Annotated in this window: 51 protein-coding genes and 6 pseudogenes; 27 read left to right on the top strand and 30 right to left on the bottom strand. The window is 57.7% G+C overall.

What is annotated here, in order from left to right; translation table 11 throughout:
* The 5 genes and pseudogenes from AUL32_RS24840 to AUL32_RS24825 form a co-directional block, all read right to left on the bottom strand.
* A partial coding sequence (locus AUL32_RS24840) for a DUF1127 domain-containing protein (protein WP_082660087.1) occupies positions 1 to 124 on the bottom strand: 124 nt, incomplete at its 3' end.
* 999 nt (positions 125 to 1,123) lie between these two features.
* Positions 1,124 to 1,472: pseudogene (locus tag AUL32_RS24835) on the bottom strand (PIN domain-containing protein).
* Positions 1,469 to 1,723 carry a FitA-like ribbon-helix-helix domain-containing protein gene (locus tag AUL32_RS23555; RefSeq protein ID WP_062120816.1) on the bottom strand — a complete coding sequence of 85 codons (255 nt, stop codon included), beginning with the start codon at positions 1,721 to 1,723 and terminating at the stop codon, positions 1,469 to 1,471. The pseudogene AUL32_RS24835 and the gene AUL32_RS23555 overlap by 4 nt, the downstream one beginning before the upstream one ends.
* Before the next feature lie 399 nt (positions 1,724 to 2,122).
* The gene (locus AUL32_RS24830) at positions 2,123 to 2,926 is read right to left on the bottom strand and encodes a helix-turn-helix domain-containing protein (RefSeq protein ID WP_244498031.1); all 804 of its coding nucleotides are present in this window, start codon (positions 2,924 to 2,926) and stop codon (positions 2,123 to 2,125) included.
* Between the two features lie 182 nt (positions 2,927 to 3,108).
* Positions 3,109 to 3,282: a ribbon-helix-helix protein, CopG family gene (locus AUL32_RS24825; protein ID WP_244498033.1), complete on the bottom strand. Its 174-nt coding sequence runs from the start codon at positions 3,280 to 3,282 to the stop codon at positions 3,109 to 3,111.
* A 200-nt stretch (positions 3,283 to 3,482) separates the two neighbouring features.
* On the opposite strand from AUL32_RS24825, the gene AUL32_RS23545 reads away from it, so the two are divergent.
* Positions 3,483 to 4,112 (top strand): AAA family ATPase, encoded by a 630-nt coding sequence (locus AUL32_RS23545; RefSeq protein ID WP_082660085.1) that lies wholly within the window; start codon positions 3,483 to 3,485, stop codon positions 4,110 to 4,112.
* Complete coding sequence (locus AUL32_RS23540; RefSeq protein ID WP_156421605.1) at positions 4,109 to 4,417, top strand: ribbon-helix-helix domain-containing protein; 309 nt, start codon at positions 4,109 to 4,111, stop codon at positions 4,415 to 4,417. The genes AUL32_RS23545 and AUL32_RS23540 overlap by 4 nt, the downstream gene beginning before the upstream one ends.
* Before the next feature lie 88 nt (positions 4,418 to 4,505).
* On the opposite strand, the gene AUL32_RS26340 is transcribed toward AUL32_RS23540, so the two are convergent.
* The 10 genes from AUL32_RS26340 to AUL32_RS23480 form a co-directional block, all read right to left on the bottom strand.
* Complete coding sequence (locus AUL32_RS26340; protein ID WP_280137600.1) at positions 4,506 to 4,637, bottom strand: hypothetical protein; 132 nt, start codon at positions 4,635 to 4,637, stop codon at positions 4,506 to 4,508.
* Positions 4,638 to 5,396: 759 nt separating this feature from the next.
* A complete protein-coding gene (locus tag AUL32_RS23535; RefSeq protein WP_062120808.1) occupies positions 5,397 to 6,602 on the bottom strand; it encodes a replication initiator protein A in 1,206 nt (401 codons plus the stop codon).
* A 164-nt stretch (positions 6,603 to 6,766) separates the two neighbouring features.
* Complete coding sequence (locus tag AUL32_RS25450) at positions 6,767 to 7,792, bottom strand: hypothetical protein (protein WP_156421604.1); 1,026 nt, start codon at positions 7,790 to 7,792, stop codon at positions 6,767 to 6,769.
* Between the two features lie 11 nt (positions 7,793 to 7,803).
* Positions 7,804 to 10,881 (bottom strand): glycosyltransferase family 2 protein, encoded by a 3,078-nt coding sequence (locus AUL32_RS24820; RefSeq protein WP_082660084.1) that lies wholly within the window; start codon positions 10,879 to 10,881, stop codon positions 7,804 to 7,806.
* 479 nt (positions 10,882 to 11,360) lie between these two features.
* A complete protein-coding gene (locus AUL32_RS26335; RefSeq protein ID WP_062120779.1) occupies positions 11,361 to 13,691 on the bottom strand; it encodes a beta strand repeat-containing protein in 2,331 nt (776 codons plus the stop codon).
* Positions 13,692 to 14,040: 349 nt separating this feature from the next.
* A complete protein-coding gene (locus AUL32_RS25440) occupies positions 14,041 to 15,888 on the bottom strand; it encodes a hypothetical protein (protein WP_156421603.1) in 1,848 nt (615 codons plus the stop codon).
* Positions 15,889 to 15,951: 63 nt separating this feature from the next.
* Positions 15,952 to 16,260 (bottom strand): helix-turn-helix domain-containing protein, encoded by a 309-nt coding sequence (locus AUL32_RS23495; protein ID WP_062120768.1) that lies wholly within the window; start codon positions 16,258 to 16,260, stop codon positions 15,952 to 15,954.
* 161 nt (positions 16,261 to 16,421) lie between these two features.
* The gene (locus AUL32_RS23490) at positions 16,422 to 16,685 is read right to left on the bottom strand and encodes a hypothetical protein (RefSeq protein ID WP_062120765.1); all 264 of its coding nucleotides are present in this window, start codon (positions 16,683 to 16,685) and stop codon (positions 16,422 to 16,424) included.
* Between the two features lie 23 nt (positions 16,686 to 16,708).
* On the bottom strand, positions 16,709 to 18,118 hold the full coding sequence (locus tag AUL32_RS23485; protein WP_082660083.1) for an HlyD family type I secretion periplasmic adaptor subunit: 1,410 nt from the start codon (positions 18,116 to 18,118) through the stop codon (positions 16,709 to 16,711).
* Positions 18,119 to 18,212: 94 nt separating this feature from the next.
* On the bottom strand, positions 18,213 to 19,961 hold the full coding sequence (locus AUL32_RS23480) for a type I secretion system permease/ATPase (RefSeq protein WP_244498030.1): 1,749 nt from the start codon (positions 19,959 to 19,961) through the stop codon (positions 18,213 to 18,215).
* A 446-nt stretch (positions 19,962 to 20,407) separates the two neighbouring features.
* Here AUL32_RS23480 and AUL32_RS24810 point away from each other — a divergent pair, with 446 nt between their 5' ends.
* Positions 20,408 to 21,064 (top strand): CatB-related O-acetyltransferase, encoded by a 657-nt coding sequence (locus AUL32_RS24810; RefSeq protein ID WP_082660082.1) that lies wholly within the window; start codon positions 20,408 to 20,410, stop codon positions 21,062 to 21,064.
* 72 nt (positions 21,065 to 21,136) lie between these two features.
* Here the strand turns inward: AUL32_RS24810 and AUL32_RS23475 are convergent, their stop codons facing one another.
* On the bottom strand, positions 21,137 to 21,721 hold the full coding sequence (locus AUL32_RS23475) for a recombinase family protein (RefSeq protein WP_062120760.1): 585 nt from the start codon (positions 21,719 to 21,721) through the stop codon (positions 21,137 to 21,139).
* Between the two features lie 278 nt (positions 21,722 to 21,999).
* Between AUL32_RS23475 and AUL32_RS26160 the strand changes: the two are divergent.
* Positions 22,000 to 22,101: pseudogene (locus AUL32_RS26160) on the top strand (IS110 family transposase); the annotation flags it as partial.
* A 222-nt stretch (positions 22,102 to 22,323) separates the two neighbouring features.
* Here AUL32_RS26160 and AUL32_RS24805 read toward each other — a convergent pair.
* Positions 22,324 to 23,270, bottom strand: a protein-coding gene (locus AUL32_RS24805; RefSeq protein WP_374700978.1) for an IS630 family transposase whose coding sequence is annotated in 2 segments (ribosomal slippage) — positions 22,324 to 22,929 and positions 22,932 to 23,270 — 945 coding nt in all. Because the reading frame shifts where the segments join, the coding sequence is not laid out codon by codon here.
* Positions 23,271 to 23,474: 204 nt separating this feature from the next.
* Here AUL32_RS24805 and AUL32_RS26155 point away from each other — a divergent pair.
* The 3 genes and pseudogenes from AUL32_RS26155 to AUL32_RS23445 all read left to right on the top strand — a co-directional run.
* Positions 23,475 to 23,681: pseudogene (locus AUL32_RS26155) on the top strand (integrase core domain-containing protein); the annotation flags it as partial.
* A 250-nt stretch (positions 23,682 to 23,931) separates the two neighbouring features.
* Positions 23,932 to 25,008 (top strand): glycosyltransferase family 2 protein, encoded by a 1,077-nt coding sequence (locus tag AUL32_RS23450; RefSeq protein WP_082660080.1) that lies wholly within the window; start codon positions 23,932 to 23,934, stop codon positions 25,006 to 25,008.
* A gap of 135 nt (positions 25,009 to 25,143) precedes the next feature.
* Complete coding sequence (locus AUL32_RS23445; protein WP_061979081.1) at positions 25,144 to 25,359, top strand: CsbD family protein; 216 nt, start codon at positions 25,144 to 25,146, stop codon at positions 25,357 to 25,359.
* A 107-nt stretch (positions 25,360 to 25,466) separates the two neighbouring features.
* Here AUL32_RS23445 and AUL32_RS24795 read toward each other — a convergent pair.
* Positions 25,467 to 26,008 (bottom strand): annotated as a pseudogene (locus tag AUL32_RS24795) (IS5 family transposase); the annotation flags it as partial.
* Positions 26,009 to 26,122: 114 nt separating this feature from the next.
* Here AUL32_RS24795 and AUL32_RS25430 point away from each other — a divergent pair.
* Both AUL32_RS25430 and AUL32_RS23440 read left to right on the top strand, forming a co-directional pair.
* Positions 26,123 to 26,317 (top strand): hypothetical protein, encoded by a 195-nt coding sequence (locus AUL32_RS25430; RefSeq protein WP_156421601.1) that lies wholly within the window; start codon positions 26,123 to 26,125, stop codon positions 26,315 to 26,317.
* A gap of 42 nt (positions 26,318 to 26,359) precedes the next feature.
* A complete protein-coding gene (locus AUL32_RS23440; RefSeq protein WP_062120747.1) occupies positions 26,360 to 26,626 on the top strand; it encodes a hypothetical protein in 267 nt (88 codons plus the stop codon).
* A 412-nt stretch (positions 26,627 to 27,038) separates the two neighbouring features.
* On the opposite strand, the gene AUL32_RS23435 is transcribed toward AUL32_RS23440, so the two are convergent.
* Positions 27,039 to 27,287: a hypothetical protein gene (locus AUL32_RS23435; protein WP_156421600.1), complete on the bottom strand. Its 249-nt coding sequence runs from the start codon at positions 27,285 to 27,287 to the stop codon at positions 27,039 to 27,041.
* 297 nt (positions 27,288 to 27,584) lie between these two features.
* On the bottom strand, positions 27,585 to 28,481 hold the full coding sequence (locus AUL32_RS23430) for a thermonuclease family protein (protein ID WP_244498029.1): 897 nt from the start codon (positions 28,479 to 28,481) through the stop codon (positions 27,585 to 27,587).
* A gap of 99 nt (positions 28,482 to 28,580) precedes the next feature.
* On the opposite strand from AUL32_RS23430, the gene AUL32_RS23425 reads away from it, so the two are divergent.
* Complete coding sequence (locus tag AUL32_RS23425) at positions 28,581 to 29,237, top strand: SOS response-associated peptidase (protein WP_062120742.1); 657 nt, start codon at positions 28,581 to 28,583, stop codon at positions 29,235 to 29,237.
* Here the strand turns inward: AUL32_RS23425 and AUL32_RS23420 are convergent.
* The gene (locus AUL32_RS23420; protein ID WP_062120739.1) at positions 29,160 to 29,615 is read right to left on the bottom strand and encodes a helix-turn-helix domain-containing protein; all 456 of its coding nucleotides are present in this window, start codon (positions 29,613 to 29,615) and stop codon (positions 29,160 to 29,162) included. The genes AUL32_RS23425 and AUL32_RS23420 overlap by 78 nt on opposite strands.
* Before the next feature lie 211 nt (positions 29,616 to 29,826).
* On the opposite strand from AUL32_RS23420, the gene AUL32_RS25425 reads away from it, so the two are divergent.
* Complete coding sequence (locus tag AUL32_RS25425) at positions 29,827 to 29,997, top strand: hypothetical protein (RefSeq protein WP_156421599.1); 171 nt, start codon at positions 29,827 to 29,829, stop codon at positions 29,995 to 29,997.
* A gap of 13 nt (positions 29,998 to 30,010) precedes the next feature.
* On the opposite strand, the gene AUL32_RS23415 is transcribed toward AUL32_RS25425, so the two are convergent.
* The gene (locus tag AUL32_RS23415) at positions 30,011 to 30,313 is read right to left on the bottom strand and encodes a DUF3572 domain-containing protein (RefSeq protein ID WP_062120736.1); all 303 of its coding nucleotides are present in this window, start codon (positions 30,311 to 30,313) and stop codon (positions 30,011 to 30,013) included.
* 195 nt (positions 30,314 to 30,508) lie between these two features.
* Here AUL32_RS23415 and AUL32_RS23410 point away from each other — a divergent pair, with 195 nt between their 5' ends.
* On the top strand, positions 30,509 to 31,432 hold the full coding sequence (locus AUL32_RS23410) for a ferritin-like domain-containing protein (RefSeq protein ID WP_062120733.1): 924 nt from the start codon (positions 30,509 to 30,511) through the stop codon (positions 31,430 to 31,432).
* 798 nt (positions 31,433 to 32,230) lie between these two features.
* Here the strand turns inward: AUL32_RS23410 and gspM are convergent.
* The 3 genes from gspM to AUL32_RS23395 are packed head-to-tail and all read right to left on the bottom strand — an operon-like array spanning position 32,231 to position 35,708.
* Complete coding sequence (gene gspM, locus AUL32_RS23405) at positions 32,231 to 32,782, bottom strand: type II secretion system protein GspM (protein WP_062120730.1); 552 nt, start codon at positions 32,780 to 32,782, stop codon at positions 32,231 to 32,233.
* Positions 32,779 to 33,954 (bottom strand): PilN domain-containing protein, encoded by a 1,176-nt coding sequence (locus tag AUL32_RS23400; protein ID WP_192847515.1) that lies wholly within the window; start codon positions 33,952 to 33,954, stop codon positions 32,779 to 32,781. The genes gspM and AUL32_RS23400 overlap by 4 nt, the downstream gene beginning before the upstream one ends.
* An 8-nt stretch (positions 33,955 to 33,962) precedes the next feature.
* Positions 33,963 to 35,708 carry a GspE/PulE family protein gene (locus tag AUL32_RS23395; RefSeq protein ID WP_244498028.1) on the bottom strand — a complete coding sequence of 582 codons (1,746 nt, stop codon included), beginning with the start codon at positions 35,706 to 35,708 and terminating at the stop codon, positions 33,963 to 33,965.
* Positions 35,709 to 36,337: 629 nt separating this feature from the next.
* Here AUL32_RS23395 and gspD point away from each other — a divergent pair.
* The 9 genes from gspD (at position 36,338) to AUL32_RS24790 (ending at position 45,652) form a co-directional block, all read left to right on the top strand.
* A complete protein-coding gene (gene gspD, locus AUL32_RS23390; protein WP_062120725.1) occupies positions 36,338 to 38,281 on the top strand; it encodes a type II secretion system secretin GspD in 1,944 nt (647 codons plus the stop codon).
* Between the two features lie 44 nt (positions 38,282 to 38,325).
* Positions 38,326 to 38,856: a prepilin peptidase gene (locus tag AUL32_RS23385; protein WP_062120722.1), complete on the top strand. Its 531-nt coding sequence runs from the start codon at positions 38,326 to 38,328 to the stop codon at positions 38,854 to 38,856.
* Between the two features lie 47 nt (positions 38,857 to 38,903).
* On the top strand, positions 38,904 to 40,115 hold the full coding sequence (locus AUL32_RS23380) for a type II secretion system F family protein (RefSeq protein ID WP_062120717.1): 1,212 nt from the start codon (positions 38,904 to 38,906) through the stop codon (positions 40,113 to 40,115).
* Between the two features lie 8 nt (positions 40,116 to 40,123).
* Positions 40,124 to 40,600: a type II secretion system major pseudopilin GspG gene (gene gspG, locus AUL32_RS23375; RefSeq protein WP_062120715.1), complete on the top strand. Its 477-nt coding sequence runs from the start codon at positions 40,124 to 40,126 to the stop codon at positions 40,598 to 40,600.
* Complete coding sequence (locus AUL32_RS23370; RefSeq protein WP_062120712.1) at positions 40,578 to 41,048, top strand: pilus assembly FimT family protein; 471 nt, start codon at positions 40,578 to 40,580, stop codon at positions 41,046 to 41,048. The genes gspG and AUL32_RS23370 overlap by 23 nt, the downstream gene beginning before the upstream one ends.
* Positions 41,049 to 41,052: 4 nt before the next feature.
* A complete protein-coding gene (locus AUL32_RS23365) occupies positions 41,053 to 41,493 on the top strand; it encodes a prepilin-type N-terminal cleavage/methylation domain-containing protein (RefSeq protein WP_062120709.1) in 441 nt (146 codons plus the stop codon).
* 71 nt (positions 41,494 to 41,564) lie between these two features.
* Entirely contained in the window at positions 41,565 to 42,245 is a 681-nt protein-coding gene (locus AUL32_RS25420) for a hypothetical protein (protein ID WP_062120706.1), read from the top strand.
* Positions 42,235 to 43,137, top strand: coding sequence for a general secretion pathway protein GspK (locus tag AUL32_RS23355; RefSeq protein WP_192847513.1), 903 nt, complete (start codon positions 42,235 to 42,237; stop codon positions 43,135 to 43,137). The genes AUL32_RS25420 and AUL32_RS23355 overlap by 11 nt, the downstream gene beginning before the upstream one ends.
* A 181-nt stretch (positions 43,138 to 43,318) precedes the next feature.
* Entirely contained in the window at positions 43,319 to 45,652 is a 2,334-nt protein-coding gene (locus tag AUL32_RS24790) for a glycosyltransferase family 2 protein (protein WP_082660072.1), read from the top strand.
* 256 nt (positions 45,653 to 45,908) lie between these two features.
* Here AUL32_RS24790 and tnpB read toward each other — a convergent pair.
* The 3 genes and pseudogenes from tnpB to AUL32_RS23335 form a co-directional block, all read right to left on the bottom strand.
* A pseudogene (tnpB, locus tag AUL32_RS26150) lies at positions 45,909 to 46,223 on the bottom strand (IS66 family insertion sequence element accessory protein TnpB); the annotation flags it as partial.
* Positions 46,220 to 46,612 carry an IS66-like element accessory protein TnpA gene (gene tnpA / locus AUL32_RS23340; protein ID WP_062120697.1) on the bottom strand — a complete coding sequence of 131 codons (393 nt, stop codon included), beginning with the start codon at positions 46,610 to 46,612 and terminating at the stop codon, positions 46,220 to 46,222. The pseudogene tnpB and the gene tnpA, both read right to left, overlap by 4 nt.
* Before the next feature lie 346 nt (positions 46,613 to 46,958).
* Entirely contained in the window at positions 46,959 to 47,741 is a 783-nt protein-coding gene (locus AUL32_RS23335; protein ID WP_306302822.1) for an alpha/beta hydrolase, read from the bottom strand.
* 323 nt (positions 47,742 to 48,064) lie between these two features.
* On the opposite strand from AUL32_RS23335, the gene AUL32_RS23330 reads away from it, so the two are divergent.
* A complete protein-coding gene (locus AUL32_RS23330) occupies positions 48,065 to 50,215 on the top strand; it encodes a TonB-dependent siderophore receptor (RefSeq protein WP_082660070.1) in 2,151 nt (716 codons plus the stop codon).
* 538 nt (positions 50,216 to 50,753) lie between these two features.
* Here AUL32_RS23330 and AUL32_RS24785 read toward each other — a convergent pair.
* Entirely contained in the window at positions 50,754 to 50,897 is a 144-nt protein-coding gene (locus tag AUL32_RS24785) for a DUF1127 domain-containing protein (protein WP_082660068.1), read from the bottom strand.
* Between the two features lie 248 nt (positions 50,898 to 51,145).
* Between AUL32_RS24785 and AUL32_RS23325 the strand changes: the two genes are divergently transcribed.
* Positions 51,146 to 51,610, top strand: a complete 465-nt coding sequence (locus AUL32_RS23325; protein WP_082660066.1) for an NUDIX hydrolase — start codon at positions 51,146 to 51,148, stop codon at positions 51,608 to 51,610.
* 242 nt (positions 51,611 to 51,852) lie between these two features.
* Here the strand turns inward: AUL32_RS23325 and AUL32_RS23320 are convergent, their stop codons facing one another.
* Positions 51,853 to 52,644, bottom strand: a complete 792-nt coding sequence (locus AUL32_RS23320) for an AraC family transcriptional regulator (RefSeq protein ID WP_244498027.1) — start codon at positions 52,642 to 52,644, stop codon at positions 51,853 to 51,855.
* Positions 52,645 to 53,217: 573 nt separating this feature from the next.
* On the opposite strand from AUL32_RS23320, the pseudogene AUL32_RS24775 reads away from it, so the two are divergent.
* The 4 genes and pseudogenes from AUL32_RS24775 to AUL32_RS23300 all read left to right on the top strand — a co-directional run.
* Positions 53,218 to 53,496: pseudogene (locus tag AUL32_RS24775) on the top strand (type II toxin-antitoxin system RelE/ParE family toxin); the annotation flags it as partial.
* Positions 53,497 to 53,516: 20 nt separating this feature from the next.
* Positions 53,517 to 53,810 carry a HigA family addiction module antitoxin gene (locus AUL32_RS23310; RefSeq protein ID WP_244498026.1) on the top strand — a complete coding sequence of 98 codons (294 nt, stop codon included), beginning with the start codon at positions 53,517 to 53,519 and terminating at the stop codon, positions 53,808 to 53,810.
* A gap of 248 nt (positions 53,811 to 54,058) precedes the next feature.
* Positions 54,059 to 54,424 (top strand): hypothetical protein, encoded by a 366-nt coding sequence (locus tag AUL32_RS25725; RefSeq protein WP_210177814.1) that lies wholly within the window; start codon positions 54,059 to 54,061, stop codon positions 54,422 to 54,424.
* A complete protein-coding gene (locus AUL32_RS23300; RefSeq protein WP_192847511.1) occupies positions 54,381 to 55,145 on the top strand; it encodes a nucleotidyl transferase AbiEii/AbiGii toxin family protein in 765 nt (254 codons plus the stop codon). The genes AUL32_RS25725 and AUL32_RS23300 overlap by 44 nt, the downstream gene beginning before the upstream one ends.
* Positions 55,146 to 55,189 lie beyond the last annotated feature (44 nt).

Raw genomic sequence — 55,189 nt, 5'->3', positions numbered from 1 at the left:
CGAGAGTCGGGATCTCGGAGCGCGAGATGCCGAGATCGGAGAGTTCGCGCTGCGACAAGCGGTTCAGCTCGGTGGCCGTGTTGCGATACTGGCGCCAAGCGTTGAAGGAGCGAGCGAGGTTCATAGGAGGCTTCCTTGTCTGTCCGGCCTCTCATCGGTGGTGGCCGGCGCGTTCGTGTTCTTTCGATGCCCAGAACCTACGCCTCGCCTACGCCCGGCAGTAGCGCAAAGACCGAAGGGGAGCCCTGCGTCTCTTCGCTATCGGTGGCTTGCACGGACGATATGCAGCCTACGCATGGATCGCGCCCGGGCTCGTCTTACAAGAAGGTCCATCATGGTGTTGAACGCCATCGCCACTTTGCGCGAGGCCCAGCCTTTGCGCGTCGCCAACCGCGGCGAACGGCCGAACGAGCGATCGACTTTGCGCCTGGGAGTTTTCGATGATCGTCCCGCGCACTCGCGCGAGGGGCCGTGACATGGTCTGGATCCTGTCACGCACTTGTCGCGAAGTCCGGCTAGATCGGCGGCGCGGCGAAAGCCTTGAGGGTCGCCGGGCAAAGCGCCCGGCATCCTCCCCAATTGCCAAGCTCGAACGCAAAGGCGCATCTAGCAAAGCGAGCGCCCTGCGAGACTGGTGGCTGACGATCGAACACCTGTATGCGGCCTGTATCTTACCCTTCGATCTCGCCGCCGCACAGGCAGCAGCTCGTCTCCATGGATCGTGCCCGAGACGCTGGAAGCGATCCCGGATTTGCGGACGTCGCGATCGCTGCAACGGCCCATGCGCGAGGCCTCACTCTTCTGACCCGGAACGCGAAGGGTTTCGCTCCGATGGGCGTCGAGTTTTGCAATCCCTATGAGCGTCTTCCCCCAATCTGTGGGAAAGGATCGACCGCGATTGCAATTAGCGTTCGTGATCGTCACCCTTTATGGGCCGAGACCCTTTTAGGAGCTTGAGGAGAGCAACGACCAGAGCGCGATCCCCACCCCCTGAACCTGTCATGTCGACCAATCTCGCATTCTAGCCGGCGCCGTCTTCTCCTCGAAGCCACTGTGCCACCAGTGCGCTAGACAGCAAGCACGGCCCAGAGGTCGCCTTGCTATCTTAATCTGAAGACCCCTCTCAGCCACGGGCCTCCCACGGATCGATCATGGCAACGTCAGCAACATCGAAGGCACTTCGATCGCGGGTGGCGACGATGAAGCCGCGCGAGATTGCAACTGCGGCGATGTACCCGTCCAACACGGAAAACCTCGACCGGCGGTGCGGGCCTTGACGGCCAGATCGGCATAGTGCCGAGCTGCCTCGGTATCGAATGGCAGCACGCGGCCCTCGAAAAGCGGTAGGAGGCCGTTCAGGGCCGCAGTGAGGCGCCGCCGCCGCTGGCCGTCAAGCAAGGAGGCCACGCCGAACAAGAGTTCGCCTCCGGCCGCATCGTTTCCGAGATCACTGTCGTGTCGAGAAGGATCATCCGAGCGCAATCGGTTCGGCTGGTGCCTGTTCCTTCGCCGCATTGAGCGCGTCAATATCCGCATTGGTCAAACCGGCCTTCCGCCCAAGTTCGAACAGAGTGGTGTCAAGCCGAAGGCGGGTCTCAGGTCGCACAGCTGCCTCGAGAATGGCACGCATTTCCGCCTCGGCGCTCCGGCCGTGCTGCGCCGCGCGCGACTTTCGCGCGCGATGCGTCTCATCGGGAAGGTTGCGGATCGTGACGGCGGGAATGGTGGCGACCCCGAATTGAAGCGATGATGCTATCAATCTAAGAAGGTTGATAGCATCGCACAACGCCAAGTCTCCGAAGGTGGAAACGTCCCCTTCTGCTTATGGATTCCATCACCCCAAGGGGCTGTCCTCCTTAGTCGAGGAAGTGATCGAGCGGGATTGGCACGGACCCGATCCGAATTTCTCGGCAACGCAAACCGAAAAATTCAAACAGCTCAAATCGCGTTGAATATTCCGTTAATTATAGATTTATCACCCTTTAACCGATTCATCAATTTACCGTTTCAACATTTAACAAGTCCATCAACGCGAGGCATGTGTCGGCCCGTGCTTTCTCGATCGGAGCTTTATCCAGTACGAAAAACGCTCTGCGACTGGTGGCTCGGATTTCTCGCACGTTCAGATTGGCGCGGCGCTTGTCCCAAACCCGATCTTCAATGCTGTTCTATGGCCCGTTTTGAGGGCCTCATAAGAGGTATGATTGAGAGATTGGTTTTTGGGTGTCAGGAGTGTCACCCCTGCTTTCCCTGAAAGAACCGACCCGGAGAATGGGAGGAATGTCGCCTTCGGGGTCTCGGCCAGCCAGCGTGCCAGCCCTTTCGCTTCTTCGAAGAACGGCAGTACCTTCTCCGTGATCCGCACCGTGAGGCCGAGATGAAGCCCTCGGGCGTTCCGGCGCGTCTCCAGCTCGACATAGCCGAAGCGCACGAGGTCTACGAGGTAGCGGCGGATCGTGCGAGCCGAGCGCGCCATCACGGCGCCCATGGTGCCCTTCGTGATGGTCGTCTCCCTGCTCTTTCCGCAACGAGCGCGTAGCACCTGCAGGAAGGCCTTGGCGTTCGGTGTCAGCCGATCATCGCGAGCAGCCGTCGTTGCCATGTCGCCGGCATATTGGCGGCTCTCATTCGGAGATGGACGGGCATGGCGGGGGCGCTGACTGCGTTTCAAACGCAGCGAGGCTTCAGGCTGGGGCGACGCGACCATGGCGCCGATCGCTGCTGACCGGCGCGAAGCTTCGGCGCGTGAGATCAGGCCCGCCGCATGGTCGCGCCAAATGGCGGCCCGGGCGAGGAAGTCGGGATGCGGCTCACTGGATGATCCTCCAGCGAGCGCAAAGAGATCCGTTAGGGTGTGGCCATCATGACCATACCCAGCCGCTCGCGCTCCCTGGCGTAGGGGCGCACGGTATCGTTCTGCCGTCATCGGTTCTTCCTTGCGCGAGGCAAAGCGAGGCCGTGGCGGGAAGCCGCGATTTCATTTGACGATGAAGGCGAAGGGGCGTAATCCTGAGGACAACCACGACCTCAGATCAGGCTCCAGGCGGCTCCCGCTTCGGGGCCTTTTCTATGCCTATGGCCTCTCCTCATTGAAGGTTCGAACCAGCATCATGTCACGTGCTGCTCGAGCACGGCAGCGTCGGCCGGTGTAAAAGCTTCCAGGTCTGCCTTTGCCAGGAGAACCCGAATGACTTCAGATCGAGAGGTAACGCCTAGGCGATCCTTCAATCGATCGAGTGTCGCAATCTCATCCTCGCGCAAGACGGTTTCCGTCGAACGCATTCCTATAGCCCGACGGCGAGCGCGGGTTTGGGCAATTCTCGATGTCTTCTCAGCCATATCGAATCCCTTCCATCGGAACTAGGTTCCTTGTAAGCGAGTTTCGATGCCGATGCTATGGTATTAAACGCCTGTCTGGTCAGGCTGAGGCAAGACACTTTTGGTGAATCGGTTAAACAGTCGAGCGGTGAAACGGTGGCAGGGTGAAAACGTTAGCGATAGCGAGCCGCAAAGGCGGTTCGGGCAAGACCACCACGGTCGTTCATATAGCGGGTCTCGCTGATGCCGATGGTGGATGCGTCATCGTAGACGCCGATCCTCAGGGATCGGCTTCGGCTTGGTACGAACTGCGGGAAGCCGAGCGCCCCTATGTCGTGGCAGCCCCCCAGAACGGGATCCGTGGGGTTACCGAAACCGCTCATGCCGAAGGGTTCGCCTGGAGCATCATCGATCTACCGCCGCACAACGAGGCGTCGATCTCCGAGGCCATGCGCCTAGCCGACCTTGTGTTGGTCCCCGTTCGTCCGAGCCTTTTCGATCTGCGAGCTGCCGAAAGCACGATCAGCATGGCGCGGACGCTGAAGAGGCCAGCCATCGCAGTTATCACTGGTGCGCCTCCGGGCATGACAGGTGGCGAGGCTTCGATTGTGAAGGAGGCAAGGGGTTACCTCGCCAGTCTGCCAGTAGACGTCTGTAAGGCGACGATTGGGCAACGTGCAGCCTTCTCCCACGCCCTCCTGTCTGGATCGAGCGCCGGCGAATACGAGCCAGAGGGAAAGGCTGCGCGAGAGTGTGTGATTTTGTGGCGCGAGTTGAAGGAGCGCATGAAGTGACGAAGCGACCTAGCATTGCCAGCCTTGCCCCGAAGAAGGGTGGAGTGATTGCCTCAGTCGAAGTCGAGCAGCAGGCCTCCGAGGAGGCTCCGCGCACTGCAACTCGTGATCAGACGACGTCCTACAAAGCCGTTCTTGCGAAGGTGGACGAGGAAACGCACCGCGCTCTGAAGATCCTCTCCGCCAATGAGGGAACTCCGATCGGCGACCTTTTTGTCGAAAGCCTAAACCTCCTTTTCAGGAGCCGCAATTTGCCTGAAATTGCGATGAAGGTAACGCCTGATGAGAGAAGCAGAGCGCGATGAAACCGCGATTAGGGCCATCATTGCGCCTTTCGTTATGCCCAGTGCGCAACTCATCGAATCTTATTTTAACCGACTCACCGAAGTTAATTTAAAGCGCAGTGACGTCGGAATTGATGGCCTCGGCGCAGACCAGCGATTGGATGGCTTCATAAATTGCTAAAATCGCCTTCTCCTGCCGTTTGCATCCGGAATAGCCATTCTTCTTGCCATAGCGTTCCAAGTCGCCTCCAGGCTCATTTTTAGGAACATGGAGGTGAGATGGTTTGGGTGGTGAAGAACGAATTATTCCTTCGGCCAAGAGCCCCCTTGGGGATGCATCATGCACGAGCATTGCAACGCGTGAGCGTCATGACAAGCTGCGTAAGGAGGGGCTGTAGCAAAAGCGATGGTCAGCCTTTGGATGTCTCTCCAAAAAGGACAGCCGCTGCTGATTTAAGCGACAGAGCGTTCGCTAATCCAGGGACTGCGATAGACAACGAAGTCCATTTCGTTTGGGTGGTTTCGAGAGTTCTGAGGTCGATTGTCGGGGCTAAGCGGAGCTGTTTTTTCGAAAAACCAGTTCCGGGAAACTCCGTCATTTTTGTCAAAATTCGCGTGCTGAAGGTTTTTGGACGTTTTTCTAGTTTTTTCTTTAGTTTTAGAGAAAATCCCCTTCTTGAATCAAAGCCTTAACGGCGATTTTAGGAGTGATGTACGGTTTTGACGGAATGATGTACGGCGTTGACAGAATGATGTACGGTTTTTTTGGCAGTGATGTACGGTTTAGCCCTTCACCAGAAGGACGTTGATCGATTGCAAGAGCCAGAATTTTTGTCAAAACCGGGCGGACTGATGTACAGCGTTTTGACAGTTCGGGGAGAAGGCCACGCAGGCCATTTTGTCAAAGCTACCCGGACTGATGTACGGCATTTTGACATGACGCGTTGAAAGCTGCAGCCGCTTTTTGTCAAACCATCACGGACTGAAGTACGGTGTTTTGTCAGTCCTTCCCGCTCATCTCGGTCATCGTGTCCAGCCGCTTGCTCATATAGAGCACCTGCCCTCTATCCCCTTTTCGCAACTCCAAATTATAGTCGGGAAGAGGATCCTCCTTCGTTCCCTCGACCAATCGTTCGAGTGCTTGTGCGAATTTATGAGGTGGCAATCGCGAGCCGCTCCGCACGTGAACGTCGTCGACGCGGTAAAAGGCCTCTCCTTCTCCCGCAGTCTTTCGTGCTAGGCGATAGATGAATTTTGCTAGGGGGCGGGCAATCAGGAAATAATCGGGATTGAGCGTCAGGATCGATGGCTTCCCAGAAGGGGTGACAACGCCTTCATAGACCCAGCCTGGGATCTCAATCTCGACCTGATCAATCTTGTCCTGGACAGTGCGCGATACGACCTTGAAATGCCCAATGAGCGGAAAGGCTTCGGTCTCACGACGTCTCCCATCACTGAGATTGGTGATCTTGATGCGCGTAGCCTGCAGGCGATCGAGAGCCTTCTCCAGTTCCAGATATTGCTTGCCCCCAAGATCGCGCCGGCAGAATTTCAAGAGCTCAGCTGCCGCAGGGCGATAGACGCGAGCGGGAATGGTCGGCCGCAACCCCTTTTTCTGAGCGATCCCATAGTCGCGCATCTCGGCCGCGAGATGCGAAACCATGTTGATGAAGATGTCGTAGTCGTAGGCTGTCGCTAGCCCGACCTCGGCACCGCCTTCGATCGTAACGATGCTGTCCTTCAGTTCGTATCGCAGAACGCCACCCTTCACGGTCTTCGACAACGAGAAGGGGGCGATATCCATCAGGTTGAGATCGTCCTTGACCGGGGCATCATGCACAGTGGGGACAAAGAACGAGAGCTGATCGTCATCCAGCGGCGCGGCTCGCTTGATGGGGCGAACTTGGCTGGGCGCATCGTGCATGATGGCCTTCTGAACCTCGCCTAGGTGAATGGCTTCGCCCCATTTCCCCATAGCGGTCCGCAGGCGCTCATTGGCGATCTTTTCGAGCTGGAGATCGGCAAAGCTACGTCGGGAGTAGAAGCGACGCAGGCGGCTTAGCGCGTCCTTGTCCAAAGGCTCGAACGCTTCTGCACGGGCGGTCTGGATCTCCTTGACCACACCCTGGAGGTAGGCGTTCTTCTCGTGGAGCGAGAGAGCCGCAAAGGCTTCGCGCGCCAAAAGATCGAGTTTATGCCTGCTCATGAACAAGACCGTGACCGGCAGACCGGTGCTAATGAATCCAGATGTTCAAACATACCTCGGATAGGTACTGAACGTCGAACCTTGTCTACATCACCAGATCATGCACACGGCTTTCGTACTCATTTGCATGGTACCCGCGATTGGATGTCTAATTTTATAGGTTACTACCCAGAAATATGATTAATCAGAGGTCTTGTGAGTTCTAGAACCATCCCATGGAGCGATCGCGGTTGCTGCTGTTTTAAAAACGCTTTCAAAAAGTTCTCCACACCTTTCTGGATGTCCCTAGAATTTTGAGCCTCTGAAACGGATAGATCAAAAAGATCAATTTTCTTGGGTCTATTACTTTCAAAAAATGCCTCGAACGCTGCAGCGCCCATTTCCAATGAGCGTAGGTCATCTATTCTCGTATTACGACTGTCGAGAAGACCACTCATGCGGGAACGCCTCATCCTATTCTTTGAATCTACACTATCATTTAACGCAAAGTTGAATCCAAAAACATCCAGTACTATTGTATTTTCTATAGCGGCCTTGAAATTTTCTTGAAGAATACCATCAAATCCAAGGTCAATGACAGCCAAACGTTGTCCATCTTCGATTCCTGAGGCTAAAAGGCTCTGAAGGAGGTTTCGGCGTTCATTCCGAGCTTCTTTGACAATCTGGCTTCGCCAAGCTTGAAGGAAAAGCTCGATTGCACGTGAATTATGAGAACTACCATAGTCAGAACCCACAACACCGGTTTCATTTAGGACGTAAAGTGTTGGAGTTCTAATCCCGAGCACCTCTAAGGCTGTAGGAAGAACTGATTGATCCGAGCGACTAAATATGGGGATAAATTTTTTCTCAAAATTACCCTCCGTTATTCCCGCTAAAAATATGTCGCCCTTTGATTTTTTTGAACTTATTATTGAGGAACTAGATATTTTAGGAAAAGAGTTAATCGTTTGGGATAGATAAAAATTATAGCTGTTCATCAATCCTTCATTAAAGAAAAGGATACGGTCAATTTTATTGACTTCGGCCTCATCACTAATCCAATTAAAGAAGGCCAATAGCGCAGGACCAACAATCCTAAATCCTAGATACGATGGGGAATCCGGATCCATTTCCTTTGACTGCGTTGCGAAGAATTCAGCCAAGAGCGCGTTGCTAGAAGATGCCAATTTGTGGTCAACGATATTAGACATCGTAACGGCTCCTAGAAAGCGATCTCGAAATGCTTCCCATAGGGATGTAGATTAGGATTATGAAAGGGATCGCGCTCCAAAAGATCGGGATGGACTTGATAGAGGCGCCTGCGTTCACGATGAAGTCGGCTTAGCTTTTCTTCTGACAAAAGATCAGACCCACGGGTCAAGGACTCATGGTGCAGCCATTCCGCAGATGGGCATACGGTGTTAAATAAGCCGGATTTCCAAATTCGGATGCACAGTTCCACATCGTTGTAGGCAACTGGAAAGTTTTCGTCGAACCCTTCAATGGCTTCGTATTTCTTTCTCTCAATCATTAAGCAAGCACCGGTGACAGCAAGCCAATTGTGCTCAAGGAGATTTCGCATGAAATATCCCGGATCTTGAGCATTGGCATAAAGGAATGCATGATCAGGCCCAGGAGCCAGATTCAGTACACCCGAATGCTGAACTTGCCTTGTCTTGGGGTAAAGGAGTTTTGCGCCAACCGCACCGACATGCGATTGTTGAGCGAAACCTATCATCCGTTCAATTCCATCTGATGATACGAGTTCCGTATCATCATTGAGGAACAAAAGAACTTCGCCTTTTGACTCTTTAACACCTAAATTGTTGAGTTCTGAGTAATTAAACGGGTAATCGTGCCTTATCACACGGCAATCAAAGTCCTGTCTCATAGAATTTAGTATTTCTATCGTCTCTTCATCAATTCCACCATTGTCTAATATAATGAACTCGAAATTTTTGTAGCTGCTTTCTTCACGAATGGATGTAATGCAACGCTGCAAAACTTGTCCATTGTCACGGGTCGGGATGATAATCGAGACAAGCGGGTTGTCAGTCACATCATACTTCACACGAAAGTAGCCAAACACCTGCTCCACGGGCTCTAAAGAGCCCAAAATTCCTCGTCGTGCTAAAGCCGCTTCTCGGGCTCGTCGCCCTGCTTCCACAGCATAGGGCTTTGCGGCAAGATCCGCAGCGACGGACGCGGGAATGATGCGCCAGTGATAGAGAACCTTCGGGATATGCGCGATCTTCTGGGCTTTCTCGCTGATGCGTAGAACGAGATCCCAGTCCTGGCTCCCATCGAACTCCGAACGTAGGAACCCTACTTCTTCGAGTAGGCTTCGACGCATACAACTGACATGGCATGTCAGCATGATGCTCATCATCGTATCCGGCGACCAATCGGGCTTGAAGAAAGGCTGGGTGAAGCGACCGCTCTCATCGATCTTATCCTCGTCGCTATAGACGAAATCAGCGTCTTCTCGCTCGATGCACAAGGCAAGCTCATAGAGGCAGTCGGCAGTCAGTTCATCATCGTGGTCGAGAAAGACGACATAATCACCCGTTGCCTTCTCCAGGCCGGCATTGGTCGCACCCGAGATGCCTCGGTTCTGATCGAGAAGCAGGATCTCGATCCGGGGATCGTCCAGCTTGGAAAGTTCGACACGGGTCTCTGCCAGCGGGCTCGCATCGTCGGCCAGAATGAGCTGCCAGTGTGGATACCACTGCATTTCAACCGAACCGACCATGCGCCGCAATAGATCGGTAGTAGTGTTGTAGGTCGGAACGACAATGGAGAAGCGCGGCGGGTTTTGCATCCCGTCGAGAATGGCCGCTAGGTTCGATGGAGGTGCCGGCGGAACATAGGTGTAATGCTGACCGGCGAGTGTTTCCACCGCGTAGGTTCCGTTGCGATCGGCGGAACGATCACTCCGTCCGCCCCCAGCATCGGGATGGAACGTGATGCGAGGACGAGCCTCCCGCGCGGCGTCGAGATAGCAAACGCCCGTTGTCTGATCCGCCAGAACGGGAGTTGGAAGACCTTGCTCAGCCCGCTGACGCAAAAATGCCCGACGCGCGGGCATGCGGTGAGGCGTAGCAGCCCAATAGAGCCCTTTGGCGACACGGCGCAACTGGTTGCGAAACGAAGGAGGAAGTTGCCCTGCAAGGGAGCGCAGGCTGCTGCTTGCACGCCATGTGGTGCTTTGGAAGACTTGCGTGAGCTCGGCTCGGGAGTCCTCGAGCTGAACCTCTAGATTACGCGCGTGCTCGCGTGTTTGGTTTAATTCCTGCTGTATGCTCCGAACTTCGGCCGAGAATTGCTCGCGCTGGTCATCGAGCTCTGATCGATGCCCCTTCTCCGTGTCCGTCTGCGCAGCATGGTGCGCCTGCGCCAGGAGATTGCGCTCATGCTGCGCTGTCAGTTCGATTTCCGTACGCTCCTGCAGCAGACGCTGTTCGAGTTCGGCTGTCTCCACCTGACGCCGCTGCTCAAGCGTATGAAGCTCGCCGTGAGCCGCCCGAACCTGCCCGAGCTGGAAATCCAACTGATATTGGAGAGACATGGCATGCCCCAAACGGGAATAGGCATCCCGCACGGCCGATTTCTCAGCTTCGGAAGCGGAGAACAGACGCGACACGGATTCCGGCAGCTGCGCTCCGAAACCCAGAACACCGAGCCCATGCCCGTGGACGAACTCGAACGAGGGATATTGCTGGGATAGTTCCTCCCAGAGCCGCCAGACGCCGAAGTCTCGTTCGCGCACATTCGTGTCATGGAAGAGAATGACGCCCCGGTCCGACACCGCGCTGCGCCAGAGTTCGAAATCCTCGCGCACGTCGTCATAGCCATGACGGCCGTCGACATGAAGAAGGTCGGTGCCGCCATCGGGAAAGTAGGGCCGACTTTCGGCGAAGGTGCCGCGCACCAGCGTCGCGAAACCAGGATAGGTCTCGTTCACCTTCTGCGCGAGCGGGCTGAAGATCTCGTCGCCATAGAAGCCGGCATGATCGTCACCCTGCCACGTGTCGAGGGCATAGCAGGTGCTGGCGAGTCCCAGCCGTTCCACCGCCTGACAAAAGGCCAGAAACGAGAAGCCGCGATGGGTGCCGAGTTCAGCGATGGAGCGGGGGCGCAAGGCGTCCACGAGCCAGAAGGCGAAGGGACCATGGGTCAGCCAAGCCGACTCCATTACATCTTTCGGCTGCCAGAATGAAGCGGCGCTTAGGAACAGACCTGCCAAGCTAGACCGTGCGGCGAATCCCGTGTCGTCCTGCAGCGTGTCGGATGTATCCATACCTCGTCTCCATAGTCAGCCGAACGAAAATCTAGTTCGGTGCATGGGCTTGGCCGGAAGTGGAAGCGGAAGTCAATTGGTTGAAAGCGGCGTTCCGGCCTAACTTTATTAACGTCAGCCTAGACGTTGATTTTCTGCCCTTTGCGCCACACGGAGGGCTTGAGCCCTGTGGATCATATGTCCATGCTGCCACGACCTTGCTAGTTGTTTTAAAGTGTCCAAAGGAAGTGAGCCCTGTCACTCGATGCGACATCCACTAAGACAATAATATTATATTTATTTTAGACAAATAATTAATGTAATATATCCTTCAAAACATTGCCTGTTTATACCATTACAAAATATTGAAATATATCTTCTCTATACCAATAAGTAATAAAGAAATATCATATAGCAGGTTACAAATAAAATGACGGGAGCTTACGCCCCCGCCACGAAGTTAAACCTTTCGATCGCCGGATAACCCGGTGAAGGAAGACTTAAGAGAGCGTAAGATCGCCGCTCGTGAGGGTGCTAGTCGTCAGACCAGTAACGCCCGTCAGCTTGATCAGAACGTCGTTGGCACCCACACCGTCGGTGCCGTCCGAGATGAAGACGTAGCTGTCGGAACCATTCTGGAAGATCGCGGTTTGGCCAGCGGCAGCAGCACCACCGGCATTGATGCCGGCTTCGACCGCAGCGATCTGCTGAGCAAGCGTCGTATCTGCCGCGTTGAACGTAGCAATACCCTGCGCGTTGATTGCGGCAACACCGGACGAAGCGGTCCCGTTCGTAACGAACGTGATAGCAGCTGCGTGATCGATGATATCCGAGCCCTTGGTGAAGTCGGTGATCGTGTCGAAGTTCGTTGCGGACGGGAGACCGGAGTCACCAGCTGCGAACACGAAGCGATCAGCACCAGCGCCACCGGTCAGGATGTCAGCGCCGGTACCACCAGTGATGATGTCGTTGCCGGCACCACCGTTGATGTTGTCGACACCAGCCCCGCCATTGAGCGTATCACCAGCGCTACCGCCAATGATGATGTCATTGCCAGCCGAACCGGTCGCAATGAGCTTGCCAGTGAACGTGGAGGCGTTGATCGTGCCACCGTTCGTAAGGCTGTCGATCGTCAGATCATGCGAACCGGTAATATTGAAGGTGGAGCCCGCGTTTGCACTCAGAGCGCCCGTCGAATTCACGACAGTGCCAAGGCCGATCGACGCGATGTTGATCGTCGCAGCTTGGCCGGCCGGGGCACTGGCGTTAGCGTTGACGCTGATACCAGCAACTTCCACGCCACCCGTTGTGGGGGTAGCAGTCGCCTCAAGGCTGAGGTTGACCGTGGTATTACCCGAAGCCAAGTTCAGCGTGGCAGCGCCGGTGTTCGAGTCACCGAAAGCATACGTGCGGGCCGAACCTGCGTTGTCGATCGTGTCAGCGGCGTCCGTATTGAACAGCAGCTTCGTGACTTCAGCGTTGGTGAAAGTCGTGCCGTTCACGGTCGTTGCAGCAGTGCCCGTGAATTCAACAACTTCAACGCCCGACATCTTGGTGTTCAGCGCAGCAAGAACGCCGTTCGCCGTAACAGTCGAGTAGTCTGCGCCGACCACGGAAACCGTGTCAGTGCCAGCACCACCGACGATCGTGTCAGCCGTAGTGAGGGTCGAACCGAACACGAACTTGTCGCTGCCAGCACCGCCGATGACCGAAACATCGCTCGCGCCAAGCGTCACGTTCACGCCAGCTGAGTTCGCCGAGGCGTCAACCTTTGTCACCGTTCCAGCGAGGGCGCCGGTGATGGTAATGCCCTGGTTGCCGGAAAGGTTAATGGTCGTCTCGTCTGCGGTCGACGTCAGAGCGGCAAGCGTGCTAGCGCCGGTACCATTATTGACGACGTTCAGGGTTGTAGCAGCAGCACCCGTCACTGCAACAGTGCCAAGCGTGCTGTTGTAAGCGTTGATCGTGACGGCCGTGTCGGTCGCGGTCGTAGTGATCGCCTGATTGGCACCACCAGTAGCGTTGATGTAACCAACGTCCTGATTAGCGTTGATCGTGAACGTCGAAGCCGAACCCGAGTTCACAATACCAACGGCTGTGAGACCGGAGATTGCGGAGACGTCTACAGCGAACGTAGCAGCCGGGTTCGTAAAGGTCAGCGCCTCAACGTTCGAAAGCTGCGGAAGGGTCGGGGTCGTTGCGGCACCGAAGAGGTTGACCGTGTCGATACCAGCGCCACCGTTGATGGAGTCAGCACCAGAAATCTGGCCGCTCACACCGTAATCGCCAACGAACGTGTCGTTGCCGTTAGTGCCAACAAGGTTGTCCGTACCGAGGGTCAAAGCAACAGTGGTGCCAGTGCCCGGAGCTGCGTTGCCGTTCGTGAACGGACCACCAGCCGGAACGCCGGTACGAGCGGCTTCGAACTGACCGAACAACACGTAGTGCTGATAGCCAGAGGTAAACTGACCCGCCTTGATCGCAGCGTCAACGTCGCCATTCGCCGTGCGATAAGCCGACTCGTTGAACTCGTTTGCACGGTTGTTGTTGTCAGTGTCGATCGCAGTGTCAGCGGAAGCCGTAGCAAAGCGGCCTTCTGCAGCGCCGTTCGTCAGGAAGTGCTGGAACGGATTGACGCGAGCAGCGGCAACGTCCGGGTTGCTGACGAGGTAGAAAGTCGTGTCGAAGAACTGGTTCGGGTTACGACCTTCGAAGCGGCCATACAGGTCGTAGTGCTGCTGAGCGCTGGTGAACTGACCGCGCGAAATTGCAACTGCAACGTCAGGGTACGTCGACAGATAGAACTGCGTGTCAAACGCAAGCTGTGCCATGTGGAGTCTCCGTTGGCTGTTAGGGCTGGCGCCAGCCCTGCTGGCATGCCGATCGAATCGGCCGCCATGTCATCGCTCAGTGAAACGAGCGATGACTGAAGAGGCCGCGCCTAGTGAAGGTGGACTGGTTATCGACTTGGAATGTCTTAACGGCCCCCCGCCGTCCTTCCCCATTTGATCGGCATCAGGGATACAGCAATCACTGTATGCCTGACAAGCGGCAGCAAGAGAGGTTTCGCCCCCCGCGTGTCGCATCGTGATTTAAAAGACGCACTTATCTTGTCAAACCGGGCCCATGGTTGTTCCCGAGTTAAGGCTCGGGTCAGGTTCACAGTCTGAGAGCGTTTCGTCAGGCTGCAGCGGGACGATCACTCTGCGCATGAGGAAGAGATGGGTCAGCCAAAACGCCCACCAGACGCATTATTCCGATATCAGCATCACCCAAAACAAGGTCATAGCCATCCGCATGGGCATTCTTGACCATCGCGTCCCCCACTGTGCCGTCGAAGAGAAGATGATCCTCTCCCAGCACGAAACCCCTGATCGTCAGTGTGGTGCCGGCGTGATACTGAACCGTCTCACGCAGTCCTGCCTGAAATGTCGCAACGCCATCTTTCACGGCCACGATCGTAGGCTCCACCGGCCTGTTAACAGCGCTGTGGTCGTCTATGGGCGCATTCGTTTCAGGTGAATTCGGAAGCTTGGTCTTGGAGACAGACGAGTCAACGACGGAATGGTCGGACGGAACGTTGGTAGCGGCATTCTCCGAAGAACTGTCGGTCAAAGGCGCCTTAGTTTTCGATGCGGAATTGCTGGAGTCGCTGACCGATTGCTGCAGCACATCCGTTGCTAGAGTTGAGTGTTTGACAAGCTGAGATATCACCCAACCAAGATCAAGCGCCGATCCATCCTTGGTTCCCTCGGCTTTCACAACTGCCTGGGCACTGGTAGCGGTCTGTGCTGCGGGGACAGGTGTGGATACAGGAGCTTCCACGGTTGGAACTGACGCAGGTGCGGGGCGCTGGGTCTCCGCTGATGAAGTCGCAGCCTGCGTCGCGGACTGAGAGACCGAGGATCCAACCACTATGGCGGACGCCTTATGCGTTTCCGAGGCTGCAAACAGTGCGTGCTCGGTCCAGCCGTCTGCAACCGGCTTAACGCTGATAGCCGCACTCAAAAAATTGGTTTCTGCCACCATGACATGATGCGAGGCATCTGTTTCACCGTGGACAACGATCGTGACAGGCTCAGACATGGCTAGCGCAACGGCTGAGGCGGATTCAAGCAGCTCTGGCGCCTTAGCATGAGCGGACTCGACGGCCACGAAAGCTTTAATGAGAGATATGAAGCCTTGCGTCAGTTCGGAACAATCAGGCGTCGAGTGCGCAACCTCGCTAGCGAAGGACCGAGCGAACTCGGCTGCCAGAAGACCGGCTGCGAGCGTGACGCTCGCGCTCATGCCTGGCACTTCGGCTAGGAATGCATGCGTTGGAGCAAGCGAGAAGCCAGCGCTAGGGATAACCGAAATATTGGCTACAGGCGATGCGCCTGAGACGCTTTGAGGTGAAACGGACGCTTCCTTGGCTAAGCGGCGATGAAGAACCTCCACGTCACCAGCGAGCTCATCCCCCGTTGCCGCAACCTGATCGGTTTCAACTATGTTGGTTTCAGCATGCGAAACGCCGTTGGAAACGATCCAGGCTTCGTGGTGTCCGGTATCGAGCACGTCACCGTGAGGGGTAGCGGCCTCGGCCCTGCCATGCTCCAAAAGGTCGATCAGCATGATCGCCGCAGCGACAAAGGCGGTGAGGAAGGCGCTCGGATGCAGAACCACATTGGACGCACTGCGCACTTGAGTGCTGAGCGCGAGAGGTGCATCCGCTAACATCTGGTCGGAAACTTCGCGAAAACTCGTGCCGGTATAGGCTCCACCCGTCACACAATTGATGACATGGATCTCACTGTCGATGCGAGCGATATGGACGACAACATTGTCCGTGCCTGCCTGAACATATACGAACCAGGGATCGCCCTCGTCGGTGACGCCGGCTTCTACCTCGACATCAAGCCCCGCTGCACGCAAGCGATCCCGAACCCGGTAAAGCTCGGCCAAATCCTGGTTCTGCCACGGCATCTTAGCTGGCAGGGGAGGGGTATTGGGCTGGCGCCGTCCGAAGGAAAGAATGGTTGCCGTCACGACGCGATCTGCTCCCAAGCGTTTAAAGGCTTACGCTGATCGGAACAGCTATCGAACGACCGATCACGGTTGGCCCGTTTCGCCAAACAAGATCTCGTACGTGCTCGGCTCGTAATAGGACATGATGTTGCGCACGAAGTCGCGTGCGTTCATATCAAGTGCGTTTGCCCAGATGCTGTAGCGCTCAGCTGGGATCCGGCCGCGTCCTGCCTCAATTTGCGAAACGAACGTGTAGTATCCAACTTCGACGCGCTCGGCGAGTTCACGTTGTGACAAACCGGCAGCCTCACGCCGGCTCCGAAGCCAGGCACCACCTTCCTTACGAAGACGCTGGCGCGCCATATCCTCAGCCAGAACAGTCTGCGTCGCCATCACTCAACCTTTACGCGCCTGGTCTTAAACCAGCTTCCGGAAGCGGATCAAAATTCCAGAAGAAACCGCTTCATCGGCAGGAGCTTGATCATAAGACAAATTCCGCACGAATTCCAGTGACGACGACGCCTGACGTTCGGCCTCGCGAAAGGCCCTTTTCGCTATTGAACCGGCTGTTCGACGGGGCGGGTTTCCATATGGTCGGCCAAGCTGCGCAGAAGCATGACGGCGGCCTCACGGCCGACGGTCATCTCAACGAGATTGGCGTAAGCCGTGGAGGCTGCACTCAACACTTCGGTGAAAGGCGCCTGCTTGCTGCCTTCCTCGACGGCTTTCTGAAGATGGGGAACGAAGACATCCTGCGTTAGACGCATGACCCGTTCCTTGTTTTCGGGAGGAAGCGGAAAGCCGCTGGACTCGGTCATGGTGGAGTTCTCCGTTTAACTGCTTACTGCTCGTTCATGCCACGGCGAAGCTGATCAGTCAGCGGCTTGGTGAGATAGTTCATCAAGGTCCGCTCACTGGTTTGGATCAGCACCTCCGCCGGCATGCCTGCTTGCAACTGACGCCCTTGGAGCTTCTTCATCTCTCCCGGCGGCGTTTCAACCTGAACACGGAAATAGGGTGCCCGGTTGTTCGGCTCGATCCGATCACCCGATCGGGATACGACCCTACCCATGATCACCGGCGTCGTGCGCAAATCCAACGCCGAGAAGCGGACTTCAGCTTCTTGTCCGATAGAAACATTGTCGATATCGAGCGGAGACACCTGGGCCTCGACCAGGAAGTCGCCTTCCTTTGGCGCGATCTCCATCAGGACTTCGCCGGGCGAAATGACACCACCGACCGTCGTCACGACAAGGTTTTGCACCGTGCCGCTCTGGGGCGCGAGGATTTCTAAGCGCTTCGAAATATCGCTGGCTACGAACAGCTGCTGCTGCAGATCGGCGGCACGGGATTCAGCAGTGCGCAGCTGCGAGACGACGTCCTCGCGGAACTGCTGCTGCGTTTGTATGATCTGCATCTGCGCTTCAGATATCTGCTGCTGAGCCCGGCCGAGCTGCGCCGTGACATCCCCGATCTCACCATCGAGTTGCGCCGAACCGCGCTGCAATTCCAAAACACGGGATTTGTTCATCAACCCCTTGCGTAGCAGGCCTTCCAGCGCAGCCAGTTCCTCGCGGATCAGCTTGACTTGCGTTTCACGGGATTTTCTCTGTGCTGTCAGGCCGTCGATCGTGCGCTGAAGCTGAGTGATTTTCTGTTGCAGCAGATCGACTGTGCCGAACAACGTCTTACGCCGCTCGTCGAATTCCTGCCGTTGCCCCGCCAGGATTTCCTGGACCTTCGCATCCGTGTTGCGCTGCTCGAGATCGGACGGAAAAGAGATGCTCTCCTTTCCGCTCTGCTCGGCGATCAGACGAGCCTGCATGGCGAGCTGGGTATCAAGCTGGGTCCGCAGGCGGACGACAGCAGCGTTGGCCTGCGTTTCGTCGAGCGTGACCAAGACGTCACCGGCCTGCACCTCCTGACCTTCGCGGACATGAAGGGATTTGATGATGCCACCTTCCAGATGCTGGATGGATCGCCGCTTGCCTGCGAGCGTCACGGTGCCCGATGCAGTGACAGCACTGGCGAGCGGAGCCGTCGAGGCCCAGACCCCAGCACCGAAGAAGGTCACGCCGATGATGACGATACCCGCAATGATCGGACCACGGGCGGAGACAGGGGCGCTGATATCCCTGGCCTCATGAAGATCCTGGTCTTCGCCCTTCTTCAGGAAGCGCGCCAAGGGTCCGGGCAAACTCCGCTTAGATTCCAAAGCAGGAAGCGCGCGTTCCATAGATCCATTGGTCATGCGCTTTGCCTTTCTGGCGTTTCTGGCGAAATAGGGGCGTCATCCACCTGAGAAGTGCAATTCATCAGGCTTGCCGTCTGAGCTTTGTAAGCCGTCAAGCGTTAGCGCGCGTCATGTGGGTCACCTGACCCATGGGTTGAACAACAGGCGCCTGCGTTCCCGAGCGTGGGTTCAGGCGTTCGATTACGTCTGCCGCAGGACCGTACATGGTCAGCGTCCCAGCCGTGAAGACAGCGAGCTTGTCCACTTCGCTGAGCAAAGACGCACGATGGCTGATGACGACAACAGTGCGCTTTTCGGATTTTGCGATCCGCAATGCCTGGGCGAGAGCTGCCTCGCCATAGCTGTCAAGGCTCGAGTTCGGCTCATCGAGAATGATAATCTTCGGATCGCCGTAAAGCGCACGCGCAAGCCCGAGGCGCTGTCTCTGACCGCCGGAGAGTGAACGCCCGCCTTCACCGATCTTCGTGTTGTAGCCGTCGGTGAGCTGCAAAATCATCTCATGAACGCCAGCCTTCTGGGCGGCCTTCACGACCGCTTCGGCATCGACCGATGTGAAACGGGCGATGTTCTCGGCAATCGTCCCAGAAAACAGCTCAACATCCTGAGGCAGGTAGCCGATATGCGGCCCCAGCAGTTCCGCATGCCAGTTGTCGATGTCGGCCCCGTCGAGGCGTACATGGCCGCTGAGCGGCGCCCAAACGCCCGTCAGGGCACGAGCCAGTGTGGACTTGCCCGCACCGGACGGACCGATCACGCCCACCACTTCGCCTGGCATGATCTGCATGTTTACGCTCTTGAGCGTCGCAGCGTTCGTGCCTGGAGGGGCAACGATGAGCTGCTCGAGAGTGATCGCTCCGGTCGGTGTCGGGAGCAGCATCTTCTCCGGCTCAGGCTGGGTATTTTCGAACATTTTGGAAAGCCGGTCATAGGCCGAACGCGTCGCCATGAACCCTTTCCATTGCGCGACCGCGCCTTCCACCGGAGCGAGGGCCCTGCCCATCATGATCGAGGAAGCGATCATGGCGCCTGGCGTCACCTCGGACTCCAGTACGAGATAGGCGCCCACGCCCAGGATCGCGATCTGAAGTACCGTACGTATGAATTTTGATGTCGCGAGGATCAGACCCGCCCGGTCGCTCGCCTGTGCCTGCAAGCCGATCGCCCGGTCGTGCAACGTGCTCCAGCGACCGCTGATGGCTTTCATCATGCCGAGCGCATGAATGATCTCCACGTTCCGCAGGGTCGTCGAAACATATTGATTGGCGCCGATCGAGGCGACGGAGGCATCCTTGAGGTGGCGGCGCGTCATCAGCTCATTGGCGAGCGCGAGGCCAAAAATCGCGACTGCACCGATGGTTGCCACGACGCCGATCCAGAAATGGATCATGTAGCAGACGGCCAGAAAGATCGGCATCCATGGCGCATCACAGAAGGTGATAATGCCTCCGCCCGTCAGGAATTCCCGAAGCGTGTCGAGATCTCGCACAGGCTGCGAGTAGCCACCGCTTGGCGAACGCAGGTGCCCGCGGAAGGAGGTTGAGAAAACATTCTGGCCGATGAATTTATCGAACCGTGCGCCCGTTCTAACGAGAATACGGGAACGGATGGATTCCAAAGCGGCATAGACAACCAGCAATGCAACAGCCAGAAGCGTGACCATGATCAAGGTCACTTCACTTCGGCTGGCTAGTACCCGGTCATAGACCTGGATCATATAAAGCGGGCTGATGAACATCAGCAGGTTGATGAAAAAACTAAAAGCAATGACAAATATAAAATTTGTCTTGCAGACAGATAGTGCTCCGCCCAGAGCTGACTTCTTGTTAGTGATGTACGACACCCGCACCCCCAATCAGTAGAAAAATTTGGTTTTTAAAAAAACCTAAATTCTCGCCATGATTACATCTTCGATATGCTCGGGTGCGGATGGGTTCAGAGCCGGATGCTGCCGGATGCGGGCCATAGCTAGATTCTCTTCTCTTATTCACTCGAACCTAGTCCTATGGAAGGCTTAGGCCCAATGCAGCGCGGCGCAACTCATATCACTTAACACAAATTTATCGCCTGCAGGAAGCGAGAGCCCATCTGGCTCTCTCGCTTTCGGTTTCATAAAGGCTGAAATGAGGCGACCGAACGGTTTTCCTAATTTGGTCTGAAAGAGGCCTTCAGAAGTCAGCACTGAACACTGCAGCAGAGGCTGATCCATGCGGCTGACGGAAAAGACGGAATTGACAAAATATATATCGCTTTTAAAGTAAAATAGGCCTTGAATTTCGGAAAATTAATATGAAAGCAAAATTTCAAGAAAATCAAATTATCCTTCGCCTGAAAAACGAAGGTAGGTTTCGCATTGGAAAATTTTCTTATGGTAGTCCAAATGTACTTTGGTGGGGAGAGGATGTAGAATTAAGTATTGGATCCTTCTGTTCGATTGCCGATGATGTAACTATCTTACTAGGGGGTAATCATAGATCTGACTGGATAACAACTTATCCATTTTCCGAGTTTGAAGAATGGCCAAATGCAAAAAGTATTTGCGGCCACCCTGCCAGTAAGGGAGATATAAAGATTGGTAATGATGTTTGGATCGGAAATGGTGCTACTATACTGTCTGGCGTTGAAATCGGTGACGGCGCAATTATAGGTGCAAAGTCCGTTGTTGCTAAAAACATTCCTCCTTATGCAGTTGCGATTGGGAATCCAGTTCGAATTGTAAAGAATCGTTTCCAAGAAGATCAAATAAAAGACCTTCTGCAAATTTCTTGGTGGGACTGGAGTATCGAGGAAATCAATCATGCATCATCTTATCTATTATCACCTGACATAAATCTTTTTATAAGTTATGCTAAAAATAAAAATTCAAGGCATTTATCAAAATCGGAAAATAATAAAACATTACGTGATTCTCTGAAAGAATTTTTTTGTTTTAACCGCATAAAATGATAGAAAAATTTGAATTTTATAATTTATATTTCTATGTATATCTACTTTCTATTTATAAATTAAGATGCGTTCCTATCGTTTATCTGATATTGGCCAGCCATTGCGTGATAACGTGTCAATCAACGTTGAGCGCGCGACTTTAAAAGTTCGGCATATAGACGCTTTGCTGGCGCCGGCGGCAAGAGCGGCAGTGATCTGCTCGATCTGTTCAGTCGTCAGGGTGGGAGGACGCCCGCCCCTCCGCCCTCGCCGGCGCGCAGCAGCTAGCCCAGCGATAACGCGCTCACGGGTCAGGGCCCGTTCATATTGCGCAAGGGCGCCGAAAAACGAGAACAGAAGCTCGCCATGCGGCGTCTGCGTGTCCATCGCCTCAGTCAGAGAACGGAAGGCGACGCCACGAGAACGCAGGTCTTCGACAATCGCTAGCAGGTGAGGCAGGGAACGGCCAAGGCGATCGAGTTTCCAAACAACAAGCGTGTCGCCCCGCTTCATATACTCGATGCACGCCTTCAGACCTGGCCGGTCGTCTCGCGCGCCCGATGCCTTATCGGAATAGATATGACGCTCGTCCACCCCGGCTGCGACCAACGCATCGCACTGCAAGGCGACGGATTGGCGGTCATCACTGGAGGAAACCCGCATATAACCGACCAGCATGTGCGAAAATCCCTCGATAGGAGCTTTCCGTACATTTAATCAATCCGACATAGTTTGTCGTGCAAAAATGGCTACTCGACCAAGCGAACATTGCCGTTCGCCCATCACCTGTCGGAAAACAGGTGTTTGTCGACAGTCAGGAGACGACCCCTTTCGGACACCGCTCAATCTTCCGGCTCATGTCAAAAGCAGATAAGGTGGATGGCACCCGCTCGCGGCATCTGAGTGCCAAGATGGGTTTGCCCTCAGGTGAACCCGAGCCCAAGGGGCCATCCGATATGCAGGTTACCACTGTCGACCTCGATCTGGCCAAGCACGTCTTTCAGGTTCACGCGATCGACGCATCTGGTCAGATCGTCATGCGCAAGGCGCTGCGTCAACCAGACACGCCACGTCCCGGTGTTGGCCGGGTAATCCGCACCGAAGCGGCGCACCAGCCGGGGAACATGGAAACGGTTCGAACCGACATGGTCGGTTCTTCAAGGTTGTGAGAGCGACGCGATGTGATGGCCCCACCGGTCAGGCCGGAAGCTGGGATAACCCGCCGAATGTCCGAGGCGTCATAGCCTGATAAGCAGATTGAGACCTCGAGCGTTTTCCGATCAGTCTGCGTCATAGCCAGCGGCTTTGAAGTAGTTGGCACATTCAGCGGGGAGGAAGAGCGGGATGAGCGCGCCGACGGCTTTCCAAAGCGCCTCGACCGTTCGCTCGGCCTTGGCGCGCATGAGCGCCTTGAGCTTCGAGAAGGCCATCTCTATCGGATTGAAGTCGGGGCTGTAGGGCGGCAGGAAGCGCAAGGATGCCCCCGCTGCTTCGATGGCCGCCCGCACGCCCTCGGCTTTATGGGCCGGAAGGTTGTCCATCACGACGATGTCGCCGGGCGAGAGTGTGGGCACCAGGACCTGCTCGACATAAGCCCGGAACGCGACGCCGTTCATCGGACCGTCGAGCACCATCGGCGCGGTCATGCCCGTCAGGCGCAGAGCGCCGGTGAAGGTCGTCGTCTTCCAATGGCCATGCGGCACGCCGGACCGGCACCGCTCGCCTCGTGGAGCTCGGCCGTAGCGCCGCGCCATCTTCGTCGACAGGTTGGTCTCGTCGATGAAGACGAGCTTGGCGGGATCGAGATCAAGCTGATCCTCGAACCAAGCCTGCCGCCGTTTCAGGAGGTCCGGGCGCTCCTGCTCGCTGGCGTGCGCGGTCTTTTTTTCCACGTCGTCCCGTGCCGGTCGAAGAAGCGCCAGAGCGTGCCGATCCCGACCTTGAGCCCGCGCTCCTCAGCCAGACGCCGCTGCATCTCGTGCAGCGTGATGTCGTCCTTGCCGTCGATCAGGCTTTGCAGGAACGCGGCCTCCGCCTCGATGCGACCCGAGCGGCGGTCCCCGCCCATCGGCAGCGGATCGCTACGGCCTGCTCGATCCTGCGAGCGCCAGCGTACCGCTGTTGCAATTGCAATCCCGAACCGCTCGGCCGCTGCATGGGTCGAGGCGCCATCGCGCATCGCCCGCAACACACGGTGCCGAAGATCAACCGACAACGCTCTCGCCATCCTTGCCTCCCTTCCGATCGACAGAGGGAATCATGAATGACGCAAAGACTCTACCCGGCCGGAAAACGCTCTAGTTCGCAGACCCCATCAGGGCCAGCAGCCTCCAACGGCTGCATCAACAGGCCGGACAGAAGACTGCACCCGACCAAAGCGCCAAAACGTCAGTTCGCCTCTTGCAACAAGGAGCCATCCACAGAAGACATGCTGGAACTGCTCTTCACGCCCGTTCGCAGCCAGGAATCCAACGGCATGTCCGAAGCCTTCGTCAAAACGTCGAAGCGCGACTATGCCAACGTTACCATTCTGCCAGACGCCGACACCATCCTCGCCTTGCTCACCGAATGGATCGAGGACTACTGCGAGGTCCACCCGCACTCAGGTCTGAAGTTCCCCTCGCCCCGCGAGTTCATCTGGCTCAGTGCCTAAACCCAACCGCTGCCTGTCCGGCGAAATGGGGTCCACTCCAGAAAGGCACGACCCCTAAACGTTTAATATCATTTTTAACCGATTAACTTTTTAAATCTGGTATATCTTTAACGTCAACGAAACGCCTGAAATCAAAAGGCCGAAGGCTGTCTGATCGCAAAGAACGGCATAAGCCTTGTCGATGGTCCATGCCAGCCTTTAGAAAGGCGAGATAGATAGGGTGCCGGAGACTAGCATGACGAGTTGGATGAAAACGCCGGAGCAGGAAGCGGCCCGGCGTGCGCGACATGGCCAGCGGCCAGTCGTGGTCGTCATCCCTTATTACAACGGCTCCGACTTCATCGAACGCTCAGCCCGAAGCGTACTCGAACAGACCGTGGCGCCAGCCGAGTTCCTTGTGGTGGACGACGGTTCGAATCCGAAGGAAGCGGCAAAGCTGGAAGAGATCAGCCGACGCATGGGCTTCCAAATCCTACGGAAGGAGAATGGTGGCCAGGGCAGTGCGCGCAACTTTGGCGTGCAACACTCAAGCGCGCCTTTTATTTGCTTTCTCGACCAAGACGATTTTTACCTCAAGAACCATATTGAGTTGCTGATCGACGCACTGCCGGATGATGATCCTCATTTCGGCTGGGTTTATGGAGAATTGTTCGAAGCGGATCGAGACGGCAACATTGTTCAAACGAACATCGTCTCGCGGCATTCCATGCATCCCAAGACCTCAATCGTCCATTTGATCGGTCATGACATGCATGTCTTGCCGTCGGCATCATTGATTTCTCGCGAAGCGTTCGAAGATGTTGGTGGATTCGATGAACAATTCATGGGCTATGAAGATGACGATCTCTTCATGCGCATCTTTCGACGTGGCTACACGAACCATTTTATCGAGAAGCCCGTCACGATCTGGTGCATTCATACCGAGAGCACTTCCCATGGCATTCGCATGGCACGCTCGCGCATGCGATACTTAAAGAAGCTGATGGCTGCTTTTCCGGAAGGTTCGGAAGATGGCCGGTTCTCCGCCCGCGACCTCCTGATAAATCGCTTTAATACTCTGATCCTTGGCGAAGGTCTGAAGGCTGCGCAGGGAGCACCTGGAAAATATTCATCACACCGTGAAGAATATATAGAAATCGCTCAAGATTATCTATCGATCCTCAATGCATCGCCCTCCCTTTCGAAATCCCATAAGCGCCGGATAGCTTTTCATTCATTCATACTAAGTCACCCGAAGTTCAGCTTTTTATATGAGATAAGTAATTTTTCCCGTCAGACTAGACGTCAGATAAGGCGTATTTTGCGCTACTGAAATACTATATAGCTAATTTTGCGGGAATATTTACAAGGTTAAAAATTTTTCCCAATTCCAAATTACTTGCATCATGCAACCAATCGCGGACAAGCGCGTTTTGCCGTAGAGTTAGAAACGGAGATTGGACGTCCCATGGGTAGCACGAGCGACAAAGCCGCAGGTCTGGCGAACGAAGCGATGGGTAACCTGAAGCAGGGGGTTGGCAATCTGACAGGCAATGAGAGCCTGGAAGCCAAGGGCAAAGCCCAAGAGCTGAAGGGCGAAGCTCAGCAGGTGAAGGGCGATGCCAAAGCCGCAGTAAAGGATGGCGCTGACAGCGTGTCGAAGGCTGCGCACGACAAGCTCTAATATATTCAGACACTTTGTATGGGCGCCACAGGATCCTGTGGCGCCCATTTTGCTGTCCGATAACACCTACAGCAGCCAAGCGTGCGCGTGAGGGATCGTGATCTGAGCAGCTTGGTTGGTCGCTTGCGCGGTCTTCCCGGTCCTCTGCGAACACTTGGCACAGCGTCCAGCGTTGCGGCCAGCATCATACTATCGTGACGGTTGGCGCCACTGAGGGTCAGACCGATCGGCGTGCCGTTCCGATCGACCACAAGATGGCGCTTCGTGCCCGGTTTGCCGCGATCCGTTGGGTTCGGGCCGGTCGCAGATCCCCCTTTTTAGCCGCGACGCTCGCGCTGTCGAGCGAGGCACGGCTCTAATCGAGCCGATTGGCATCGGCCAGACGTTCCAACAGAACCCGGTGCAGCTTGGCCCATACGCCGGCTGCCTGCCAGTCACGCAGACGTCGCCAGCACGTCATGCCTGAACATCCGAGTTCTGATGGCAGCATCTCCCAGGGTATGCCTGAGCGCAGCACGAACACGATCCCGGACAAGGCCTTCCGGTCATCGCAGCGAGGGCGCCCCGCTTTCGATCGATGCGGTGGCAGGGACGGCAGAAGAGGCGCTATCGCCTCCCACAAATCGTCGGACACATTGGGTCTGCTCATGCCACAGCAACACACAAACCCCAATTTTGTTAGGTGCTCTTAACCCGTTCAAGAGGATCAGTGAACAATTCCTCGTCTCAGCAATTTCAGAGCCGAACGGAGTGTGAGAACAGCATGCGTTTTGGTTTGAGTTTGCAAACGGATGGCCGCTGGTCAGTGGTCGATCAGACTACAGGCACCACGGCCGAGGATGGCTCGAAAACCGTAGATGGACTGGCTCTTCAAGAGGCGCAAATCGCCGCTGACGAGATGGAATTGACTGATCTCATCGCCAGGCTTCAAAGTGGCTCGCTGCCACTCAAAAAATGACTTTCGACTGGCTTTACCCATCTCTCAGAGCCGAGACAACCTATGCCGAACCAACGGTACGATCCATACAGCTACCCTCCGCGCGGCATGGATCACGTGGCCGCAGCTCGATATATCGGCGTTGGAATTCGCAAATTTGACGAGATGGTCTCGGACAAACGGATGCCCAAGCCCAAGCAAATCGATGGCAGGGAAATCTGGGACAGGGTTGAACTCGACAGCTACTTCACCGACCTACCATCACGCAACGCCGACGGCGGAAATCGGATCGACGCCTTTTTCGCGACCGCTGCAGCAAAGCAGGACTAAAGCCTCCAAGTCGATTATAGGCGTCACCCCTTGCTCACCACCTATGATCGAGGCGCGTATAGGTGTCGAACGTAAGGGCTCCTTTCAAAGCGCGCAGGCTGCACTGTTCGACCTCGGCAGGATCGGCTACGAGGTCCTCCTCGGCCACACGAAGATCGAGAGCACGGCGCGTTATCTCCGCGTCGATCCGGCAATCCAAACTGCCGTTGAAATATTATAACCAAAGGTTATATTCTGCGGGCTGCTTGCGCCATGAGCAGTTCGGCCCGCGTCACCCGGCTCATTTGTCAGGGAGACGTGGGCCATTCGAAAGGGCTCCCGAATGACCCGGAAGCGATACGGCGAACGCTGCCGTTCGCTCGATCTCCAGGGTCCTCTGCGCGATCTGCTGACGAGCCCGCGGAGGCAAACATTATGCTTCTCCAAACTCCCGCACAGCCCGTCCCTTCGGCGTCAGCTGGAACCAGGCTGTGTTCTGCCAGCCGAGTTCCGACGTCGCGAGCTTCAGTTCGAGCAATTCGAACACGGCCATCAGGATCTGCGGAGATAGCTCTTCGATCCGCCGGCCTGCGCTGTCGGGGTCACCGCCTGGAGTATCGAGCCTAATCAGCGCTCGCATCTGGATCGGCGTGAGATCAGAGAGGACGGTCACTGATCGCACGCGCAGCCTTGCCCCTCATGGCACTGCTTCTCACGGCTGATGCAGCTATTACCGCACGCCTTGCCCTTCGAGCATGTCTTGCAGCACGCTTGAGCCACACGAACCCCTTTGGCAGGGATCGGTGTCATAGGGACGGACGCGGCAGGAGGCGTCCGCGAGATCATGTCCTGCAGGGTCGTTTGCGCAGCAAGCGCAGATGACATTGACGCAGCCAGCGCCAACGCGATTGCGAATCCTCGAAGCATGTGGGCCTCCCTCCGCCAAATCATCTTCGAGTTGTAGACACCCGTCTAGCGTCTATCGTTTAGCCCGAACCCATCCGGCCGATTGAGCATCAGCCTCGTTGCAGAACCAGCGCTCACCGGCCTTCTCATTGATCTTCGTGCGACCATAATTCTGCTGACCGGGCATGTGGTAGATTTTGCCCGAGCCCGCGATGTTGCCCTTGATGTCGCAGCCTTTGGGCTGCCCCTCGGCCACGCGCTCGCTTTCCAGCCGCTGGCCCTGGTTGCGCCATTTGGACGGCTCGATGAACTGACCCGCCCAGAGGCCCCGCTTGGCGGCCTTGGCTTCCGCCTCCTCCTGGCTGTAGCGCCCGTCCGAGTACTGCTTGTACTCGATCGCCCAACCCGCCTTCACCATGGCCGCGTTCAGCACGACGTTGCCCGGCGTGGCGCATTCGGCGACGATCCGCCCATACCGGTCCCGATCTTCCTCGAAACACGCCACGCGCCCGGAACGGCCGATCAGGTCGGCAAGATACTGCGCCGCCCGGCCGCCGCAGAGATAGCGTTCGCCAGCCGCGTCGTCGCAGGTCTGGCTGCTTTCGGGTGCGTCCATCCCGTAGAGCCGGATCCTCGCCTTCGTGCCCTCGATCGCCAGCGTGTCGCCGTCCACGACGGTCGCCCGGCCCTCGATGCGCTCGGCTGCCGGTGCCGGCGTCGAGGACAGCCAGACGGCAAACGCCCCGAGGCCGATCGCGGCTGCGACAAGCCACCGCCTGGAAGACCGCCGGAGGGCGGCAGTTGGAGCCTGGGGCTCGTCCGCCATCATCTCGAACAAGGTGTGCTCCATCGCCTCCCGGTCCCGAACGATGCGCTCCATGGACGTGTCGATGGGTCGGCCTTCCAGAATGTCCGTGAGCGAGGCAAAGGCGCGTTCCTGCTCCAGGGTCGGAAGCCTTTGGTCAGCCATCTGAAGCCTCGTCCTCGGTGATCGACATTGCCTTGGAGCCTACCGCGAACACATGGTGAAGGGCAGCACCTTCCTCCTTTCCGGCAGCGAGATCCCCTGATGTGCAACCTTTACTCGCTGACCAAGGGCCAAGCCGCGATCCTGGCCTTCACACGGGCGATGAAGGACCGCACGGGCAACCTGCCGCCCATGCCGGGCATCTTCCCCGACCAGAGCGCGCCGATCGTGCGCACGGTGGACGGCGAGCGGGAGCTGACGATGGCGCGCTGGGGCATGCCTTCACCTCAGTTCGCCCTGAAAGGCCGCGCGACCGATCCGGGCATCACGAACATTCGCAACACCAAGAGCCCACATTGGCGCCGCTGGCTCGGCCCAGCCCATCGCTGCCTCGTGCCCTTCACCTCGTTCTCGGAATACGACACCGACGAAGACGGCAAGAAGGTCCCGGTTTGGTTCGCGGGCAGCGAGGATCGGCCGCTGATGGCCTTTGCCGGTCTCTGGACGGAATGGACGAGCGTTCGCAAGAAGGCCGAGGGCGAGGTCACGGTAGAGGCGTTCGGCTTCCTGACGACGGAGGCGAACCGGACGGTCGGCGCGATCCACCCCAAGGCCATGCCCGTCATCCTGACCGAACCCGACGAGTTCGACCTTTGGCTGAGGGGAGACTGGAAAGAGGCGTCAATTCTTCAACGCCCGCTTCCCGACAGCAACCTTCGGATCGTCGCACGGGGTGAGAGAAGCGACGCTGAGGGGTAGATCCTGCGCCGCGGACGACTGCGACAGCGCTCTGACGAGATCGGATACCAGACTGAGAATGTTGGGCGGCAGCGTAGCCAGGTCGGCCACCGTCTGAGAGAGTTGAGGCGGTATCCGGTTTGCAAACGGGTCCTTGGCGTCGCCGCTGGTCGGCTCAGCAGCGCCTATCAGATCCATGAGGGAACAATCGAGCACTTTAGCGATGCGGATCGCCGTCGATACGCTGATGCGATTGCGGCCCGTCTCGTACTTCTGGACCTGTTGGTAGGTGACGCCGAGATGCCCCCCTAAGGTTTGCATACTCAGGCGCTTCTCCATTCGAAACGCCCGCACCCGCAAGCCGAGCGCCACATCGACCGGATCCAACTTCAAATCCACGAGAACTCTCCGTCGTCTGTTCGAACGATGTCTGCTTTGCAGCCGATATCGTGAACCCGCCATGCCCCTCGCCATGGCCCACGAGTGTGGCATGAGTTCAGTTTGTCGCGCTGCAAAACAGATAAGAGCCTACACTCAAAAAGGGATTATTAAGACCCCTAAACCACTATAAGTTGATTATTATAGGTTTCCCTGAGGTAGAGGACCCCCTATGTCTGCCAGTCGCAACGCCCTCCTGATCGAAGCTCTGGCCAAGCTGGGGGAGGTTGAGAAGACCCTGGCGGAGGCCGTTCAGGACGTGCGCACAGCGGTGCATCTCATTCGATACCAGTCTTCTGACGCCGAGATCCAAGGCGGCAACGAGGCGATGGCGACGGAGTGAAACCTTGCCGCTCCTAAGGAGCCGGGTCAGAGCCATTGGCTAGCCGCTTCCGCGCCAATCCAACCTCGGCCGGGTCCAAGCCAGCCGCGCCGGCGAACGCCATCAAGGTCGGCTCGTGCGCGAGAATGAAGTCGAGCAACCCGACGAAGAAGGCAGGCTTGGTCGCCTCCAGGCGAAGCTGCTCGATTGACAGACCCGACAGGTCGAGAAACCGGTTCAGGCGCTCGTTGTCACCGGCCAGAAAGGTCAGCGCATCGATGCCGATCGTCTCGGCGTCCTTACCCGATCCGATGGCTCGTGTTCCCCCGCGGATCATTTGTGCAGCTTCCGCCTGACATACCCTACCGAAACGCTGGGCATAAGCTTGACGTATCGTCTAACGAAGCATGCTACCTTCCATCGGCGCAAAAAAACTACGAGGAATAAGAATATTATGGGGCAAACTTGAAACTTTTTTGTGGCCGCTGCGTATCTCGCATGCGGGAGGTTCCGCATAGAGAGGGAAAAGTCGATGTCACCGGACAGCATTTCCGATAGCGCTAGAAAAGTGATTAATATGGAGGCTGGCCGTCGAGCTTTCCTTCGCACAGCAGGTCTCGCTACCGCTGGAGCCGCAGTTCTCGGCTTTACCGGTTTTCCATCCTCGGCCGAAGCCCAAACCATAACCGACGCGTCGGTCCTCAACTTCGCTCTGAACTTGGAGTACCTAGAAGCCGAATTCTATTTGCGTGCTGTTCGGGGGACCGGCCTCTCGGCCTCACAGGTGTCCGGAAAAGGAACGCTTGGTCCCGTACGTCAAGCGGTAGAAGGACAATCGGTCTCATTCGTAACGCCCGCCGTGAGGGAGTACGCGATGGAGATCGCCAATGACGAAGAGAAGCACGTCAATTTTCTTCGGTCCGCCCTTGGTTCGAACGCGGTTGCCCGTCCTCCGATCGATTTGGACTCCTCTTTTAGCGCCGCCGCTCTTGCTGCCGGTTTGATTCAGCCAGGCGGAACATTCAATCCTTTCACGAGCGAAGACAACTTCCTGCTGGCCGCATTCATCTTCGAGGACGTCGGTGTGACGGCCTACAAAGGCGCTGCGCGGTTCATTTCGAATAAGGACTATCTGGAAGCGGCAGCGGGTATCTTGGCAGTCGAAGCCTACCACGCCGGCATCATTCGCACTTTGCTGTTCCAACGTGGCTTCGTTGACGCAGCGAACCGTATCTCCAAAGCAAGAGACAACGTGGCGGGAACGGCGGTTGACCAAGGTATTACGGTCTCCGACCCGGCGAGCCCGATGGCGGGGCAAGCTAACCTAGTACCGACAGACGCCAACAGCGTCGCCTTCAGCCGCTCGCCGCAGCAGGTCCTCAACGTGGTATACCTTGGAAGTGCACCAAGTCCCGTCAGCTTCTTCCCCATCGGCGTGAACGGCGATATTCGCTAGAGATCTAAGCTTGGTCCGATGGTTCCAAGCATCCTACATCTTGAAAAGCAGGCACTTATACAGTGCCTGCTTTTCGTTGCCATTGGAACAAACAAGACAACAGCATCGTGAGCTCGGATCAAGGCTTGCTCGTCGACGGTGGACTGCCAAAGGTGAGACGGAATGGAGATTGGGCGGCGATCGCAGCCGCTGCCGTACCTGGTTGTGTTCCCTGAGGTGGGGCAGTTCCCGGCGCGCCACCCGGAGTTGAAGCGGACAGTGCCGAGGACGGCTCGATCGGAGTCGGGGGGGCAATCGGAGCGGCAGTAGCACTGACCGCAGGAGGGGCAGAAGTCCGCCCGGCCTTGAACATCTCAAGTACGACTTCATTCGAACCGTTTGTAAGGCGCACTAGGGAGGGTTGAATTTCTATGACCCGCCATGCGTCGACTAATTCACCTTCCGTTACCGAAACCAAGGTGCCGCCGGCCTTGCTCTGAATTATCGCCTGCCCCCCGGCATCCGATGTCAGCGTTCCCACCAGCCGGAGATGATCCGCTGTCGGGGTTGAGATTACCGGTGGTGGAGGAGGGCCAGCGTTGACGCTCGTTGTAGGCTGAGGTGGGCGTCGGCTTGGGCTAAACAAAGGGCGATCCAGGAATGCGCTCATCTTCGACGTCGCGATACCCGCCAAGGGATTGGCGATCCCGGGAGAGTTAGGGATCGGGGACGAGAGCGATAAGCCCTGTGCGAGCGCTGGCCCTGACCAGCACAGGGCTTGCAGGAGAAAGGCCCCCAGAGCCATTTTCACATGCGGGTTCATAGGACGAGCGCCTTCCACCTTGCCCGAACAACGGCGTCGATGCGAAGTCGCGGATCGCTGCCGAGGTCGTTCTCCTCCGATTGGAGACGTCGCACAGCGAGATCCGTGATCGTCATCAGCGGCAGTCCAGTCTCGACGGAATGAAGGAAATGCAGGAGATCCGCGTTGTCACCGTCCAACGTGACCCGGATCTCGATGGTATGATCGGCTTCGACATCCTGAACGATGCCCGAACTGCTTTCGACGACTTGGGCGGAAGCACTCTCAATCAACGCCACGAGGCGACGTTGAAGATCGGCTTCTGCCAGACTGCGGGACGGCGCGTTCACGAACACCGTTGAGGATGTGGCATTCGGTTCCCTCACCAGACTGCCCGCCAAACGATCCTCGTATCTCTCGAGTTGGAGACGGACCGCCTCCGAATGGGTCCAAAGATCAGCAATGCCAATGATATTGGCGCCGATCGCCGGAAGGAGCGCGAGCGGCAGAACGATGAAAACTATGATCGCCGTCCATCGTTGCCAAGAAGGGCCCAGTTCCTGAGTCATGGCTTCGAACCCTCGGGCACGGCAGCGCTCGCTTCTCGAACTGCGATGATGTCGAAGCGGTCGCCGCCATTCGCCTCGCGGATCACGGGAGACTCGAACCGCACATTCTTCAAACCCGCCTCGCCCTCCAGGATCGGCACGAGCGCGGGCGCGTTCGCCGAACGCCCCTTCAGATGCACGGCCGTTGGAGAAATATGGAATTCGGTTAGAAACGTGCCGTCAGGAATAGACCTTGCCAGCCGATCGATCAGGGCAAAATTCGCGCTATCCAGCGTCTTGCTCGCGAGAAGCACTCCAACGGACTGACCGGGATCCTCGCCCGCGAGACGCGACTGAACGATGCGCCTCTGGACGTCAAGGGCGCCGGACGCGACATCGAAGTCGTTCTGGGCCAATGCCTGCCAAGCTGTGGTGCCGATGAAGATTGCAAGCGACGTGGGGAACGCGATCAAGCAGAGACAACGCAGAAGTTGCCTACGACGAGTCGCTTTTCCAGAAACCGCGCCCTCCAGAAGGTCGACAGTCAACGGAGCGTTGATTGAGTCAGCGGCAGAGCCGATGGCGGTAGGGGAGCGACCCAACCGACTGAGTTTACGGAGCGCCAAGTTCACGATGTCTCGCGATGTCGCTGCAAAATCGATCTCGATCGGGTCGGTGGGCGATCGTCCCGGCCGAACCCTGTAACCGTAGACGACATCATCGACTTTCCAGGGCGTCAGACGCTCGAGGCGATGTTCGACAATGGCAGCCGCAAAGGGCCTACTTTCGGCAGGGAGAACGAACCGCTGCCGAACAATCATCGCGGGATCGATGCGCAATTCCACTATGTCGGCCGTGAGAAAGTCCTGCCGCCAAGACGCTGAACCGTGATCATCATCATCGCCCATTCGTGCGATCGTTTCCGGTACGCCTCGCGCAAGACGAAACAGTTCCAAGGTCGATCCCACCTCGCGCACGATCCAGCGTCGATCTCGCGAACGACCGGGAAGACGTTTCTCGATGATGCGTGCCGCGATGTCGGCGAGATCAGCGAAGCGTTGTACAGCGGACTTCGTTTCGTTCGACGAGTGGGACGCAACGTCAGGGCGCTGGAACAGCAGCTCGGATGAGGCGACCAGTCCTTCCTCCTGTCTCGGACGGGTTCGAGACGAGAACGGTGCCGTCTTGCCCAAAAGGAATCTCAACCTGTCGCCCTTATGACTTCCGCAAAAGAGGTCAGCCCGCTCGCGCATTTGTCGAGCCCGTCTTCGAGCATCATTCGCATCCCACCCCGACGCGCCGCTTCGAGAATGAGGCTGGCATCGCGCACGTCGCGGATCTGGTCGTGTAGGTCGGCGTCCGCTCGCATGACCTCGAATATACCGATACGTCCTCGATAGCCCGTCTGCCCACAAATGTCGCACCCAACGGGCGCGAAGTAGGTTTCGGCCACCTCGCAGCGCAATTGTCGTTCTTGTATGAGGTCACGTGCCGCCGCGGCCATGGACGTATCGGGACGCCGGCACCGATCGCAGAGCCGGCGCACGAGGCGTTGGCCCAAGATCCCCCTCAGGCTGGCCCCGATCAGATATCGTTCGACGCCCATGTCCATGAGCCGTACCACCGCGTCCACGGCAGAATTGGTGTGCAACGTCGTCAGAACGAGATGGCCAGTCAACGCCGCCTGGATGCCTATTCCCACCGTCTCGCGGTCGCGCATCTCGCCGACCATGATGATATCCGGGTCATGGCGCAAAAACGAGCGAAGGGCCGTGGCGAATGTGAGGCCGATCTGCGGCTTGATCTGCGTTTGATGCACGCCGGCCAGTTGGTACTCGATCGGATCCTCGACGGTGACGATCTTGCGTGAAGGATTGTTCAAAAGCGAGATCGCGGTCGCCAGCGTCGTCGTTTTTCCGCTGCCCGTCGGACCGGTGACGATGACGATACCGTGCGGTTCGGTGAGCAGCGTCTCGAAGGCCGACTGGTCGGCGGCGGACATCCCGATGCGTTTGAACTCAAGAAGGCGCGCATCCTTGATCAGGATTCGCAGGACTGCGGTCTCGCCGTGGTTCGTCGGCATGATGGCGACGCGAAGATCGGCCTCGACGGAGCCGACACGCAGGTTGGCTCGTCCATCCTGGGGAAGCCGCCGCTCCGCGATGTCGAGGCCCGAGAGGATCTTAATGCGCGAGAGGATGGCAGGCGCCATATTGGACGGCACCTTTTGGTCGCGCCGCAAGAAACCATCTACGCGATAGCGGACCGACAAATGATCTCGTTCCGTCTCGAGGTGGATGTCTGTGGCGCCCAACTCCACCGCTCGCTCGAGGATCCTGTCGATCAGCCGCACGACCGGCGCGCCGCGCGCCAGATCCTTCAGTTCATCGGCTGTTTCGTCGGCGGGGTGGGGATTTGCGTCAGGCATGGCAGAGGCCACCGGCGCCTCAGGATCACTCTGCTGCAACGCTCGCTCGAACAGAAGATCAATCTCTTCGAACGACAAAACCCCAATCTCTGCCGGACAACGAAGTGCCAAACGGACCGCGCGGATCGCGTCCTTGCGGCCAGGGTCGGCCAGGGCAATGAAGACGGCTTCCTCGCCGCGACGATAGGGAAACGCGTAGGCTTCCCGCAGAAATCGGCGCGACAAATTGAGGAAATGCGGCGCGTAACCTGCCACCTCGTCGAAGGTCAGACGTGGAAGCGCGTAATGCGCAGCAAGTGCCTCAGCGATCTCTTCGGCCGCCCGACCACCCGCGCGCCATAGCGCTTCCGGTTCGTCTCCGAAAGGACTGGTCCCAGCTTCATCAACGATGCTGGGCGCAGGATCGACTACGGTCTCAGCCTTGGGGGACGACGATGCACGACCGTTCCGGGCATTCGCGAAGAGTGAAGTCCAGCTCAGCGTTTGTCTCCTCGGGAAAAAACGGTCCGCCCTGGCCACATGCAGAATTTAAAGGAGAGGCTACCATGGAACCGATCGATTGGTCATGCTGCTCAAGCGCCACAGACAGACGGAGACGACGATGTCGGCTTCGTTGACCGTTTCCATCACGATCGCGAGAATGCTTACCGAAACTCGACCACCCGCGCGCACGAGGACCAATCGAGATCGAAGCCCCTGAGGCTATCTAGCATCTGCGATTGCGGGCCCCACCCTTCGGTCGAACGTTAACCTTTTCTTAAATTGCTGGGGGATCGCGAAGCCGAAGCCGATCGATTTTCGTATCTTATTAGTCCGCTTTGTTGCTGATTGGATATGGTGGAACGCTCGCTAAGCGCGCAGGAATGCAGTCAGGACAGCTTGGGGCAAGCTTTAAGAATGGTGTGTGTGTGAATCTTCGGCTGTTATCAGTCTTGTCTGCACTGCTCCTGACTGGCTGTCAGACGAGTGATCCAACAGGTCCTGAAACGGATTCTATTCTCACCGGAGCATTCGGCGATCTGCAAGCCCGCTCGGAAGGCAATAACCCTGGCTATGGTGATCTGACGGGGCGTCGGGCTCGAGGTTCTGTCGAGAATTTGACGCAAAACTACCGACCGGAACGCGGCCCACCCCCCCGTGGCTTGACGATGGCAACCCCTGTCACGAGCGAGGGAGGCGGCAGCTATACTCTCAATTTCGAGAACGCCGATATCAAGGATGTCGTACGCGCCGTTCTAAATGACGCACTCCATGTCAACTACGTCATCAGCGGAAACGTTGCTGGTCCCGTCACGTTGTCATCGGCCAGACCCGTCAATCGCACGGAACTTCTTTCGACGTTGGAAACCGCCTTGAGCTCTCTCGGCTTCAGCTTGACCCGCGAGGGCGGCTCCTATCGGATTTCCCCAACCGGCTCATCCGGTGCGATCGTTGACGTCGGAGCCCGTGCACGCTTGGGTTACGGTGTGTCGATCGTGCCTTTGAGGTTCGTCAAGGCGTCGACGATGCTGGAGCTTCTGTCCGGCTTCGTCGCCCAGGGCGAAAATTTGAAGATCGATGCTTCCAAGAACACTATTTTCATCCGTGGCAGTGGTGGCGAGCGCCAAGCTGCGATCAACGCGGTTCTGTCGTTCGACGACGATTGGATGGAGAACCAGTCGGTTTCGGTCTTCACGCTGCAGGAAGCCAAGCCCGAAGCCATCATTCCCGAATTGCAGCGAATCTTCGGTGCCAGCGGCGACGACGCCACCATTCAGTTCCGCTCGATCGACCGGCTTCGCAGCATTCTGGCGATCTCGCAGAACCCAAAGCTCATCAGCCGAGCAGGGACTTGGATTCGCCGTCTCGACCGCGAAAACCCCGGCGTTGGTGAAGGCGTTTTTGTATACAAGCCAAAACATCGTAGCGCCGAGGATCTGGCAAAAGTTCTCTCAAGCCTTTTCGGCGGCGGCGGGAGCGGGCGTTCTACGGTGCGCGGGGCGCGCCAACCCACGTTCGCCGGCGGGAGCGGGACTGCGGGAGACGCAGCGGCGGGCGGGTTCACTTCGGCTGAAGCAACGGGCAATTCGCGTGTTTCCTCTGCCTTCGAAGCTGCCAATGGGGTTGGCAACGAGTTCAGCGCGGGGTCCGCGCCAGGTGTAATCGATCTGACGAGCCAGCCGCAGGGAGGCGGCAGCGGCAGTATGGGCATTCGCATCAGTGCGGATCCGTCGAACAACTCCATCGTGACCTACGCTGACGCCGAGGTTTATCAGAAGGTGCTGGTCGCCTTGCGTCAGCTTGACTCGACGCCTCAGCAGGTGGCTGTCAACGTGACGATTGCGGAGGTTCAACTCACCGACGCGCTCAAATACGGCGTCCAGTATTACGTCAACAGTCACAACGTTGGATTCAACAATTCCAACAATCAGTCGATCAGCCTGAAGGACGTCGCGTCGAGCGTAGTCCAAAGCCAGATACCGGGTTTCAACTTCTTGCTTGGAACCAACTCCGATCCGGATGTTATTATTTCCGCGCTCAGCGTCATCAGCAATGTCGAGATCCTCTCGTCGCCGTCGCTCGTCGTGGTGGAAAATCAGACCGCCACACTTCAGGTCGGCGACCAAGTGCCTGTTACGACACGACAAGCGCAAAGCGTTGAAAACGGCCTGGCACCGTTGGTCAATCAGGTGGAGTTCAGAGACACCGGTATAATCCTCAACGTGACGCCGCGCATCGGGCAAAACGACGCCGTCACGATGAACGTTGAGCAGGAAATTTCGGCGGTGGTGAACGGCAGCAACACACTGACACCGACGATCTCCAAGCGCCGGGTCTCCAGCCAGATCGCCGTTCAAAATGGGCAAACCGTCCTACTGGCAGGTCTGATCTCGGCACAGACACGCAAGGGCAATTCCGGTATTCCGGGCACGCGCAAAATTCCAGTCTTGGGAAAGCTGCTCGGCCAGACTGACAATTCCGCCAATCGGACCGAGTTGATCATGCTGATCCGACCAACCGTAGTGCGATCCTCTCAGGATGCTGCATCCGTGGCCGCCGAGTTGAAATCGCAGATGTGGGGGATTGGCATGCGCTCATCACCCCTGAAATGATGCGGCGCCTGTTGCCGATCTGCCATCGGCGGGGAGCCGCACGGATGGCTGCCTGGTCTGCGATCGCCGGGCTGGTCGCGTTCGCCGCATGGGGATGGGCACCGTCGTCGTTCCCGCCTGCCTTTTCGCTTGCCATGATCGTTGTCTGGATTGGTTTTGAGGATCTGCGTCGCTTCACCATCCCAAACACCGCCCTGGTCGGCTTTGCTGCCTTGGCCATGCTCGACCTGATTATGCGGCCGATGTTCACGCTGGAGCCGGTTCTGTCTATTGGCCTCTTCACACTCGATGGACTCCTATGTGGCGGAAGCATCCTTCTCGTGCGGGAGGCCTACTTTCGCCGAAAAGGAGAGGACGGCGTTGGATTTGGCGACGTAAAGCTTGCTGCAGTCGGCGGCCTCCTTTGCGGCGTTACGGCGTTCGCCTATGCGCTTCTCGCCGCTAGCCTCGTCGGTCTCGCCGCCGCGCTTGCCGCGCGACACTTCAGATTGGGGGAATGGAACGTAAGAATCCCGTTTGGAGCATTCCTAGCGCCAGCACTCCTCGTGGCTTGGTTTCTGAAGGCCTACACATGAGAGCGAATGCCAACGAAAGGCACAGGCCAAAACGGGTTCGTTTCTAGATGGCCCGCTTTCGCTATAAAGCGTTGAACGTGTCCGGTCGGCTCTTGGAGGGCACGATGGATGCGGTTTCATCAAAGGACGTGCTGCGGGAGCTTGATAAGGCTGGTTTCACTCCGGTTTCTGCGCATCCCGTTGGAACAGGCGATAGCCGGTCCTGGAAAGAGCGACTGACGCCCGATCCCAAACCCGCCGAGATAACGGCCTTTACCCTCGACTTGGCGATGCTGTTGAAAGGCGGCGTCTCGCTCGACGAGGCGCTTGTCATTCTCACGCAGATGGAAACGCGGCGCTGGTTGGTAAAACTAGTCCGTTCACTCCACACCGAATTGTCGTCCGGTCAGAGCTTCTCGGCAGTCCTTGAAACCCATCCGACACTCTTTCCACCACTCTACGTCAAGATGGTCGAAGTCGCCGAGATGTCGGGCAGGCTCGAAGAAGCGCTAACGAGCATCGCTGCGGAGCGGCAACGCATCGAAAATCTGAGCAAGCGCTTAGTGTCAGCGATTGCCTATCCAGCCTTCTTGGGTATCGCGGCAGTGGGCGTTTTGTTTTTCGTTCTTCTTTACATCATTCCGCAATTCGAGGGTGCGATCCAGGGTTTCCGTGATCGGATCGATGGGTCGGCCTTGTTCGTATTCGAGCTTTCGGAGGGCCTTCGAGCGGTTTCCGGTTACATTCTACCGACGCTTATCGGACTTCTGGTCGTCGGTCTTCTTTCCAAGCGACTACTGGTGGGGCGGTCCCTGGGAATGGAGATTCTGTCGCGTCTTCCGTTCACGCGGCGTCTGGTCACCTATACGCTCACGCTAACTTTTTGTCGGACCCTGTCGATCCTGCTTGCTAATGGCGTCGATATCTCGACATCGCTCCGGCTCATTGGTGGTATCTCTCGCGTGCCCCGCTCGGCTGGGACGATCGACGCCATCTTGGCGGACGTTCGGCAGGGGACCCGTCTTTCGCAGGCGCTCTCGCAACGGCCTCTACTGCCCGCCCATGTGGTCCAGATGTTGCGCGTCGGCGAGGAGTCGGGCCGTCTTTCCGAGAGCGCGGCGCGTGTATCCTTGTTCTACGAAGCCAAGCTGGACGCGGCCCTCGCTCGCTTCACCGCCGTTCTAGGTCCTGTTCTCATGATGAGCGTCAGCGTGCTGATTGGCTGGTTGATCATCTCGATTATGACAGCGCTCATGAGCATTAACGATCTTCTAATATGAGACACTCCATGCGTTCCCAATCCTTCGCACGACGTCATGACCCGTCTAACGTTCCATCCAGGACGACGGACGCCCGCGATCGCACAGGCGGGTTCACTCTTGTCGAACTCCTTGTGGTTCTGGTCATCCTCGGATTGGTTATGGGTTTGGTGGGTCCTCGCGTCCTCAACTACCTAACCAGCTCGCGTGAGCGCGCCGCCAGTCTGCAGATTTCATCGTTCAAATCCGCACTCGATTTGTTCTTCCTCGACACGGGGCGCTATCCCAATGCCAGCGAAGGCTTGGCTGCGCTTGTGACGCGACCCTCCTCCGTCGAAAATTGGAATGGCCCATATCTCCAGCAGACTGGCGTACCCGCCGATCCCTGGGGCAATCCGTATCGCTACTTGTCCCCCGCGCAGAACGCGCCTTATCGCATCATCTCCAATGGCGCCGACGGTCAGGAGGGCGGCAGTGGTTCCGATGCCGACATTGAGAGCAACTGAACGGCAAATCACAGGGGCCAGGGCGCGCGACCGGAAGGCGGGTTTCGCGCTGGTCGAGTTGATGTTGGCGTTCGCCGTGATTGCCCTTATCGCGGCCTTGGTGCTTCCCTCGGCGCGTTTCGGCATGGGGGCCACCCTCCAGCGTTATGAGGCGCAGCGTATTGTCTCGTTGCTACGGGGGGACCGGAATGCCGCGATCCGCACCGGGCGCCCTGTCACGACACGCATCGATCTGGCCCGGGGACACTTGGTCGCCGGCGGATCGGACTCCGAAATCACGTTACCATCGGCTCTCGCCTTTTCCGCCCAGCCTGCTAGCCTCGGCGGCTTGGCGTTCACAACCGACGGACGCTCGAACGGAGGGCTGCTTTTTTTAGGGACGCGAGAGCGGGGCATTGCCGTACGCGTTGATCCACTGACTGCGTCCATCCAGATCGAAAGATTTTGACAAGTTGGTCCCGATCGATCGCCCGGCATCGTGTCGCTCGTCGCAGTTGAGGTGCAAGGCGGGTTTCACCCTGATCGAAGTGCTCGTGGCCTTCGTCGTGCTTGCTCTTCTCATGCTCGTTCTCCAGCGCGGTGCGGTTGGCAACGTGGAGGCCGGACTGCGCGCGCGGGACCGAATCGAGGCGACGCGCGTCGCTCAGACCTTGCTGACGAGCCCTACCTTGGCTCGGACCGGTCGACCGGCATCTGGCCGCATGAACGCGCGTGACTGGACCGTTCGGTTCGAACCCATTCCTCTAGCCGCCGGCAGCGTCGGGCGGACTGGCACAAACTTCTTTCGGCCAATGCAGATGATTGTTTCGGTCAGCATGTCGTACGGCATGGGGGCACCGCTTGTCGCTGAGCAGGTCCAGTCGGTGCGCCTCGCAGCTGAGCCGAACCGATGAGGCGACGCGATCATTGGTCTAGGCGGAAATCGGCCGAAGCCGGCTTTCTTCTCGCCGAAGCGCTCGTGACGATGGCGATCAGTGCATTTCTCCTCTTCGCCCTTGTATCGCTGGTGCATCTGGTGACGCGTGCGGACGCCCGTGCCGTCGATCTGTCGCGTCGGACCGAGGCTGAAACCCGAGCACTCGATGCCGTCGGTCGAGACGTTCAACCTGCGCTCCGGCTGCGTTGGGGAGGAGCGGGAACGGCTTTCGTTTTTGCGGGCACTGCGGACTTTCTTCAGTTCGCTGTGCGCGATCCCGACAGCGGTGATATTCGGATGGTGACGTTAAAATCTGAGGGACAGGGCGGTCTCATCAGAACCAGCGCACTCTTTCCGCCCTATGCACGCGGTCCGCAGGACTTGGTGGTCAACGAGCAGCGCGTGATCGACACAGGATCGTCCGAACTGCGTTTCGCCTACTTTCAAATGGTGGGACGTGACCAAGAAGTCCTGACCGACAGTTGGACGAAACCGCTAGAAATGCCATCTGCCTTGCGGATCTCTCTTATCGACCCGTTCACTCAGGCAATCCAGTCCGCCGTCCGGATTCCCTTTATGATAGACGCCGAGACAGGGTGCGCATCACCCCGACGCGGCCTCTGTTCCTATGTTGAGACTGGTGAGGCAGATGTCCTCGACTCGAACGATCTTCCACCGGAAGCGGTCGAGCCCAACGACCCGTTGGGGTGGATGCGCTATGCCCGTTGAATGCCGGCCTGGGCTTGCCGCAGCAGGCGATAATGGTTTCGTTCTCCTATCGGTGCTTTCGGTCACGGCGCTGCTCGCCTTGATTCTGGGCGGGGCGATGCTGCTATCGAGAGCTACAATCGACACGTCTCGCCTGACCGACAGCACACTGCGAAAGAACGCCCTGCTTCAGTCCGGTCTCGAACTCGCGGGACATCAACTTTTCGTCCTCCGTACGGATCCGGCCGCACTCGGCGCTCAACAGTTGCGCTTGGACAGCGGTACCGTGACTATCTCGGTTTCCTCGGAAGCGGGCAGGGTTGATCTGAACAGCGCGGATGAGTTGCTCCTAGCAGCTGCGGCGCGGGCAGCGAACCTTACAGACTTGACGCCAGCCGAATTCGCGGCTCGTGTAATTGATTGGAGGGACAGCGACGACGACGCCCGTGCCGATGGTGCGGAAGCCGAAGCCTACCGTGCGGCAGGCTCAACCTATACGCCGCCCAACAGCCCCTTCCGCTCGGTGGGCGACCTCCGCTACCTCCTCGGCATCACGGCTGCCGATGTCTCGTCGCTCAGCGCGTATGTGACGATTTCCAACCCCGCAGGTAAGATAGATCCGATGTACGCTCCCACAGCGCTGCTCGAAGCGCTTCCCGGCGTTTCGCCATCAGCGCTTGCCGCTCTCGCCGACGCTAGGAATCGTTCCGGGCTAGACCGCCTGTTTCATATGCGAGCGATTTTTCGCGGGCTGGAGGCTCATGTCGTGCTGGGAGAAATGCTTCGAGCGTTCGCTGTGCACCTCGAAGTCCGGCTCGATGGCATAGTAGCAACGGGCATGGTCGACGCGGTCCTGATCGCTCCGGTGCTTTCCGATCGTCCGTTTCAAGTGACACAGTGGGTGCAGCATTGATCGAGCCCGGCTAGCCGGCGCGCGTGGAGTAATGGGCTCCATTTCTATTTTTTGTTGGCGAACCAATCTCAATTTGAATTTTTTGCAAAATTCAATCGACGGCAGATAAAAGCGCCATCATCCTTGGTGGGGCGGAGCGATCTTTTCGTCACTCGCACGGTCGAGTTTATAAGGACGCTATATGAATTCCGTGGTTTTGAACCTCGTTGCTGTTCGACCGGAAACCGTGCTGCAGCGCACGGATCAATCTGTCATATACGACGTCGCGTACGAGGATCTGGATCTAGCTTTCGAGCCCTTTCCCGAAGACATACCCTTCGGACTCTATCGTTTGAGCATCGAAATTAACGCGGCGGAGTCTATTAAACTAAGCGCGCAACTCCGGGTTGAGTCCAACGGTCTTCAGGAGCCGTATCGTGTTATCGTCGAAAAACGCGAAGGGTACGTGGATTTCTTCTTCGTTCTGATGGGCAACGAGCATCGTCCTGTACTGACGATCGCTGTCGATGGCCCAAGTCGCTTGTCGATAGGCGTCGCTCACCTCTCCCGCGTTTCGACGACGCGCTGGAGAAGCCGGCGCATCCTGCAGTGGTTCAAGACCCGCACAACGCGACCTCAGATCCTTTGGGAGGACACGCGATCTCTTGTTGACGATGTTCGACACGGAGGCTTGAGAGAGATTCATCGACGTTACGCCGAAACGGTTAACCCTTCGATTTGGTCCGAGCGGAAGCGTTTCGATCAGCGTTTGAGTCGTATCGTTCGCGCGACCTCCGTAACCAACCGAGATTTTCTTGCACGCCTTCCCCTGAACGTTTCATCAAATGCTTCGTCCCTGTCGATCGTGATTCCGGTGTACCGGACGCCGCGCAAGTGGCTCGAAGAACTCGTCACGAGTCTGAGACACCAAACTAACCTCGACTTCGATGTGATATTCGTTCTCGACGGTCCGCAACCGGACCTCAAGGCGGACCTTAAGCGGATGCTCCAGGGAGGTGTTGGGTATCAGATACTCACCCTTCCCGAAAATCGAGGAGTCGCTGCCGCGACCAATGCTGGGATCCGGGCGACGTCGGGCGAGTTCGTCTTAGTCGTAGATCATGACGATGTCCTCGAGCGTCACCTTGTCGAGGCGTTCCATCGAGCTAGCTGTGCGATTTCAGCTGATATATACTTCGCCGATGAAGTGATCGCCGACGAAAACATGCAGGAGATGCGATCTGTAGCGTCCCGTGGTACCTTTGACATCCGCTACTATCTTTCGCATCCCTACATCGTCCATCCCATATTTGTCAGACGTGCGATAGCAGAGCAGGCCGGTCTCTTCGACGAAGCGCTGCGAGTGTCCCATGATGTTGACTTTTTCTTGCGTTGCGTTGCCCGGGCCGATCGCATCGTTCAGATTCCCCTTGTGCTATATTTTTGGCGAACACATGAGGCCAGTTTGGGTCACAAGGCCATCGACTCCGTCTACGAAAACACCAGCGCAGCCGTAAGATCTTACATTAGAGATCAGACAAAATGGCCCTCTTTCGAGGTGCGGGCTGGCGTCAACTTCAATGAACTCGAAATCAGGCCGCCAATACCAGAAGATATTCGCGTCGCTATTGTCATTCCAACTAAGAATGGACTTTCCGTTCTTCGGCAATGCCTATCTTCCATTCAAGATAGAGTTCCCTTCAACCGTGTCCGCGCTGATGTATTCGTAATTGATCATGAAAGCGACGATCCGCAGACATTGTCATATCTTAGATCGGAACAAGAGAGTGGACGCATTTCCGTTGTTCCATATGTCGGTAAATGGAATTACTCATCAATTAATAACACAGCCATTGCCACCCAGGTATCAAGCCGAGGCTACACCCATATTGTATTAATGAACAATGACATCGAACTGGTCACGAATGACTGGCTGGACCGAATGTCGGCAGAATTTTCTTGGGGAGACGTCGGCGTCGTTGGATGCTGTCTGCTCTACCCGAAGAGCACCATCCAGCACGCCGGTGTAGTGATTGGTTTGGGAGGTCCCGCCGATCATATTCATCGCTTCGCGCCTTATTCCCAGTACTTAAATGGGCCGCGAGCTCCAGGACCTATGAGTTCCTTTGTAGCGACTCGCGACTACAGCGCTGTTACAGCAGCGTTAATGATGGTCTCTTTGAAAGAATTTGAAGCTGTTGGCGGCCTTGACGAGAAGCTCGCTATTGGATTCAACGATACTGATTTATGCCTTCGAATTGGTGCGAGAGGGTTTCATTCAACTTATCTCGGTGGCGTGGTTGCGATTCATCATGAATCAGTGACAAGAAAATCGACGGGAGGGGTCGAGCATCCTGAAGACTCGGCTTTCTTCCTCAAACGTTACGACGCTCTAATCAAAGAAGGTGACCCATATTATGGGTCGGCTCTGGATTGGACCAGAACTACATATCAATATTCCGAAATAGTGCACAAAAACTTTGGTTTGAGATCCGTCCGTCGGCGGTCGTCCGGGGGGACTTTTGCAATTGATTGATGCAGAAATCTGTCTGTGTTCGGCGTGTCGCGTCACGCATCTGACTGAGAAGCGATATAGACAGGATCCCCGAGAGCAGGTGGTTCGCGAGAAGTAGGGGCTTTGGTCTCAAAGCTCTCTCGCGCCGGCTCCGTCGCATAGTATGCATCCGATGAAGGCCGCAGCCCTTGCATATTTTGCATGGTAAGCTTGCGAGCATGGAGATCGACGAGGAGAAGCCCGGCAGAACCGGAACGCGGGTCTCGCGCACAGCATGGACGCGGCGCCAGTCGAGGCCTTCGAGAAGTGCCGAGAGCTGAGCGGCCGTCAGGTGCAGGACCCCATCCTGCGCCATCGGCCAGCGGAACTCTCTGTCCTCCAGGCGCTTGGCGACGAGGACGACGCCCGTGCCGTCCCAGAACACCAGCTTGATCCGGTCGGCCCGCTTGGCGCGGAACACGTAGACCGCCCCCGAGAAGGGATCGGCGCCCATCGTCTCGCGCACCAGGGCCGCCAGCCCTTCGGCGCCCTTGCGGAAGTCCACCGGCTTGGTCGCCACCATCACCCGGACCGCGCCTGATGGGCCGATCACGACGAGCCCTTCAGCGCCTGTATCACCGCCGCGATGGTCTTGGCGTTCGTGCCCGATCCTACCCGCACCGCGACACCGTTGATCTCCAGCTCGATCCCGGCGACTGGCTGGCGTGCCAACCGTCGGCGCCGCTTCGGCTTGACTAATACAGTCTCTGGGGCCGGAGGCTCCACTTCTACGACCTCCGGGACGAAGGCCGGCACGAGTGGTGCGGCTTCCTGCTCGATCCGCGCCTCCCGGCGCCACCCGAAGACCTGCTGCGGGCGAAGACCATAGCGGCGGGCCACCTCCGACACGATGGCGCCCGGCGCCAGCGTCTCTTCCAGAATTCGCGCCTTCTCCTCGACCGACCACTGTCGGCGGCCGCCAGCCTCGTTGATGATCTCCATCCGGCGCACCGGGCGCGAAGGGTCAAGCCTACGGTCAAATCCAGACACAAAACGATCTTCACCTTGGATCGTCAGACTCCTCGCTCAGGAGAGGAAAAGGAAGGTGCGGCCAGCACACCGCTTACACTTGTTCGACCGTCCTTTGACAGAAACGAAGGTTCTCGAACGGCTGGCGCGTGAGGCAAGACATACGAGCGCATAAATAGCGCAGCAGTTGTAGGACACTGACCATCTATCACGGTTCCTAGCGCCGTTGTTCGGAGTGTCGAACACACTTAGAGCAGAAACAATGCAATCGGTGCAGCGCCGGGTCATTCTGGAGCTTTTACGAGGTCGGCAACCACTATCAAACAGCGTCGATCTCGAACGCCATTCGGATGGCCCTCGACACGGCGATGGGCAGCATCGTCATATGGGTTTCACCCGAATAGATTTCGCAGCAGACGCGGGTGCGGGGTAGCGTCGAAAGACGCGCGGCCATCTCCCTCGTGAGCTCGAGCGTGCGGGCTGTGCGTGCATTGGAAAGGCGCTTCTCAGTGTCTTCGCGACCATACTGAAACGGCGCGAGGGCGTCTCCCTCATACTCGCCCACCGAGAGATGGATTACGATGTCCTTCTCTCGATGCTCGGTAGCGAAGCGCCGTTCGCTGTCGAGTAGCCCTGCGCCTTCCCAGTAGATGGTTGGGCTGGCTGCGACATAGCGTGAGAATGCTTCGCACCCCGAAAACAGAGCATGCAAGGCGAAGAGGCCTCCGAACGAATGACCGAACAAGGTGCGCCGTGCCGGATCGATCCGCGCAAGGCCGTCGAGAAAAGGTAGCGCCTCCCCCTCGATGAAGTCGAGAAAGCGTTGCGAGCCTCCTGTCAGCACCTGCGGCCCACCCTCGAAGAATGGCGGATAGGATTGCCCTGGCGGTGGCGAGAGATCGAAGGAGCGACGCAGCGGATCATATGCGTCGTCCGTCGGGTAGCCGATCGCTGCGATAACACCCGGCCCGACATTGGTACCCATAGGGTAGCTCGATTGGACGCGAAGGGCATCCACCGCCGTCGCCATCATCGCGTTGCCATCGGTGATGACGAGGAGGGGCCATCCCCCAGCCGGCGCTTCCCCAGGTGGGACGTGCACGAAGACCCTCCATGGTTCAGCCTCCGACGATCCAAGGTCGAAGAACTGCGTCTGCGGGACGGAAAAGGACCGGCCCTCGGATTGAGTGGCAAGTGAGGTCACGCAGCTGTGACCAATCTGCCGCAATGCCTACACCTTGGCATCGATTGGCCAGGTCCACTATGAACGAGATATAATACCAAGTTATTGTTCCATAACAGTTTTTTCAAAGAACGACCTGCAAAAAGGCTCAAAGGCGCTATTCGAAAATATTGACTCTTTAAGTCATGTTTCCCTACGCAGGCAACCAGCCGATCACAAGTCGCATGCCTTGAGGATTCACCATGTTCGCTGCTCGCAATGCACCCCGCGCGCTCGCCGCCGCCCTTCTGGGATGCACTTGTCTCACGTCGTTTGGCACGACGATGGCGCGCGCGCAGGATACGATCGAACTCGACACCGTCACTGTCGAGGGCAGCGCCGGTTCAGCCACACCGGGAGAAGGAGAAGGCAGCGGACTGGAAACCGACGGGTACGTTGCCAAGGCGGCGGCTGTTGGAACCAAGACCGATACGCCGCTCAATAAGGTGCCGCAGTCCATCTCGGTGGTCTCCCGACAGCAGCTGGAGGACCGCAACGTCCAAAGCCTTTCGGAAGCCTTGACCTATACGCCAGGCGTGCGGGTCGGCGCCTTTGGTTTCGATCCACGTTTCGACAGCTTTTACATCCGGGGCTTCGACGTGGTCTACAACGGCGTTTATCGCGATGGCCTGCGCGAGCTCACCGGCAACTTCTCGATCTTCAAGACCGAGCCCTACGGCTTGCAAGGCATCAGCGTCCTCAAGGGTCCAAGCTCGGTTCTGTACGGTGGGGGCTCGCCCGGCGGCATCGTCAACCTGACGTCCAAGCGCCCGACCGATACGCCGTTCCGTGAGATCGAAACCCAGATCGGCAACAACAGCCGCTACCAGGCGCAGTTCGACGCATCCGGCCCGTTGGCGGGCAACGATAACGTCCTCTATCGCATCACAGGCCTAGCGCGCGGCGCGGAGACCGATCTTTCCAGTGTTCCCGACGACCGCACGTTCATCGCCCCGGCTCTGACGTTGCGCTCCGACGACCGGAACACGCATCTGACCATCCTCGGCGAGTATGCCGACATCACGACTGGCGGCAACGCGACCTACTTCAACCAAAATGGCCGCCCGACGGACCTCGAGTCCGGCGACCCTGCCTTCGGCGACTTCGACCAACGGCAAGGCCGGGTTGGCTACGAGTTCGAGCATCGGTTCAACGACACGTTGACCGTCCGCCAAAACCTACGCTACGCGCATATCGATGCGGACGTGAAGTATACCTCGATCGGCACTCTCTCGGCGGACGGATTGACCGCTAGCCGGTCTACGGGACGCATCGTGGACAATCTCGACTCGATCGCTGTGGACAATCAAGCGCAGATGCACTTCGACACGGGACCGGTCGTCCATACGCTGCTCGGCGGGCTCGACTACAACCATGTCGATGTGGACGATAAGATCGGGCTGGGCAGCGCGCCAGACCTCGATCTCGTGACGCGAAACTACGGCGCGCAGGCGATCGCCTCCCCCGCTCTCGACTTCGTCGCGACGACGACACGGCAGAACCAGACAGGCGTCTACCTCCAAGATCAGCTCCAATACAACCGCCTCGTCCTGACGCTGGGCGGCCGGTACGACTGGCTGAGCCAGCAGGCATTCAACCAGCTCAGCGTCAGCACCAGCGAACAAGACGACGAAAAATTCTCCGGCCGCGCAGGTCTGAGCTATCTCTTCGACAACGGCATCTCGCCTTATGTCAGCTACTCGACCTCGTTCTCGCCCGTGATCGGCAACAGCTTCAGCGGCGCCTCCTTCAACCCGTCGCAGGGCAGGCAGGAGGAGATCGGCGTAAAATACGCGCCGACCGACATCAACTTGGTCGTCAATGCCGCGCTCTTCCGCATTCGTCAGACCAACGTTCTGGCGAGCGATCCCAATAACCCGAACTTCCAGATCCAGCGCGGGGAAGTGGAGTCCAAGGGCGTCGAGTTGGAGGCGACAACGAGCCTCATGGCAGGTTTGAGCCTGACTGCCGCTTACACTTATCTCGACCTCGAGATCACGGCGGGCGACAATGAGGGACGCGTCCCGTCCGGCATTCCCGCTCATCAGTTCTCGCTCTGGAGCGACTACACCGTCCAGAGCGGACAGGCCGCGGGGCTGGGTTTCGGGGCTGGCGTTCGCTATCTCGGCCAAAGCTGGGGCGACGACACCAACACGTTCCGCAACGACCCGCGCGTCCTTATCGATGCGTCCCTGTCGTACGACTTCGGCAAAGCCAATCCGAAGCTCGAGGGCGTCAGCGCCCAAATCAACGCCAAGAACCTCTTCGACAAGCGCGCCGACAGTTGTCAGGCTGGCTATTGCTACCGCGACGAAGGCCGCAACGTGATCGGATCGTTGCGATATAGGTTCTGATCAAATGGGAGGAGAGGATATCTTGAACGGTGCCCAGCGCCGGCTCAGGGCATGATCCTCAGACCATGCGGACTAGCGAACTGTGGTTTCTCGAAGGTGATTTCCTCGAAGCGAGACGATCCGCAAACCGCCCAGAACCCACAGTCTGCCTCCTACTCTGTCCTTGCCCGTGCGCCCACCACCACTGATAGGGGACGGCCCATGATCACCTCGCAGCGTTTCGGTTTGCCCGTTGTGCACAAGCTGCCGGAGCCGGAGCCAAGCGGGCGGCTTTGTTGTTCCAACTCCTGGTGCGCTACTGCGTCCTGAGTAGCCTTACATAAACGCCTCGACATCAGTTGAGTTCAAATCGTTGGCGTTCTTCCAAACCTGAAACACCTGCAGCAAAAGGTGTTTTAAGTGAGCGTGCGCAAACGAAAACGCCCTTGCCGGGGGAGGACCGGCAAGGGCGTCAGCTTAGGGCCAAGGGTGGGAGGAACCTCTTGGCCGGGTCGCCGCAGGCCGGGGGAGGACCGGCCGGGACGAAAGCATGAAACTGTTAGCGCACCGACTGGCGGGCGAGAGCCGGGATCTCGGAGCGCGAGATGCCGAGGTCGGAAAGTTCGCGCTGCGACAAGCGGTTCAGCTCGGTGGCCGTGCTGCGATACTGGCGCCAAGCGTTGAAGGAGCGAGCGAGGTTCATGGTGGGCTTCCTTGTTTTCCGGCCTCTCATCGGTGGTGGCCGGCGCGTTCGTGTTCTTTCGATGCCCAGAACCTACGCCTCGCCCACGCCCGGCAGTAGCGCAAAGACCGAAGGGCAGCCCTGCGTCGCTTCGCTATCGGCCACCTGCACGGGGGACATACGGCAGACGCATGGGTGACCACTGAAGCGAATTGATAAGCTAACGGAACCATGTGAAACCGTCTGGATCAGCACCGGTTGGATCCTGAATGAGCAAGCTCAAACTGCCTCGTCAGATCGCGGCGCTTCCAGTCCGCGTTGGAGAGTTTGGCACGGTTGAGATCTGCCTCGTCACCTCCCGTGAAACTGGGCGATGGATCATCCCGAAAGGTGGTCTCATGGTTGGAATAAGCGACCTGGAAGCTGCCAAAATCGAGGCGAAAGAGGAGGCGGGCCTGCTCGGAAAGGTTTGGGACAAGCCCCTCGGTCGCTACCACTTCTGGCGTCGCGGTGAAGGCAAATTCACTTACACCGAGGTCGCCGTCTTTTTGATGCGTGTGAAGCGTCAAAAGAAGCGGTGGAAGGAAATGGAAGAACGTCAAACTTCCTGGCTATCTCTCTTGGATGCAGCGGACCATGTTCAAGAACCAGAGTTGAGCACGCTGATGGTGCGGTTGCCGAACAACGAAAAGGCTTGCACCTTCATCGGTCGTGGCTTGGACCTGCGTTTCTAGAGTTGTCAGAGACTTTCGGTTTTCCGCAAGGCAGTGGCGAGGCAGGGTGCACGCGACAATCTCGCTTCGCCATATCACGCCGCATACATGTTGGTATGCTGACTATGCGAACGTTGCGTCCTCATCGATCATAGAAGCTACTTGCTGGTGATGTTCGCGCCACGTCGCGGGCGCGAAAAGTAATGGCTCTCAAACTCGATGGTCGGCCACCTCTGACCTTACGAGGGGTACGTCTGCCGCGCTCAGGCGGCTGAACTGGTCTGGCGGGATTGGAAGCGCCAGTCGCGCGGGGTACAGTTGAAGACGCGGCGGAACGCGCGACTGAAAATGCACACTTTGTCGAAGCCGACCGACAAGGCGATTTCGCCGATCAACCTCTCGTCCTGCGGATCGGCCAAGGCCGTTGCGGCCATTTGCAGCCTGATGCGTGTGATGTAGGCTGAGATGCCGTCCTCGTCCGAAAAGGCGCGATAGAGCGTCGCGCGCGACACGCGCGCCAAGGATGCAATCCGCGCGACATTGAGATCGGCCTCGCGATAGCGCTGATGAATAATCCAGCGGACTTCGGTGCGCAGACGCGAAAGATGGGCTTCCTCGCTGAGTGAGACCGCACCCGTCGAGTTCAGAAGTGCCAGAAAACTGCCCGTCAGCCCTTCCCCCGCCTTGGCGGCCAACTCGTCGGCCGTGCTAGGCAATTGCCTGAGATATCTAGCGACCTGCTGCACAAGAGGCACGGCGTCCTTTCCCGTCATCACGAGCCCGTGCAGGCCATCGATGCGAGGGACAAGACGCTGAATATCCTTTCGGTTGAATACCAGATTGATGAAGCGGGCATTGGTGGAGGAATGGATAGAGGGTGCACCGGAGTCTTTGAACATGACAGCGCCCGGGCCGCCTTTGTAGCTGCCTACCGACGTCTCACCATGGAAGCGGCCAGATAGATAGACGCTGATCATGACACCATTGAACCCATCGGAACGGATCAACCGCGCCGTCCGTCCATAAGTCTGGCCGGTCATGCGGGTGTCGTTCATGACTAGGCCGCCGAGTTGGTAGGACTGAGTATGGGAATAGAACTCGCCGGACGGCTTATCGGTGTGAAACATCCTAGCGGCCGAGGGCCATGGACGCACGCGCCAAGCTTCGTAACGCTCGGCTGGGAGAATACCCTGGGTGGTGAACTCCTGCATTCGCATGAAATCGCTACGGCCTCATATGTCACACTGCCACGAGGCGACCCGTGCACACCTGCAATCATTTAGCTAAGCATACAACTTAACATCGCGATCAGGGGACATGCTCAAGCCCCTCAAGACAACCGTTCCGGTGGTAGCCGCATCTAGGGGAGGCGTTATGACTAAGTGCCGGTAGTGCTTCAACCCCTCATAGGTGGCTGCGTCGATATCGCAGCTGGGCGCACCCCGGAGCGGCGCCTGGATGTGACACCTCAAACGTCTCCATCCGATCGTCAACGCGCTTTGTGACACCTCCATTGAGGCGACCACCCTGTTGAGACAATCCAACAGCTTTTCCATCATCGTCCGACTTGCCTTCGTCATCGAACGTATCACATGGTGATACCATGTTGAGGGCGTGGCGTGATCTGATCGTATCGAGGCAAGCATACGGAGGCGGTCGCTTCGGGAGAGGCAGCAAAGGGGTTTCCGGGCGATCTCATCAAGGCTTCCCAGCGCAAGGTTGCCATGCTGAACGCTGCCGCTGCCGCTGCTCTGGAGGATCTGCGCGCCCCGCCGGGCAACCGATTGGAAGCGCTCCATGGAGACCGCGCGGGCCAGCATTCCATACGGATCAACGGTCAGTGGCGCATCTGCTTCCGCTGGACGGATGCCGGACCTGAAGACGTGGAAATCGTGGATTATCATTGAGGATCGCTATGCTCGCGAACATGCTGCCGCCGATCCATCCCGGCGAAATTCTGCGGGAGGAGTTCCTGATCCCGCTCGATCTGACGCCTTATGCTCTCGCCAAGGCGATCGACGTTCCACGCACGCGGATCGAACGTCTGGCGCGTGAGGAAACCCCTGTCACGACAGACACCGCCCTCAGGCTTGCTCGCTATTTCGGAACGTCCGCCGAGTTCTGGATGAGCCTCCAGGCGACGTTCGAGCTTCGAACGGAAGGCGAGGCAAAGCGCGAAGCGCTGCTGAAGATCCAGCCGCGCCAAAACGTGGCGGCTTGAGCCGGTGGTCCATCTCCGGTGGAGAACATCCTACGCCATCTTGGCCGGGATCTGACGAGCCTAGAAATCGCCTTGGCTAGGCATGCTCGTTTGGCATGGCGACCGCGTCTGGCAGCATTCCATTCGCCATTAGGTAGCAGTTGCCACCAGATGGAACTCACTGATCGATGTTACGAAACAATGGGTCTCAAGCGAGAGGGGAAGCGGGAGCCTTTTGACCAGTTGCCGTGTCGTGATATGGGAATTTGATGGTCGCGATCTCTAAAATGAGCAGTATCGAGGACGCCGACGTTCCCCAAGCTTGGCGCTCGCTGATCGTGAACGCTTGGACGCCCTATGGACGCCGCTCTTCGACGCTGGCGACGGTCTATGCTGTGATCGTTGGCGAAATCGGTAGCGATCACGACCGTTTCATCGTTCGCAAGCTCCTCGAGGGAGCCGATCCCTCCCTTCTTTTCTCGGCGATCAGGCGGTCGGCTATGGGCTATCGGTCCCTTGCCGGGGTCGCGGACAATGTGGGCGCGCGAAGCGGCGACAACATCGCCACGATCCGGGATAGGGCCAGCCGACATGGAAACCGAAATGTCAGAAAGATGGCCGGCACTTCTTCCTGACGCCGAGGCCATTCTCGACCATTACCGGGTGAAGGAGAACGCGACGCTCCGCGTCGGCGGCGGAACATCGCTGACGTTCTTCGTCGACCATCGCCTGTCCTTCGACCTCGACCTCTTCGTCGGCGATCCGGCACCCCGCGCCGGGCATCTGCACAGGTTGATGGCGAGCGGGCTGCCGCGCAGCCTGACCAGCGACGTCCAGTATCCCGGCAACTTCGTGAAGCTCGTGTGGGACGACATCGGCGAGATCGACCTGCTCGCCGCCGCGCCGCTGACCCCGCATCCGGGCATCCCTGTGCGCGTCCAAGGAGTCGATCTCTGCCTGGAGCATCCGGAAGAGGTCGTGACCAAGAAACTGGTCTACCGGGCAACCAGTCCCGCCGCCGTGAAGGGTCGGGACATCTACGACATCCATGCGTGCCTCGGTGCCGGCCTTGTCCGACCGTCCAACCTGGCGGGCGTCGTCGGCGCCGAGCGGTTCGATGCCGTTCTCGAGGCTTTGGAGTACGACACCGACCGGATCATGGAAGAGGTCCGGGAACTCTCGCAGCGGAGGTTCGCTCCCAGTCCCGACGACCTCCGGCGCAGCATGCTCGAGCTGGCTTCGGCATCACCGGCCATGGATTTCGTCGAGTATGGCGCACCCCTGAACTTCCAGCACCTCAAAGCCCGGATTGGGCTTCGGATCGAGGCCGGCATCGATACCAAGCGTTGCCCTTGATGGTTGGAGGTCGCCAGCCGTCGCTGGACCCAATCGCGGCGAAA

It is taken from the genome of Aureimonas sp. AU40, assembly GCF_001463785.1.
GTDB lineage: Bacteria > Pseudomonadota > Alphaproteobacteria > Rhizobiales > Rhizobiaceae > Aureimonas.
The sequence above is the reverse complement of the archived record's forward strand: the minus strand, read 5'-3'. Positions and strand labels throughout refer to the sequence as shown.

What these genes read in the sequence shown, in the direction of transcription:
- AUL32_RS24830 (WP_244498031.1), bottom strand. Translation starts at nt 2,926, where the DNA reads ATGACGGCAGAACGATACCGTGCGCCCCTACGCCAGGGAGCGCGAGCG.
- AUL32_RS24825 (WP_244498033.1), bottom strand. Translation starts at nt 3,282, where the DNA reads ATGCGTTCGACGGAAACCGTCTTGCGCGAGGATGAGATTGCGACACTC.
- AUL32_RS23535 (WP_062120808.1), bottom strand. Translation starts at nt 6,602, where the DNA reads ATGAGCAGGCATAAACTCGATCTTTTGGCGCGCGAAGCCTTTGCGGCT.
- AUL32_RS25450 (WP_156421604.1), bottom strand. Translation starts at nt 7,792, where the DNA reads ATGTCTAATATCGTTGACCACAAATTGGCATCTTCTAGCAACGCGCTC.
- AUL32_RS24820 (WP_082660084.1), bottom strand. Translation starts at nt 10,881, where the DNA reads ATGGATACATCCGACACGCTGCAGGACGACACGGGATTCGCCGCACGG.
- AUL32_RS26335 (WP_062120779.1), bottom strand. Translation starts at nt 13,691, where the DNA reads ATGGCACAGCTTGCGTTTGACACGCAGTTCTATCTGTCGACGTACCCT.
- AUL32_RS23495 (WP_062120768.1), bottom strand. Translation starts at nt 16,260, where the DNA reads ATGGCGACGCAGACTGTTCTGGCTGAGGATATGGCGCGCCAGCGTCTT.
- AUL32_RS23490 (WP_062120765.1), bottom strand. Translation starts at nt 16,685, where the DNA reads ATGACCGAGTCCAGCGGCTTTCCGCTTCCTCCCGAAAACAAGGAACGG.
- AUL32_RS23485 (WP_082660083.1), bottom strand. Translation starts at nt 18,118, where the DNA reads ATGACCAATGGATCTATGGAACGCGCGCTTCCTGCTTTGGAATCTAAG.
- AUL32_RS24810 (WP_082660082.1), top strand. Translation starts at nt 20,408, where the DNA reads ATGAAAGCAAAATTTCAAGAAAATCAAATTATCCTTCGCCTGAAAAAC.
- AUL32_RS23475 (WP_062120760.1), bottom strand. Translation starts at nt 21,721, where the DNA reads ATGCTGGTCGGTTATATGCGGGTTTCCTCCAGTGATGACCGCCAATCC.
- AUL32_RS23450 (WP_082660080.1), top strand. Translation starts at nt 23,932, where the DNA reads ATGACGAGTTGGATGAAAACGCCGGAGCAGGAAGCGGCCCGGCGTGCG.
- AUL32_RS23445 (WP_061979081.1), top strand. Translation starts at nt 25,144, where the DNA reads ATGGGTAGCACGAGCGACAAAGCCGCAGGTCTGGCGAACGAAGCGATG.
- AUL32_RS25430 (WP_156421601.1), top strand. Translation starts at nt 26,123, where the DNA reads ATGCGTTTTGGTTTGAGTTTGCAAACGGATGGCCGCTGGTCAGTGGTC.
- AUL32_RS23440 (WP_062120747.1), top strand. Translation starts at nt 26,360, where the DNA reads ATGCCGAACCAACGGTACGATCCATACAGCTACCCTCCGCGCGGCATG.
- AUL32_RS23430 (WP_244498029.1), bottom strand. Translation starts at nt 28,481, where the DNA reads ATGGCTGACCAAAGGCTTCCGACCCTGGAGCAGGAACGCGCCTTTGCC.
- AUL32_RS23425 (WP_062120742.1), top strand. Translation starts at nt 28,581, where the DNA reads ATGTGCAACCTTTACTCGCTGACCAAGGGCCAAGCCGCGATCCTGGCC.
- AUL32_RS25425 (WP_156421599.1), top strand. Translation starts at nt 29,827, where the DNA reads ATGTCTGCCAGTCGCAACGCCCTCCTGATCGAAGCTCTGGCCAAGCTG.
- AUL32_RS23415 (WP_062120736.1), bottom strand. Translation starts at nt 30,313, where the DNA reads ATGATCCGCGGGGGAACACGAGCCATCGGATCGGGTAAGGACGCCGAG.
- AUL32_RS23410 (WP_062120733.1), top strand. Translation starts at nt 30,509, where the DNA reads ATGTCACCGGACAGCATTTCCGATAGCGCTAGAAAAGTGATTAATATG.
- gspM (WP_062120730.1), bottom strand. Translation starts at nt 32,782, where the DNA reads ATGACTCAGGAACTGGGCCCTTCTTGGCAACGATGGACGGCGATCATA.
- gspD (WP_062120725.1), top strand. Translation starts at nt 36,338, where the DNA reads ATGGCAACCCCTGTCACGAGCGAGGGAGGCGGCAGCTATACTCTCAAT.
- AUL32_RS23385 (WP_062120722.1), top strand. Translation starts at nt 38,326, where the DNA reads ATGGCTGCCTGGTCTGCGATCGCCGGGCTGGTCGCGTTCGCCGCATGG.
- AUL32_RS23380 (WP_062120717.1), top strand. Translation starts at nt 38,904, where the DNA reads ATGGCCCGCTTTCGCTATAAAGCGTTGAACGTGTCCGGTCGGCTCTTG.
- gspG (WP_062120715.1), top strand. Translation starts at nt 40,124, where the DNA reads ATGCGTTCCCAATCCTTCGCACGACGTCATGACCCGTCTAACGTTCCA.
- AUL32_RS23370 (WP_062120712.1), top strand. Translation starts at nt 40,578, where the DNA reads ATGCCGACATTGAGAGCAACTGAACGGCAAATCACAGGGGCCAGGGCG.
- AUL32_RS25420 (WP_062120706.1), top strand. Translation starts at nt 41,565, where the DNA reads ATGGCGATCAGTGCATTTCTCCTCTTCGCCCTTGTATCGCTGGTGCAT.
- AUL32_RS23355 (WP_192847513.1), top strand. Translation starts at nt 42,235, where the DNA reads ATGCCCGTTGAATGCCGGCCTGGGCTTGCCGCAGCAGGCGATAATGGT.
- AUL32_RS24790 (WP_082660072.1), top strand. Translation starts at nt 43,319, where the DNA reads ATGAATTCCGTGGTTTTGAACCTCGTTGCTGTTCGACCGGAAACCGTG.
- tnpA (WP_062120697.1), bottom strand. Translation starts at nt 46,612, where the DNA reads ATGGAGATCATCAACGAGGCTGGCGGCCGCCGACAGTGGTCGGTCGAG.
- AUL32_RS23330 (WP_082660070.1), top strand. Translation starts at nt 48,065, where the DNA reads ATGTTCGCTGCTCGCAATGCACCCCGCGCGCTCGCCGCCGCCCTTCTG.
- AUL32_RS24785 (WP_082660068.1), bottom strand. Translation starts at nt 50,897, where the DNA reads ATGAACCTCGCTCGCTCCTTCAACGCTTGGCGCCAGTATCGCAGCACG.
- AUL32_RS23325 (WP_082660066.1), top strand. Translation starts at nt 51,146, where the DNA reads ATGAGCAAGCTCAAACTGCCTCGTCAGATCGCGGCGCTTCCAGTCCGC.
- AUL32_RS23320 (WP_244498027.1), bottom strand. Translation starts at nt 52,644, where the DNA reads ATGAACGACACCCGCATGACCGGCCAGACTTATGGACGGACGGCGCGG.
- AUL32_RS23310 (WP_244498026.1), top strand. Translation starts at nt 53,517, where the DNA reads ATGCTGCCGCCGATCCATCCCGGCGAAATTCTGCGGGAGGAGTTCCTG.
- AUL32_RS25725 (WP_210177814.1), top strand. Translation starts at nt 54,059, where the DNA reads ATGGTCGCGATCTCTAAAATGAGCAGTATCGAGGACGCCGACGTTCCC.
- AUL32_RS23300 (WP_192847511.1), top strand. Translation starts at nt 54,381, where the DNA reads ATGGAAACCGAAATGTCAGAAAGATGGCCGGCACTTCTTCCTGACGCC.